This window comes from Helicobacter suis (genome assembly GCF_902196125.1).
Taxonomy (GTDB): domain Bacteria; phylum Campylobacterota; class Campylobacteria; order Campylobacterales; family Helicobacteraceae; genus Helicobacter; species Helicobacter suis_B.
This window is the reverse complement of the sequence record NZ_CABIKG010000003.1, coordinates 1-57,671: the sequence shown is the minus strand read 5'-3', so window position 1 is coordinate 57,671 and position 57,671 is coordinate 1. Positions and strand designations below refer to the sequence as shown.

Sequence of the window (57,671 nt, the reverse complement as noted above, 5' to 3'; positions counted from 1 at the left end):
AAAGTAGCGATAACGCGTTGTTCTTTTAAAGGGGGGAGGGGGATTTTGAGGGTTTTTAAATTTTCGAGTCTCACTCTTATAACTTTAACTCCGCTTGTATATTTAGCCTTGAGACTTGCAAAATAAGTTGTTTGGAATACATAAGCGATAAATTTAGGGTTCTGTTTATGCCTATAGGCAAGAGTATCGCCGCCAATGCAAATATCCGCATTACCCAAGTAAGCCACAGCCTTACAAACTCCCTCAACATCTTCACTAACGCACGCAATGATCAGATCGCCATATCTAGCCTTTTCAAGCCGTTTGGCTAAAGCGGAGCTCACAAAGCTTTTTGTTTGGGTGGTGTAGGTGTTGTAATAGGTGTGGATTTGCCCATAATGGATAGCCCCTACAAGTGTGCCATCAGTATTAGCCGGGTGTAAATCAGCCTTAGTAAGCCCATTCCCGCGCACAAACTCCCCAATTTCCCCCAATCTCACCCATTTCACTTTAAACCCCTCTTTAAGCCACACCAAAGGGCGCGACTCTTTGTAGAGGGGGTGTAGCTATTTCTAACTTTAAATAAATCCACCAATTTTTTAGAATGCACCGGGACTTGTCCTAACCCTGTAATCTTTTTAAACCCCTTCATGCCAAAATCTCATCTAAAAGTTCTTGGATTTCCCCCTCTAGCTCTCTAATTTCTTGTTGGATAGTACCCGCGCTTTTAGTTTCTGTGGGGCGATAAAAGTGTTGGTTAAACAAGATTTCATACCCTACTTCAATGCTTTTGCCCTCAATAAAGCCTATCTGTGGCCTGATTTGCTCTAAAAGCTCTAAAAAATAAGTGTCTTTATCCTCTTTAAGCGGGATTTTCTCTCTTGATTCATTTAAAAGAATTTTCAAATCCTTAGAGATTTTTCCCTTAGGGTTTGTTTTTTTAGGAATGGGGATATTAAGGGCATTTAAAAATGTTTCTTTGTCTTTAAAAATGGGCTCTAGCTTTGGCGGGTTAGCTTCTAATTGCTCTAATCTTTTTAAAATAGCCTCTTTATTAATGAGTTTAGAATCATCTTTAACTTCCTGACTTGATTTTAAAGAGATTACATTAAATTTAGTATACCCCAAGTCCTCACAATCTAGCACCACCGCTTGCGGGCTTTTTATCTGTTTAGAAAAAAGCTCAAAAATAGCATTGATGTGTTCTTGGCTAAGGCGCTTACTCTTTTCCCCTAAGCTTTTTGCCATAGGTTCAAAATAGCTAGTTGCATCAATGAGTTGGACTTTTTGCTTTTTTATGTGCTTGCTTGCGGTTGTTTAAAATCCAAATAAAAGTAGGGATTTGTGTGTTATAAAATAAATCAGTAGGTAGGGCAATGATAGCCTCTAAATAGTCCTTTGTGATAATATGGCTTCTAATTTTCACCTGCCCGCTATTGCTGTTAAATAGCGCGCTCCCATTGTGTATAGAAGCAATACGCGAGCCTAAAGGGGTATCTTTCATCTTACTAATCATATTGAGTAAAAACATCATTTGCCCATCACCAACCCCTGTAAGCCCCACTGCAAAGCGCGAATCATTTTTACATTTTTCTTGCTCATTCCCATAACTCTTACCAAAGGGTGGATTTGTCAACATAAAATCAAATTTTAAATCTTTAAATTGATCATCACTCAAAGTTGAGCCAAATTTGATGTTCTCTGGGTTTTCCCCCTTAATTAGCATATCTGCCTTACAAATTGCATAAGTTTCGGGGTTGATCTCTTGTCCGTATAAATAAATCTCAGCTGCTGGTTGCAAATTCTTAATAAAGGCCTTAGACTCGGTGAGCATCCCGCCACTCCCACAAGCATTATCATAAATTAAATAAGCGCCTTTTAAAATTTGTTCAGATACTGGTTTAAAAATGAGGGTAGCCATTAAAGAAATAATATCCCTAGGGGTGAAGTGCTCCCCTGCTTCCTCATTATTCTCTTCATTAAACCTGCGGATCAACTCCTCAAACACATAACCCATCCCTAAATTACTCAAACCGGGTTTATCTGAAGTAGACTTTATAGAAAAATTAACCTTATTGCTACAAAATTTATCCACAAGCTTAAATAAAATCCCTGCTTGCTCAAGGGTGTTTAACTCCGTTTCAAAATTAAACTTCTTTAGGATGTCTTTTATAGTGGCGCTAAAGCTATTTAAGTAATTTATAAAATTAACCTTGAGATTTCCCGGATCGTCTAAAAGTGTTTTTAAGGTGAATTGAGAATGGTTATAAAATCTAAAACCACTTGCTGCACATAAAAGCGACTCGCTAAGTTCTTCTGAGAGCTTTTGCTCTTTACATTCTTCTTGTTTTGCTAGTACCTTTTCTTTTGTAGGTTCTAAGATTGCATCTAAACGCCTAATAACTGTCATTGGCAAAATCACATCTCTATACTTACCCCTTTTGTAGTGATCTCTGAGTAAGTTAGCGATGTCCCAAATAAAATTGACAATGGGCTGAAATTGCGCTGCGTCCATGTTCTCCCCCTTGTGAAAAAATAAAAATATCAAAATCTCGCGCATTTTAGCATAAGTTTAAAGCGCCTATCTGCTAAAAATATTTTTGACTACTGTACTTTGTGTGGTTTACATTTTAAAGAATATGGGAAAACCCCTTAAAGAGTTTAGAGAGCTAACTTTTTAAGAAAGCATCGCAAAAATCCAAGATTTTTATCCAAAACCGCTATAGTTTTGCACTCGCTGGTGTGCTTTTTACTGTGTATTTGTCTAACTAAAAGCTATAAATATAGCGCAAGTACATAGAGTATTGCCGTCTAAAGGTTTCTTGTAGCGTGTAAAGGTTATTGTTCTTCCAAGCGCTTCCTTTATAGTATAGACTGGGTAAAGTGGGGATTTTTATCCCAAATTCTACCCCGTGGTGTTTGATGATATTGGTACGCAAACCTACATTAACCAAAAATTGAAAATGCGTATTATTAATGCTATGTTTTAGGGGGCCTGTGGTTTTTAAAGAAGCGGGGTTAATCTCTCCGCTCGTGCCAATATCTGTAGTGGGGGTAGAGCCATTACAAGGATTATCACTATCAGGGATATAAGCACATTGCCCGGGTACAGTGCCAATGACATAGCCTTGATTAAAATAGTTTACCTTATTGCTTGTCCAAGAATTGCCCGCAAATTGTGATCCTATAAAAAGACCAAAAACAAATTTATCTTTATTAATAATATTAAAGAGCATGTCTATTCCCGCCCCGTAAGTGTACATATCTACTTTATCATCATTAAGATAGAACACACTCACGCGGTTAGAAGCTGTGGCATTAGAAAAATTACTGTGCCCATAGTCAAAAAAACCATAATAGCGCAACCCAAACCATTTCTTTTTGCCAAAAAATTGTTTATAGCCCGCTAAAACATTAAGCCCAAACATGGGTTGGTTGCGCCCGGGATTATTAGCATTGCTACTTAGCATAGTCTTATTAGACCACAGCGCTTTACAATTTCCCGGTACGCATTGATCCCCCCCAACTTGGCTAGCATCTGGATTAGATGCACTTAGTACAACGCTACCCTGTGGGACCTGGAATAATTGCCCATTTTTTTCCCCTACAACTTCTTTATTAGCCCGCCCCACTTCTAAACCCACTCCAATAAAGACCGCGCTATTTTCTGCCGGCAAACTAAGGGGACAAACACCCAAAAAGAACCCGATTAGTTTACAACCCCTCTTAAAAGTTAAATTTTTACTATGAAACATCAACAACCCTACTTTCCTTGAATATTATTTATACCCGATTTTGATAATAAATAATCACTCATTCTAAAAAACTTTTAAACAATTTTATAACCCATTTAATATTAATCAGAGATAAATATCGGGTATATTATATTAATTTTGATAAATTTTTAATAAAATATAAGCTTTAAATTTATAAAATTATTACTACATAGCTCATTTTGTAGGATTTAGCATGCATTCAAAAAAACATAAAATGTTATCTATTAAACAGAAATGGGGGCGCACCATTTGTGCTTTTGGGGTGGTGGGGGCTGGGGTGCTTTTGGCTGAGGAATCACGGACGCTAGGTAAGGTAACCACTCTTGGCAAGCGCACCTTTGAGTATAATAATGAAATGAAAATTGGCCGTAAAGAATTACAACAACGACAAAGTAATCAGATCAATGATTTATTTAGAACAAGGGCTGATATTAATGTTTCTGGGGGAGGGTTAATGGCACAAAAAATCTATGTTAGGGGCATGGAGAGTCGTTTATTGCGCGTTACCATTGATGGAGCGGCACAAAATGGGAATATGTTTCACCATGATAGCAATACTATTATTGATCCGGGAATGCTTAAACAAATTGATGTGATCAAAGGCGCGGCTAGTGCCTCAGCTGGACCGGGAGCTATTGCCGGAAAAATGGCGATGGAAACCATCGGGGCTAATGATTTTTTGCGCAAGGGGCAAAATTATGGGAGCAGTGCTGCGGTGAGTTTTTATACTAACTTTGGCTACCGCGTTACTACCGTTGCGGCTTACCGTGCTAACAAATGGGATATTTTAGGTTATTACACAAATCAAAATATCTATTACTACCGCGATGGCAATAATGCCATGAAAAATCTCTTCCACCCCACCTATGATATTAATGATCCCGCTGCAAGCGATAAAGTGATTGGTAGCCCTAGCCAGCAAAATAATATCTTATTTAAAATCAATGGCTATTTTAATGAAAAGGATAGTTTGGCTGTGAGTTATAACATGACGCGCTATGATTCTACCCGTTTATTGCGCCCTAATGCCACCAGTGCTTGGAGTAAGGCTAATGAACCGGGTACCCAGCCAGCCCCCTTTTTAATTGATTTTGGTAAAGAGCTGGCTTATTTGATTAATGTCAATCACAACCTTTCTTTTAAATATAACCATGAAGGCGGAAGTGATTTTAATAAACCCCGTATCACCGCAACAACTTTTCTAAATGTGCGCAATGGTAATTATAAACCGGTAAATAACCCTTTTGCAGTTACTTCAAATGAGCCCACTAACCCTTATTATGTCCAAGAGGTGAGTCAATGGTGCGCGCTTAATCCTAGTAGTTGTGAAAAAGGAACGATCACCCCCGCACCCGGTGGGGGTTATGATATTAGTGTTAGTGCAAATGGGCAACAAATGGTGCCAAAATATAAAGCCTATGACTTAACTCCTCCTAATGCTAATAATCCACAACCTAATGACTGGACTTTAGGCAATGCTGATGCGGAAGGGACTTTGCAACGCGATATTTTCCTTATTAACTCTGGGATCAATGTTAAAGTCCAACACCCCATTAGCCCTGATTATGAAAATGTCTTTGAATACGGCGCGATTTATCAAAACCTCACCGCCTTCTCCGGTTTGGCTCAAAAAAATGGTTTGTATCCGGGCAATATTAACCCTAATGATCCAACCGGTCCAGGACTACCCTATCGCCACTACTACATGGACCCTGATGATGCGTATAACCAAAACATGAGCGTGGCTAATCCGGCCTATCGTGATTTGCCCCAAAATTCCTATGGGGTGGGCAATATCATCGGGGGGTATGTGCAGGCTAACTACAATTTCTTAAAAAATCTCATTGTAGGGGCGGGTACGCGCTATGATATTTATTTATTAAAAGATAAAGATGGGGATAATCATTTTACCTCTGGCTTTAGCCCGAGTGCTACCATTTTATATAATCCCATTGAAAACTTGGGTTTAAAACTCTCTTATGCCTATGTTACTAAGGGCGCACTCCCCGGTGATGGGGTATTAATGCGCGATCCAAGCGTGATCTATGAAAAAAATCTCAAACCAGCTATCGGGCAGAATGTAGAATTTAATCTGGATTATAATAGCCCTTATTTTAATGTGCGTGGCGCTAGCTTTTATCAAGTGATTAATAACTTTGTTAATTCCTATGGGCAAGATGTTTCTAAAAATGGTGGGGGCAATGCTATAGCTAAAAATCTTACCGGCAATCTGGCCCAAACCATTGCTATTTTTGGGTATGAAGTAAGTGGGAATGTAAAATACAAAGGCTTTACAGGCACTTTTTCCATCGCTAGATCTTGGCCTACGGCTAATGTTAAGGGCAAGTACTATTTATTAGCCGATACCTATGCTTTAGCCGCCACCTATGGCAATGTTTTTATTCTGAAAGCTGACTATGTGTTTAAACATGCCGGTTTAAGCCTCACTTGGCTAAGCCGCTTTGTTACGAATATGTATTATAACGGCTACAGTATTTATTATCCGGGCTATGGATTAATCCCTATTCATAAACCCGGGTATGGTGTGCATAATATCTATGTTAACTGGACACCGCCTTATAAGCGCTTTAATGGTTTGCGTTTATCCGCCGTCTTTAATAATATTTTAAATAAGCAGTATGTCAGCCAAACCTCTGTCTGGCAAGCTAGTGCGGATGCGCCGCACGGTGATATGCTTGCTAGAAATGGCCAGATTCGCATGGCTTTACCAGAACCGGGCTTTAACGCGCGTTTTGAAATTGTCTACCAGTATTAAGCTATTTGAACGCGTAAGATTTGTGTTTGCAGTTTGTATTCAATGTATTCTCTGATTTTTTAGAATATTTTCTATAATTTTTTGCATGGTTGCTAGCCACCTTGGGAGGCTATGGACCTCTTTAATGTAATTAAAGGCCGCAATTGAAAGTTTTTTGCGCACTTCTTCCTCTTGCATTAAAGAGCGCAGAGCGCTTACAAACTTAGGAACACTCTCAAAGCCATCTCCTAGTACAGGTCCTACAAAGGAACCAAATTTTTCACTCAGTCCATCAGGATTTTGATTGCTCACCAGTAAAACGCCATAAGAGAGTGCTTCTAAAAAGGAAATGGGTAGGGCTTCGTGGATAGAAGTGTTAATAAGGATTTTAGCATCTTTTAAGTGTGTGGCTTTGATGTCCCCATCTGCATGCCCTACAAAATGCAAATTAGCGACATTAAAATAGCCTCTATCTTTTAAGATTTTCATAGTTTGTCCTGGTGGTTCATTAGACTGCCCTAGCATAAAAAATTCATACTCGGGGCATTGCTTAGCGATTTCACAAAACAGCCACCCCCGTTTGATTACATCAATTCGCCCTAGAAAAATGATGTGATCTTTTTTGGGATGGGTAGCAGGATCAAAAGTTTCTTCAATTTCAATGGGATTGGGTACATAGGTGATCTCCACTTCCTCATCGAGTTTATAAAGTTCCTTAGCCTTGCTATTCAAACAGAAAGCCTGGCTGATAAATTGGATACGCTTTTGTTTATAGAGAGCATGGATAAGGTTATTGAGCCCCTCATCAAAATAATTCGGTTCACTCATCAAGCTTACCCCCTCGATTTCCTCCCAATCACCAAGAGGTCTAGGGTCTTGAATCCAAAAGAGAATGGGGGTTTTTAAATCATGCAGGAAAGGAAACGGAAAAGCCGCCTCTATGCTTAGATACAAATCGTAGTTTTGTTTAGAGAGCCATCTTTTGGCACAATAATCGTTTAAGGGTATCTCAAAAACGCGAGTACCATCAATAATTGTCTTGTGTGCAAACAATCCCCAATATTTTCTATTAATCCTAAAAAGAACATCTACTTGGATACTTGGATACTTGGATACTTGGTAGATATTTGGCCACTAAACGCCTGGCTAAGAAACCATAGCCCCCATAGCCCGTACCACATGCGCCAAAATACTCACCCACAAGCAAAGCTACCTTGATTTTTCTCATTAATTCACCTTTTTCACAATAAAGGGCTTATTCTACTATAAAATTCTCTGAGTAGTAATATTTAGGGGTTGCTTGGCGGTTTTAGGTAATAGCCGGTAAAAAGACCGACTATTACCTAACTCATGTTTTTAGTTGCCATTTATAGCAATATCTTTACATGCCGTTTAGTTTTATTAAGCTATATTTAATAATATTTCTAATTAAGTAACACAAAGTATATCAACTGGACTTTGTATGAGGATTAACGCGCGTTTTGAAATTGTCTACCAGTATTAGGCCTGTAAAACTCTACACCATTTTAGGGGCGCGCCCGCAGTTTATCAAAGCTAGGGCTTTAAGCGCTGCGCTTAAACAAAACCCGTTTATTCATAGCACAAATACCACCTACCAACTCCAAGAGTTTTATATCCACACTAACCAGCATAGCCAAGCTAATATGAGCACAGATTTTTTTAAAGAATTACATTTAGATAGCCCTACACATACCCTACCAAAAGCGCCTAATCATCTGAGCCGTTTAGAGCATGTAGGATTTATGTTTGCTAAACTCAAAACAATTTGTACCCAAGAGCGCCCAGATTTGATTTTAGTTTATGGGGATACTAATTCTACTTTAGCGGGGAGTTTGATCGCGCATTTTTTAAATATTGCGCTAATACACATTGAAGCGGGTTTAAGAAGTTATAACTTTAACATGCCAGAGGAATATAACCGTATTAGTACAGATAAATTAAGTACTCTGCTTTTTTGCCCCACTAAACAGGCCTACCACACTTTTAAACCAAAGCCACACCAAAAAGTTTATTTTAGCGGTGATGTGATGTTAGATAATGTGTTGTTTTATCAAAACCATGCCCGCCCTCCACAAGGATTTAGCGCTAAAAACTTTCTCTTTGCAACTTTACATAGAGCGAGCAATATTGATAACCCACATTGTTTACACGCCATTATTAGCGCCTTAGAAGAATTAGCCCAGCAAATACCGGTATTTTTAGCTCTGCACCCTAGAACTGCTATAGCCTTAAAAAAATACCATCTCTTTTTAAAACACACCCATATTTTGCCACCCCTACGCTACTTAGAAACCCTTTATATGCTTAAATATGCGCGCCTTGTATTAACAGATAGTGGGGGGTTACAAAAAGAGGCGTATTTTTGTAAAACACCGGTTTTAATTTTACGCGAGGAAAGTGAGTATCCAGCATTAATAGAGGAGGGAGCGGGGATATTAGTTGGGCATGAGAAAGCGCGCATTGTACAGATAGCCATGCAAAGCCTTAAAGAACAACCTAAACTTAGTTTTGCTAGTATGCATTCCTTCGGGGAGGGCAATAGCGCTTCACTTATTTTACAAGCTATCAAGGAGCATGTATGTTATTTGGAATCATTGGTGTTGGAGGATTTATAGCCCCTAGACATATTAAAGCTATTTATGAAACCGGGCATGTATTAGATTGTGCGGTAGATGTACATGATAGCGTGGGGGTTTTGGATCAATATTATTTAGACTGTGAATTTTTCACCTCTTTAGAGGATTTGCACCAGTATATTTTAAACTGCAAAGATCAGGAAAAATTTTTAGATTTCCTATCCATTTGTACCCCTAATTACTTGCACTTTGAGCATATTGAATTTGCTCTAAGCCATGGGATCAATGCTATTTGTGAAAAACCATTGGTACTTGATCCAAATGAATTAGACGAAATAAAGAATTTGGAGAAGAAATATAACCGCCGTGTGTTTAATATCATGCAATTGCGCCTCCACCCTAATATGTTAGATTTAAAGCAAAATATACAGGCAACTTTACAAAATGAACCTACAAAGGTTTATCATATTTCTCTTACCTACCTCATCTTACGGGGGAAATGGTATTTTAATTCTTGGAAAGGCAATATTGATCGCAGTGGAGGATTAGCCGCTAATATTGGTATCCATTTCTTTGACATGCTATTACATATTTTTGGCTCTGTAGTGGATAGTGTGGTGCATGTACACACTGCTGATTGTATGGGAGGGTTATTAACTTTAGAGCATGCTAAAGTGTCTTGGTTTCTCTCTGTTAGTCCGGGTAATTTAGGGTTACGACAAGATCGCGCCCACCGCACCTTAGTATTAGAGGGAGAGGAAATTGATTTTAGTACAGGCTTTGAGGAATTGCACACTAAAAATTACCAGCAAATTATTAATAATGAGGGTTTAACTTTAGACGATCTGCGCTCTGCAATTAAACTAGTAGATAGCATTCGCCATGCCCAACCCTCAGAGCCAGATACAGATTGCCACCCACTCTGCCATAAAGTATTAGATTGATTCACCCTAGCGCTAGTATCCACCCTTCTACTTATATTGATGCGCGCGTTTGTATCCAAGAGGGGGTTAAAATCTGGCACTTTTGCCACCTCCTAGAGGAAAGCTATCTGGGTAAAAATGTGAGTGTGGGGCAAAATTGTGTGATTGGACCTAGAGTGCGTATCGGGCAGGGCTGTAAAATCCAAAATAATGTGAGTTTGCATGAGGGGGTGGAGTGTGAGGATTTTGTTTTTATTGGGCCTAGTGTGGTTTTTACCAATGTTTTAAAACCTAGAAGTTTTATTAAAACTAAGCGTTCAGAGTTTTTACGCACACGCCTAAAAACAGGTTGTAGTATCGGGGCTAATGCGACAATTTTATGCGGGATTTGTATTGGGGCTTATGCCTTTGTAGCAGCCGGGAGTGTAGTAACTAGAGATGTACCGGATTTTGCAATGATTAAGGGTAACCCCGGGCGCTTTGTTCGCTTTATAGATAAAGCACTCAACCCCTTAGTTTTTAAAAATAACCGGGCAATAGATAGCTTAGATGGCTCTATTTATGTGTTAGAAAATAACCAAGTACGCTTACTCTAATGGATCTGTATAATCTAGCAGACTTACACCAAGAACATGCAATAGAAATTGAAAACGCGCTTTTGCTGTGTGCTAGAAGTGGGCGCTATATTTTAGGGAATGTTGTAGAGGAACTAGAACAAGAATTAGCTAATAAATCTGGGTTTAAATTTGTACTAGGCACTTCTAGTGGGAGTGCTAGTTTACTTTTGGCCATTTTAGCCTGTGGCATTGGCTATAAAGATGAGGTGATCACCCCTGCTTTTGGTTTTATTGCAGCTGCAGAAATGTTATGCCTAATAGGGGCTAAACCGGTTTTAGTAGATATTAATTTGCGTACTTATCACTTAGATTTAAAAGCCACAGAAAAGGCAATTACCCCAAAGACAAAAGCCATTCTCCCTTTAAGTCTTTTTGGACTAGCTAGTGATCGCTATGCTTTAAAGGCGCTTGCAAAAGATCATAATTTAGTGGTGATTGAAGACTGCGCCCAGAGTTTTTTAGCCCCCTATCATAGCGCTACTAATGATACACCGGATATTTTAACCACTAGCTTTTTTCCTACTAAGCCTTTAGGGTGTTATGGCGATGGGGGGGCTATATTTTGTAATGATGTTAATTTATATACTAAGCTTAAAGCTTTGCGCGTACATGGCCAAAGCCAAAAATATAACCACATTTATTTAGGTCTTAATGCTAGATTAGATGCCCTGCAGGCTAGCGTATTAAAGGTTAAACTTAAGTATTACAGCACACATCTAAAGCGTCTGCGCGCCTTAGCTCAGATTTATCACACTCTTTTAAGCCCTTTAAATTTACAACTACCCCTAGATACAATCCACACAAAACACAACACCCGCCAAAATATCTATTCTCAATACCCCATTTTGCACCCTAAACGAGATGAGTTAGTTACAAAACTCAAGCAAGCAGGAATTTCTGTAGCTATCCACTACCCAAAACCCCTCCACCACCAAGAAGCGCTCAAACACTTAGGTTATCCCCCCTCAGCCTTCCCCAATGCCCTAAAGGTTTCAAAACACATTTTAAGCCTACCGCTAAATACAAGTTTAAGCATGCAAGATTTAGAAAAAGTTGTCCAAATCATCGCCCATGTTTAAAAATAACCCCACTTTGGCCATTTTGGGTTTGGGCTATGTTGGATTACCCTTAGCCTTAGCCTTTGGGGCGCATTTTAAAACAATCGGCTATGATATTTCTTATAAGCGAATCTGCGAATTATCTAACCACCATGATTACAACCAAGAAATAGCCCCCATAGATTTTACAAAAGCCCCCCTTTTGCATTTTACAAATAATCCTTATGATTTAGAAGGGGTAGATGTTTTTATTATTGCCATGCCAACGCCCATAGATGCAAATAACCAGCCCGATTTATCTAAACTCCAAAGCGCCTCTATACTTGCAGGCTCTCTTTTGCGCCCATCTGGGCTTGTTATTTATGAATCCACGACTTACCCCACCTGTACACAAAATTTTTGCGCTCCCTTATTAGAACAAGCGAGTAAACTTGTATATAACCAAGATTTTTTTATCGGCTATTCCCCTGAGCGAATCAATGTTGGAGAAAAAAGACCCTTTAATACGATTGTTAAACTCACCTCTGGGAGTACGCCAGAAAGCGCGCGCTATGTAGATTGGCTTTATAGCCACATCGCACCCACCTATCTTACCAGCTCTATAGAAATAGCCGAGAGTGCTAAGATTTTAGAAAACACACAAAGAGATTTAAACATCGCCTTTGTAAATGACATGGCGATGTTATTAGCCCGGCTTAATATTCCTCTTTATGAAGTTTTAGATGCCTGTAAGACAAAATGGAATTTTTTACCCTTTAGCCCGGGTTTTGTGGGCGGGCATTGTATTGGTATTGATTCGTATTACTTAGCATTTCTAGCCAAACAGCTAGATTATGATCCGGTTTTAATCCAAACAACTAGACAAATTAATAACACCATGCCAAGCTTTATTGCCTCTAAGATCACCCAATTACTCAATACCCATAAACTACCCATACAAGGGGCTTCAATTTTACTCTTAGGGGTGAGTTTTAAAGAAAACTGTAATGACTTGCGCAACACACAAAGTTTGCTTTTAAAACAAGAATTAGAATCCTTTGGATGCTGTGTAGCCCTTTTTGATCCTCTCATTGATTCTAAAGCCCTTGAAGAGCTGTATCAAACTTCGCTTTTAGAGCAACTCCCCAAAACCCCCACCTACCATGCCATTATTTTAGTAATAGGGCATGGTGTTTTTAGAAATATAAAAATCCCCTCTATTCTCTTGCCTCAAGGTTTTATCTATGATTTAAAACGCTTTTTTAACCCGCCTCCCCCAGTTATACTTTACACACCCTAGAATATGTTACAATCCTAATAAAAAGGAATGTAATGGAAATTAATGACACTCTTTTAGAAAAGTTAGCTGATCTTTCTATGTTAGAGATAGAAAGTTTTGAGCAAGATAAGTTAAAAGCGCATTTAGAGGAAGTGTTAGATTTTGTACAAAATCTTAACACGATGGATTTGGAGGAAGTGGGCGATCTTAAGCAAGAAAACACCCCTCTTAGAGAAGATTGTGCTGTGCATAATAGCAGTGTTTCACAGGCCATTTTAAAACAAGCCCCCCAATCTCAGGAAGGTTATTTTAATGTCCCTAAGATCATTGAGACTTAAGGGCTTAACAAAATGAGATATACAGAAATTTTTAATAAACGGGGTATTTTTGTGCCCTTTGTGATGTCAGGCGATCCTAGTTACGCTCTTAGTTTTGAAATTGTCAAAACTTTAATAGATGTGGGAGCTGATGCATTAGAGTTAGGTTTTGCTTTTTCTGATCCAATGGCTGATGGGGTGGTGATTCAAGCTAGCCATTTGCGAGCATTAAAAGCAGGTGTAGATATGCGCTCTAATTTTAATTGGCTTTCTCAAATCCGTAATTATGACTCTAAAATCCCTATTGGTCTATTAGTGTATGCTAATTTAGTTTATCATTTTGGGATTGAAAACTTTTATCGCGCTTGTTTTGAGAGTGGGGTAGATAGCGTACTTGTTGCTGATATACCCTTAATAGAGAGTCAGACTTTTTTAGAAGCGGCATATAAATACCAGATTAGCCCGGTCTTTATTGCCGCCCCACACACTAAAAAAGTAGATTTGAAACGCATCGCTACGCTTAGTCATGCCTATATTTATGTATTAGCTCGTGCGGGGGTTACGGGGGCTAAACAGGTTTTAGGAGAAGAAGCTAGAGAAGTGATTTGTACTTTAAAGCAATATAGCAATGTACCCTGTTTATTAGGATTTGGGATTTCTAAGCCAGATCACTTACAAAAGGCGCTAGCTATAGGCGCAGATGGGGTTATCTGTGGCTCGGCTGTGGTGCAGATTATAGAAAAACATCTACATTCCTCAAGCATGTTAACAGAGCTACAACGCTTTAGTAAGATCATGCTTACAGCCGTTTGTTAAGTCTAGTGTAGTGGTAAAAACTAACCCCCACTAGAATGATAAATGGCGCTAAAACCCCCACTTCTGGTAAAAACACACCTGAGATACTAAATTTTCCCATAGCAAAGAAAAGCCCCCAAAGAATAAGAGAAAGCAGGATAAATTTTAAGCTCAAAAGCGCGAGATTTTCATAACGCGCTAGATTAGGCGTATAGTAGGCAATTAAAATAGCTGTGAGGGGTACAAAAAATGGCAAAAAGATAGAGACATATAAAAACCCCCGAATTTTTTTAGTGTCTGCTTTTTGGCGATAAAGCACATGTAAAGAGCGAAAAGCATCTGTAATAGAAACAGCGGGTTTATTTTGATAAATCGTATCTAGCACTTTAGGGCGAAAACCCTTAAGGGTTTTAAGTAGGGGGAGTTTTTGTACAGATAATCCTTTCTTACCTAAAAGTAAAGGGGTGGGTAAAGTAGAGAGAGTAACGCTGTGTAAAACCCAAAATTTCCCTTCAAAAGAAGCGCTTGGAGCCTGAGCAAAAGTATTGAGTTGGTTATCCTTTAGCATGAAAATTTTAACATTTTGCGCGTTTTGTAATAAGGGGTTGATCTTGCCAAAGTAAATATAATCGTTGTTATATTTTACTAATAAATTTTCAGAAATGCTATTTGTATTGTCTTTATAAATAATAGATTGTGCTTTTTCTTGCATATAAACAAAGGGGGTGGCATTTAGCCCTACATAAATGAGGATACATAGAGCATTAATCCAGAGCATGGGCTTTAAAATTTGCTTAATTGAATAGCCAATGGAGAGTAAAGCGGTGTATTGGTTAGAGCGGATAAAAGCGGTGTAGAAAAGCACTAAACCTAAGAGTAAAGAAATGGGCAAAGTATAATTGATCGCATAAAGCCCATCGTAGACAAAAAATAGCAAGATAAGATTAGCTGCGCTGGGGAATTTTTCAGCATACTGGAGGCTATCAATGCCTAGAAAGAAAAATTCTAAAGCAAGTAAGATAATTAGGCAGTATTTAGCGTAATAAGACCCTACAAATACCCACAATCTCATGTGTTGCGGGTGAATTGGTTTTGCATGGCTGTAAAATCTTGAGTCTTGATATAAAATAAAAGGGCTTGTTTAGCGTGGGTAAAAATTTCTTGTTTAAGTGGCTCTTCTTGTGCTAAAAAGCGTTGCAAGACATAAGAGATAGTGGCATCGCGTGTGTTTTGCTGCGTGCGGCCAATCCCGATCTTCATTTTATAAAAAGGTTGTAAGCAGTGTTGCATGATAGATTTTAACCCATTATGCCCTCCATGCCCTCCTTTGGCTTTAAAGCGCAAAGTCCCTAAAGGCAGGTCTAAATCATCATGGATAATTAAAATAGATCGGGGTTTATGGTGGTTTAAAAACGCTCTTAAAGCCTGACCTGATAAATTCATATAAGTAGTGGGCTTGAGTAGGTGGGTTAAACCCACCCTAGCATAATCGCCACAATATTGTACCTTGTGTATGAAGTGCACCCCTAAATCTTGTGCTAGCAAGTCTAAGATGTCAAACCCCACATTGTGGCGGGTGTGGGCATAGGTAGGTGTGGGATTACCCAGTCCCACAAGTAACATTACTTAGCCTTAATGACCCCGACAACAGCGTTATTGGGATTTTCTAAAACTTTAACACTAGCAGGAATTTTTAGATCGCGCATCAAAATAGCGTCCCCTACATCTAAATTGCTAACATCTAAATCAATTTCAGAAATTAGATTTTCTGGGGTACATTCTACATGGATACGGTGTTTAGAAAGCATTAAAATACCCTTATTCTTAATGCCAACAGCAACCCCGTGGGTTTTAACAGGAATATAAAACTTGGATTTAACCCCCTTGTATAAAACCATGAGATCTACATGCATAAGCGTATTGCTGATTGGATCTTTTTGATAGGATTGAATCACCACATTATAGGCGTTTTGACCAATTTTAACCGTGAAATCTAAATTAGGTTTATGTTTGACAAAGCGGATAAAATCATTGATCTTAAATGTTGCATATACATTGGGGGTTTCTCTACCATAAAGATTAGCTAGTAACATTCCCTGCTTTCTTACAGCCTTGCGCTCTGATTTGCTAAGCTCGCCCCTTATTTCACCTTCTAACATGTCCACTCTCCAAGCAAAATAAAATAAACGCGCATTTTAACATGAACTAACTTAAAAATATGGGCTAAGATAGGCATAGCTAAACTATAGGTACAAAGGTATTAGGCTTAGCTCTACTAACTAAAACATCTTCCATAAGCGTGTCTAAATCCCCGTCTAAAATAGCCCCTACATTGCTATAAGCAATCTCACTACGGGCATCTTTAATCTGCTGGTAGGGAGCTAATACATAACTTCTAATCTGGTGTCCCCAACCAATATCGCTTTTCTCCTCCATATTGCTAGCTTCTCGTTGTTTGCACAACTCTAACTCGTAAAGTTTAGATTTAAGCATTTTCAAGGCCATAGCTTTATTTTTATGTTGGCTGCGATCGTTTTGGCATTGCACCACAATACCGGTAGCAAAATGCGTGATACGGATTGCTGATTCAGTCTTGTTAACATGTTGCCCACCTGCTCCACTTGCGCGGTAAGTATCAACGCGAATATCCTTCTCCTCAATTACAATATTAATATCATCATCAACTTCTGGGCTTACCTGTACACTAGCAAAACTGGTATGCCGTTTGCCATTAGCATTAAAGGGCGACATGCGCACTAGGCGGTGAATTCCATTTTCATTTTTCATGTAACCATAAACATTTACGCCACGAATCACAAAAGCCACCCCCTTAATCCCCGCTTCCTCCCCCTCTTGGTAGTCTAAAAGCTCTACTTTAAAACCCTTGCGTTCTGCCCAGCGTAAATACATTCTATAAAGCATGCTTGCCCAGTCTTGACTCTCTGTCCCTCCTACCCCGGGCTGGATACTCACGATCGCATCCATACTATCTTGATCGTTGGCTAACATCACACTCACTTCCATGCTTTGCACACGGGCGGCTAATTTAGGCGCTTCCTCAAAGAGTTGAGTAAGTGCTTGGGTGTCCTCTTGGATTAATTCAAATAATTCTAGGGCTTCTTCTAGCGTGTGCTTAGTGTGTTCATAAGTTTGTAAAAGCCGCTCTATGCGCATTTTCTCTTGGTTTTTTTGCGCGGCTAGTGTTTTATCTTGCCAAAAGGCCGGATCAACTTGTTCTTGGGTGATTTGTTCTAATTGGGTTTTTAGATTCTCTGGTTTGATGATCTGGGCGATATTGTGGCATTTGTTTTGTAGCCCCTTAAGCAATTCGCTATACTGGTAAATGTCCATTGTATTTCCGTATCGTTGGTGTTCTGGTTTTATTATACGCCCAAGTTGCCCATTTTGTAAAGACCAAATCACTACAAAAGGAGTTGCATGTATATTGAAAAAGTTTTAAAACGAGTTAAAAGCGCATATCCACACCAACCAGAATTTAACCAAGCTGTAGTAGAGATCCTCCACTCTTTAGCCCCTTTGCTTAATAAAAACCCAAAATATGAAAAACACGCCATTTTAGAACGGTTGGTTGAACCCGATCGCCAGGTTTTTTTCCGTGTAACTTGGGTAGATGATGCGGGCAAAGTGCGCGTTAATAGAGGGTGTCGTATCCAGTTTAATGCAACTATTGGACCTTATAAGGGAGGTTTGAGGTTTCACCCTAGCGTCAATGAAAGCATTATTAAGTTTTTAGGTTTTGAACAAATCTTTAAAAACGCCCTCACCACTTTAAACATGGGCGGTGCTAAGGGGGGGAGTGATTTTGATCCAAAAGGCAAGAGTGAAGCAGAGATCATGCGCTTTTGCCAAGCCTTTATGGACGAATTATACCGCCACATCGGCGCATTAGTAGATGTACCCGCTGGAGATATTGGGGTTGGAGCGCGCGAAATTGGCTATATGTTTGGCCGTTATAAAAAGATCATGAATTGTTTTGATGGCGTGCTTACAGGTAAAGGTTTGAGCTGGGGCGGGAGTTTAGTACGCAAAGAGGCTACCGGCTATGGGTGTGTGTATTTTGCCCAAGAAATGTTAAAAGAACGCGAAGAAGGGTTAGAGGGCAAGGTATGTAGTGTCTCTGGAAGTGGCAATGTGGCTATTTATACCATTGAAAAACTCTACCAAGTAGGGGCCATTCCTGTTACAGCTAGCGATTCTAATGGCATGATCTATGATAAAGAAGGAATTGATCTTGAATTACTCAAAGAGATTAAGGAAGTTAAGGCCGGGCGTGTTTCTGAATATGCTAAGCAAAAAAAGAGTGCGGTGTACACCGATGCTAAAGATTATAAAAAGGGCACAAATGGGGTTTGGAGTGTACCTTGTTTTGCGGCCTTCCCCAGCGCTACTCAAAATGAATTAAGCGAGTTAGATGCTAAAACTCTTTTACAAAATGGGTGTAAGTGTGTGATTGAGGGGGCTAACATGCCCTCTAGCACTAAAGCAACACAGGCATTTTTAGAGGCTAAAATTTGCTATGGTCCGGGTAAGGCTGCTAATGCGGGCGGAGTGGCTGTAAGCGGGTTAGAAATGGCGCAAAATGCAAGCATGCACCCTTGGAGTTTTGAGGTGGTGGATCAAAAGTTATACACTATCATGAAAGATATTTTCCACAATACCGCACACACAGCTAAAGAATTTAACGATCCGACAAACTTGGTTTTGGGCGCTAATATTGCAGGCTTTAGAAAAGTAGCCGATGCGATGATTGAACAGGGATATTAAAAATGGTGTGCTCAGAGGGATTCAAACCCCCGACCTACAGGACCGCAACCTGTTGCTCTATTCAGCTGAGCTATGAGCACCCAAAAAAGATCATTATAGCCAAATTATTGTAAATTTTAGGTTAAATTTACAAAGATTTTGCTAGTATCGTGGATATTTGAGTACAGAAAGTAGGTGATGGCATGCCCGGGATTAAAGTCAGGGAAACAGATAGTTTTGATGAAGCCTACCGGCGTTTTAAAAAACAAACTGATCGCAACTTAGTGGTAACTGAGTGCCGTGCACGGCGTTTCTTTGAATCTAAAACTGAAAAGCGTAAAAGACAAAAAATCAATGCAAAAAAGAAAATCTTAAGACGCTTGTATATGCTTAGGCGTTATGAGTCAAAGCTGTAGTTGGTAGTTATGGAATTTAGCGGGCATAATGTATTAGTTACGGGGGCAACTAGGGGAATTGGGCGCGCGATTGCCCTTTTACTCTCTAGTTATACAAATAAGGATAAGCAACCCCTAAAGGTGTGGATTAATTATCGTAACAACCCTGAGAATGCTGATGATCTGAAAAAAGAGATTGAGCAACAAGGGGGTAGGGCTGGTGTGATTAAATTTGATGTCAGCCAAGAAGAGGCTTTTGTAGAGGGGATTAAGACTATTATAGAAGCTGATGGGGGCTTAAGTTATTTAGTCAATAATGCAGGGATTGTACTAGATAAATTAGCCGTGCGCATGAAAACTGAGGAGTTCATGCAAGTGCTAGAGACTAACTTAAAATCTACTTTTGTAGGGTGTCGTGAAGCTTTAAAGGTAATGGGGAAACAAAGATTTGGGAGTGTGGTTAATATTTCCTCAGTGGTTGCAGAGCGGGGCAACATGGGGCAGGTAAACTATGCAGCCAGTAAGGGGGGGGTTGTTTCCATGAGTAAGTCTTTTGCTTACGAGGGGGCTTTGCGCAATATCCGCTTTAATTGTATCACTCCGGGTTTTATTGATACAGACATGACTAATCTTAAAGAAGAAGTGAAGGAAAGTTATTTAAAAACGATTCCTCTAGCACGGCTAGGACAACCCCAAGAAGTAGCGGGGGCTGTGGCATTTTTGCTTAGTGATTTGTCTAGCTACATTACAGGAGAGGTTTTAAAGGTAAATGGGGGTTTATATATGTGATAAAAAGCTTATATAAGAAAAAACTAAAGAAGGAGAAGTGATGTCGTATTTGGTTGTGATTTTGCTGTTGGTGATCATCTACTTTTTGTATCGCATTGCAGATATTTTAGAGCACAAGTAGGCATGGTTTGGGGTTTAAAAAAGGTTTTTAAGCTAGAATTTTCACTTATTTAAAGTTTTTACATTTAGGAGGTTTTATGGCGTTGTTTGAAGATGTACAAGCGGTGATTGTAGAGCAGTTGAATGTGAGCGCGTCGCAGGTTACTGAAGAGGCAGATTTTATTAAAGATTTGAATGCAGACTCTTTAGATGTGGTGGAGCTGATTATGGCACTAGAGGAAAAGTTTGGGATTGAAATTCCTGATGAGCAAGCTGAGAAAATTAAAACAGTTGGCGATGCGCTTAAATTTATTGAAGAGAACAAATTAGCATAAAGAAAATTTTTAGAAAATGCACGCATGGCTAGAAGGAGTTCTTTTTGCGTAGAGTTGTGGTAACGGGTATGGGAATGGTGAATGCCCTGGGACTGGATAAGGAAAGCGCTTTTGGAGCCATTGCGCGCGGGGAGTGTGGCGTAAAAAAGATCACTAGTTTTGATGCTACAGGTTTTCCTGTACAAATTGCAGCTGAGATCACAAATTTTGATCCCGCCTCTGTTATGAATTTAAAAGATATTAAGAAAGCAGGGCGCTTTATCCAGCTAGCTTTATTAGCTAGTAAAGAAGCCATGTTTGAGAGTCAGATCCTACAAGAGGGCAAATGCCCAGGGGAATGGGCGGAGAGAATGGGTGTGAGTTCTGCATCAGGGATTGGAGGTTTAGGCAATATAGAGGCAAACTCTATATATTGCTATGATAAAGGTCCTAGAAAAGTCAATCCTTTCTTCATCACCTCCGCTCTTGTAAATATGATTGGTGGATTTACTTCTATAGAGTATGGCATTAAGGGACCTAATCTCTCTAGTGTTACTGCCTGCGCAGCTGGTACCCATGCTATTATAGAGGCCTATAAGACTATCATATTAGAAGGGGCTGATCGCATGTTAGTAGTGGGTGCAGAATCAACAATTTGCCCTGTAGGCATTGGGGGCTTTGCTTCTATCCGTGCCTTGTCTAATCGCAATGAAGAACCCCTAAAGGCTTCCAGACCCTTTGATAAAGGGCGTAATGGCTTTGTGATGGGAGAGGGTGCGGGGGCTTTGATCTTAGAGGAGTATGAGCAAGCCAAACAAAGAGGGGCACACATTGTAGCCGAGTTAGTAGGCTATGGTGAAAGCGCAGATGCTAGCCATATCACCGCGCCAGCACCTGAGGGTGAGGGGGCTTATAGAGCCATGAAACAAGCTTTACATATGGCGGCTAAAGTGGGGGCTAAGGTAGGTTATATCAATGCCCATGGTACTAGCACAAGTTATAATGATTTATACGAAACCATTGCTTTAAAAAATGTCTTTGGTGGTAGAGATCGTGTGCCCCCTGTAAGCTCTACTAAAGGACAGATAGGGCATTGCTTGGGAGCAGCAGGAGCGATTGAGGCTGTGGTATCTATTATGGCTATGCAAAAAGGGATATTGCCCCCTACCATTAATCAGGAAGTTCGCGATCCGGGTTGTGATTTGGATTATATTCCTAATCAAGCAAGGGAGGCTAAATTAGAAGCTGTTATGAGTAATTCCTTTGGATTTGGTGGCACTAATGGGGTGGTTGTGTTTAAAACCATTTGAGGATTGAGATAGGAAAGTGGCGGTTTATTTAGATTTTGAGAATCGAATCAAGGGACTCCAAGAAGATGTTGAAATGGCCACTATTAAAGGAGATGTGGACGCTAAAGAGATTTTAGAAAAGCGTTTAGCTAAAGAAACTGAATCTATTTACTCCAATCTCACAGACTACCAAAGACTCCAGCTAGCCAGACACCCAGATAGACCCTATGCGATGGATTATATTGAGCTAATTCTCAAAGATAGGTATGAAATCTTTGGAGACCGGCACTTTAGCGATGATAAAGCCATTGTAAGTTTTATTGGTAAAATTGAAGGTGTCAGTGTTGTAGTCATTGCTGAGGAAAAGGGGCGGGGCACGAAGAATAAATTAAGGCGTAATTTTGGCATGCCCCATCCAGAGGGTTATCGTAAGGCTTTAAAAAGCGCTAAATTTGCTGAGAAATTTAATTTGCCTATTTTAATGCTGGTAGATACAGCAGGGGCTTATCCGGGTATTGGAGCAGAGGAGAGAGGGCAAAGTGAGGCCATTGCTAAAAATTTGCAAGAATTTGCAGCCCTTAAAGTACCCACAATCTCTATTATTATTGGAGAGGGAGGGAGTGGGGGGGCTTTAGCCATTGCTATAGCCGATCGTTTGGCCATGATGGAATATGCTATCTTTAGCGTGATCTCCCCTGAGGGGTGTGCGGCCATTTTATGGAACGATCCAAGTAAGATTGAAGTGGCTGTTAAGGCCATGAAGATCACCCCTACCGATCTAAAAAAAGCTAACTTAATTGATGATATTATCCTAGAGCCACAGCGCGGGGCTCATCGCGATAAGATTCAAGCTAGCCAGTCTATTAAAAACTACTTTTTAGAGCAATTAGCTATTATTAAGAATACAGACTTTTTAGAATTGCGTTATCAAAAACTCATGGCTTGTGGGGCTTTTATCTAAAAATGCTAGCTTAGTTGAAATTAGACTGGTTGTACGAGCAAAGGTAATTGAAAAACATTTTTAACGAGGAAGTTTGTGAAACACCCTTCCCTGAAAGAGTGGCTTTCTAACTAAAGCGTCCCAACGGACAACTAATACGAAAGGCTTTGTGTTTAACGCCCACAAGGTCATTTCCTGACGGCGAAACGGTTTTAGTACAACTAAAATTAACAAGTGCTTACATCTTAGCCCTAAAGGACAAAGTTTACGCACAATCTGGATAAAATCCACATCAAAGACCTTTTAGTAAAAGGCTACACTCCCCTAGAAGAAGCCGCAGATTTTAAACCGGCATGGTTTTAATCTTTAAATCTTGTAATTTCACTCTGTAATGGGTGGAAAGCAAGAACATAATAAACAATTAGTTATAATTAAAAACACAGACTTTTTAGATCAAGATGCTATTGACTCAAACTAGATTAAAGGAAAATACAATGTTTAGTGCAAGAAACCAACTAGAAGCTAAGATTATTGAAATCAAAGAGGGTGTAGTCAACTCGCTAATAGTGGGAGAATTACAAAGTAAAGAGATCATAAAGGCTATCATAACAGCAGATAGCCAAAAAGCCCTAGAACTAGCAGTGGGTAAAAAGGTGATCTATTTATTTAAGGCTTCCTCTATCATTCTTGCTAAGGGTGAGGATCAATTAAAGCTAAGCGCTGCTAACCAATTTAAAGGGGAAGTTGTAGGGATAAAAGAGGGCATGACAAATACTGAGGTTATGATAAAAACTATAGGGGGCGATAAACTAAGCGCAATGGTTACTAATGAGTCTATTAAAAATCTAGCCCTCCAAGTTGGAGATAGAGTAATAGCCATGATCAAAGCTAGTCAAATTGTTATTGGTGCTTGATCTTTCTTTCCAAGTAAACAGCTATAGAAAAGTTTTTTAAAACTCTTAGCTAGAAATGTGAAAAATACCATGTAGGAAAACCTACTTTGAGGGGGTGTTGTATTAGTTTTTGTATTGGATTTTTACTTTATTCACCAGTCTTGAGAGATGAGGGCTTTTTGCAAAACACTTCTTACTAGCAATCTTAAATTTTATGTACTCCCGCACTAAAGGGTAATGGTGAGAAAATAATAAGGACTTTTGAGTTTATACGCGTGCTCACTTTCTCTTTTGACATTTAGAGATACGCGGGCTTTAGAAGCTTACGGGTGAGGTTGCTCACTATAATTTTACCCACTGCGCGCTAAGCCTGCAAGCTTTGCTAAGCGGAGGCGTTTTTGTGTTTAATGTCTGCTATAGAGTAAGGGCTCATCTAAAGAGTAGAGGCTGGTAGATCGCCGCCCCTCCAAAAGAGGGTCTGCCGTCTATCCCTTATTTTAAAGTAAGGAAAAGACTTTTTGACTAGCGCAAAGAGAGAACTTTAACATTAAGTGAGGAAGGGAGACTTCTAACAAAAATAATATTATTAGTGTTAACACACACCTGATTATCTTTAGCACCATGTGCTAAATCAGCTCCATACTCAGCATCGCAGGCAATCATATGAAAAGTGGCATGTAAGCTAGGGCTATTATCTACATTGAGCGCAAAATTATTCGCTTCGCTATTTTTAATCCGCCCTACATAAACGATATTAGGGAAAACATTGCTACTTCTAGTATCTGCTGCTGTACTAGCTTTGTTAGCCGCATGCATGGCTGCTCCTCCTAAACTTGCAGCAAGACCTCCATAACCCCCCGCGTATTGACCTGCTGCTTCTAATCCTTTCTCTGTACCTGTTTTTAAAATAGCAGAGGTGATCGCGCGGGCTTTAATAGTAGGGAGGGTTGTTTGGTATTCTTTACCTACGATCGCGCCAAAATTAGAGAGTACGGATAAATTTTCTACCTTGTTCTCTACCACAAGCTGGAAACTTTTATGAAAATCTTCTCCGGGTACTAAAAGGGGTAGGGCAAGATTGATAGCATCTATTTTGTATTCTTTAAGTGTGGGTTGTTTGCCATCCTCTACAATCACCCAAGTAAATTTTTCTTTAGAACCGTATACAAAATTTTTAATATCTTGTACCACAACAGGGTTTTGACTCACCCCATAAGCCTCTTTAAGATCATCTAGCCCTTTTGCATCTTTATTGCTACAGAAAAATAGCCCACTCACATAGCTCACCATAGGGTTAATAAACCCATCGTAGGCTTTAAATTTTTCTAAATTAGAGTAAGTTTGTTTCAACTCCGCATCCATTTGATTAGTCCCAGCTAGCAACTTTGCAAATTTATTGCCATTTTTGCTTTTAGCTTTCCTTATCTGTGCTTGAACTCTGGCAATCTCTTTACTATAGGCATCTTTGATGCGTCTTTGCCGCTCAATGGTGCGGTTAAATTCCACCCTAGCATCTTGCTTCTTATTTAAAAATGCATAATCAAGCGCCTTATAATAATTAGTCAAAGTCCACTCATACATATGCCCCTCATAGGGTATATTAGCTGCTGAGCCGTAAGTAGCCGCTCCTGCTTTGGCTATCCCTTTTTCCATGTTTTTATAATTGGTATCAAAGGTTTTATCAGCTAGATCTAGCGTGTTTAAAGAGGCCTGATAATTGCCCATCATGAAAGCATTCACCCCATTTTCTAAATTCCATAAAGGCGTGTCTCTATTCTTTTTATCCCTACTAATAAAATCTTTAGACATTTTATCTGCCTGTGCATGTTGCTTAGAATAATAAGCACTTGAAAACTGCTCTAACTGCGCGCGATTCTCCACATGTGCACAACCCATAAATACAAATCCTGCCACAAGAGCACCATAAAACTTCCCATTTCCCATGATTTTCCCCTTTCTAGGTTTTAAAGGTTTTAAAACAAGAGTTGTGCAAAATTTTTCCTTTTTATAATCTTAAATACAGACCCAAAGGCGCTATTTTAGTATCGGAGAGAATAAAAGCCCCAAGTTGATCATCTCTATGTCTTATTGAGAAATTCCTTATTTTTTGCTATAACCTGTTTTACCTTGCTCTCAAGGAATATTGATGGCAATTTCAAAGAGCGTTTATAAATCCTTTCTTGTTTTATCTAATACCCTCTTGTTTACTCCCTTAAATGCCGAAAAAAGCGGTGTTTTCTTAGAAGGGGGGTTTATCTATTCTAATTTTGAAAGTATAGAAAAAGAAAGCAGAGGACCAGAGACTCTTAAAAACATCGCTTTAGCCCCTATCCTTGTTCCGGGCACAGCCACCATGCAAAAATCTAATGGCGATCTTTATGGCGCAGATATTATGCTAGGTTATAAACACTTTTTTGGGGCTAAAAAACATTTGGGGTTACGCTATTACGCTATTTTTAGCGGACAGGGAGGTAGTATTTGGCAAAACCAAAGCAGTACCCTTGGATACACACAACCTGCAGCTAATCTCTTTTATGGGGTGGGCATGGACTTTTTATTTAATCTTTATCAAAAAAACGAGCATAGTTTTGGAGTCTTTATAGGCGCGATGGTGGGAGGGAGTAGCTGGTTAATGGGTAAAAGTGGGCAGTTTGGACAGTGTAGATTTAGCTATTTAGGTACATGTACTACGATGAATGCGTATTATAGCCAACTGGCCCAACAACAAATAAAAGGCACTACAGCCAATTTCTCACCCACCTTTGTACAATTTATTTTTGACCTAGGCTTTAGGGCTCAGTTATCTAGGCATAATGGTATTGAATTAGGTGTGCATATCCCTACAATTGATGATCCTTACCAATTGCGCCGTAAAGTCATAGCTTTAGCTAAGCGGATTAAGGCGTTTTTTGTGTTATAATGTCCGCCATAGAGTTGGGGCATCAACTCTTGGAGTAGAGGCTGTAAGACCCGTCTAGCGGGCAGGTCTTGATGATCCCGTCAATCCCCTAGCTTTAGCTATGGGGAGTATGTCAATACACCTATTCTAGTCCTAAAGAGAATGCTGCTTGGGGGGTTGCTGGAGCTTCTAAAACAACTATTCATTTTAGGCGCAATGTAGCAGCCTACTTAAATTATGTGTATCATTTTTAAAAATTTTCTTAAATTCTTTTGTTTTGCTAGTTTGAGTATAGCTAATAATTAAGGTTTCTACTATAGCCATGTTAAAAGCTATTGATCTTTTGCTAACATATCCCTTTTAAATAAGGAGATGCATGCAAATTTACAAGATTTTAGCCAGTGAGGTATTAGACAGTCGGGGTAATCCAACTCTAAAAGCTAAGGTGATACTTAGCGATGGTTCTGTTGGTGTGGCCATTGTGCCTAGTGGAGCTAGCACAGGTAAGAGAGAGGCGCTAGAGCTAAGAGATAGAGATCAGCGCTTTTTAGGCAAAGGGGTTTTAAAAGCCTGTGGTTTTGTAGAGGGGGTGATTCAAGAGGCTTTAGTGGGTTTAGATCCCTATAATCAAAGCCATGTTGATTCTTTATTGCAAAAAATAGATGGCACAGAAAATTATGCGCATTTGGGGGCTAATGCTAGCTTAGGGGTGTCTTTGGCTTTAGCGCGCGCCTCTGCGTACTCTTTAAATTTAGCTCTGCATAGTTATTTGGGAGGCATTAATGGCCTGACACTGCCAACTCCCATGCTAAATATCATCAACGGGGGCGTACATGCTAATAATAATTTAGACTTCCAAGAGTACATGATCATGCCCCTTAAGTTTGGAAGTTTTAAAGAGGCTTTACGCGCTAGTGTGGAGGTTTATCACACACTAAAGGGCATGTTAGCTGAATCTAAACAATCTATTAGCGTAGGAGATGAAGGCGGGTTTGCTCCTAATTTCAAAAATAACAGTGAACCTTTAGATTGGATTTTAAAAGCCATTGAAAAGGCAGGTTATCAACCCGGTGAACAGATTGCTTTAGCTTTAGATGTAGCCAGTAGTGAATTAATCAATCCTGCGGGGCGTTATGTGCTGAGTAGTGAAAATAAAGAACTAGAAGTAAGCGCGCTAATTGAATACTATGACAAACTACTAGAAAAATACCCCATTGTCTCTATTGAGGACGCTTTAGGTGAGGAGGATTATAGTGGCTGGGCAGAATTAAGCGCTAAATTAGGGCAAAAAGTCCAATTAGTAGGCGATGATCTCTTTGTAACCAATAGCAAACTTTTACAAAAGGGGATTGAATCTAAATTAGCCAACGCAATTTTAATCAAGCCCAACCAAATAGGCACGCTTTCACAAACTATTCAAACCATGCACCTAGCACAAAAAGCAGGTTATGCCTGTGTGATGAGTCACCGTAGCGGGGAGAGTGAGGATAGTTTTATTGCTGATTTTGCAGTCGCGCTTAACACCGGGCAGATTAAAACAGGCGCGCCCACTCGTGGCGAGCGCACGGCTAAATACAACCGCCTTTTAGAGATTGAGGAAAGTATAGAAGGCATTTATGCAGGACCCTTGCTTTTTTAAAATCTGGCTGATTGGCTTTATGGGCAGTGGGAAGAGTACCATAGGCGCGCTTTTAGCACAAATGTTAGGCTGTGGCTTTTTAGATACAGATTTACAAATCAGTGCCCAAGAAGGCTTAGAAATTGCCCAAATCTTTAACAAACACTCAGAAAGCTATTTTAGAAAACTAGAAAAAGAATTAGTCAGCCAAATTAGCCAACTACAAACCCCCTTAGTGATTGCCACAGGGGGAGGATTACCCATTTTCACCCCTATAAAAGTGGGTGTTTTGTTCTATTTATGCCTAGATTTTAAAACACTGCATACACGCCTAATAAATGATTCTACCCCCCGCCCTCTTTTTAAAACAACGAAGCAACTGCACGCCCTTTATCAAAAGCGTTGTAGTTACTATAACTCTATGGCACACCACAATATCAACGCTAATCAAAGCCCAGAAAAGGTGGTTGCAGATATTTTAAAGCGCTTATAAATCCTTATTTAAGCATTTTCTGCAAAAATCTCACTTATCTTTAGCGGGTGGAATGAATGCCACCTATTCTTACTTTTGTGGTACAATACCCGCATACATCTATATCTAGCGCAGGGAGTGCTAAAAAGTTACGCCTTTGGAGATAGATGAATGAGACCTGCAAGCGAATGCGTTGGAGATCAAACTCTGTAGAATCTCTACTATAGGGATATAGAGTGAGAAACTCTCCCTATGGGCAACACAGATAGCAAGCCCAAATGTTTTTAGTGTTGGAGTGTTTTACATTCTGTAACACACTCTCCGCCTTCAAAACTAGGGGCTTTATAGCGCTAGTGGTAAAACTTCTCATTGCTATAGGCTAACCTCAAGCTAGTAGTTTGTAACCAACACTTCTTGGCTTGGGGTGTTTTTGTGTTTAGCTTGGTAGCTAGAATTAGCATAGCTGTATGTTAAAGGGTGTATGCGCCACTTTTGCACTCCACACCACTCTAAAAGCATTTGGTGCTTTGCTCCCTTATGCTCAAGCACATTAGAAAGCGCAAATTTAATACCCCTATAGCTAACTTTTTGTAAAAAGTGCAATAAATCTAGTTCATCTTCTAAAGACCACTCCCCGTTTTCGTTATAATGCGCACAGCCTAAGAGATAGGGCGGATCAAGGTAAAAAAAATCATTAGACAACACAGCGTTTAGATCCATCGCCCTAAAGTCCATGCATAAAAAAGAGCTCCCCTGTATCTTCTCTTGAAAAAGCTGTAATTTGTGCCTAAGCCTTGTATTAAAATCCCGCTTGCCTACAGGCAAATTAAAAGCCCCCTTGTTATTAAAGCGCATCTGGTTATTAAAGGCAAAGATCACTAATACGAGCAACAATAAGGGCTCTTTGCTATGGTTATAGCTCTCCCTAAGCTTTAAAAACGCTTGCTTGTTATGCGCCCCTAAACCTGTGTTAGAAGTGGTGTTATAGTGGGAATAACCCCATAGACTAGACTGGCTGAGTCCATGTGTAGCAATGATCTGATCGATTTGCTTCTCTAAATTGGGGGTGTTTTGGATATAAGATAAAAGCTCAATTAAGGGTTTGTTTTTATCTATGCCTAGCACTTTATGCGCCTTAACATTTGCCCCCACATTAAACCCCCCGCAAAAGATGTCATAAAAGGTGTGGATCTGGGACGGAAATTTGGGGAGTATTTGGGGCAAGAGTCTAAATTTACCTCCCGTGTAGTTAAGAGGAGATTGAATCAAGCTTTATCTTAGTCTGTGGATTTCTTAAACTATGCCTAAGTTTATGGGGATAAACAGCGCATAAAAACAGCCGTTCTTGGTGGTTAGTAATTACAGATTTACCCGCACTAAAGGGGGTACAATCCTTACTAAAGACAGATACCACGCCCTTTTGCCCCAAAACCTCTAAAATGTCAGTATCGCTAATTTTGGTGTTGGAGCGGGGATTGGCGCTATTGGTATTGTTGTAAGAAAAGAGAATATAGCGGGCTTTGAGTGTGTCTATGATTTCTTTAAAGTGCTCTTTGGCATCTTTTAGGCAATACTGGCTCCTTAGGGTACTTAAATCCATTTTGCCCGCACTTCCAAAGACGGGGGGTTTGGTGTTGCGAGCAATGTTCTCTAAAAAGTGGTAAGCGTTGGCATATTGGCGCGAGTTGTAGGGGGGGTCTAAATAGACAATGTCGGCTTGTAAATGCTTAGCAAGTACATTGGCGTCCATGTTAAAAATTTGATTATGGGTATTATGGGTATTAACAATGGTTGGTATCCGCAACTCTAAGGACATTTCTAGCGCCCCATTTTTGCGGTAGGCATCGTAATGCCCCACGGTGTTAGCAATCCGATCGATGGCATAAATAAGAGAGGTTAGTAAAATAGAGTGCTCCCGCTCATTAATTTCTTTTTCTTTAAATTTTTGATCTAGATCATCGCGAATAAAGCCTACTTTCTTAAGATTTGCAACGCTTAGGTAGGTGTTGGCAAAGGTTTGGCTGTAGTAGTTGTCGGCTAAATCTGTGATCTGGTTGTAGTGTGTGAGTAGGCGCAAAATCAAGCCTCTATCATAGGGCATATGCGAGAAAAAGCACAGATAAGCGTAGTGATTGCACGCTAAAATATCATTAACCACAATATCAAAGCTTGGGTTGAAATGATGGGCAACAACACCCGTACCTGCAAAGAGATCAGCAAAACTCTTGCACCCATGTGTATGTGTGCGCACGACCTGCTCTATCAAGTCTAGCATGTGCGCCTTGCCACCCAAATAACGGCGATTAGATATGCTAAAGGTTTTCATGGCACACATAGGGCTTTTACAGCCTGCCAAACTTCTTTATGCCACTGGTAAGTTATGGGTTTAGGGTTGTTATAGCTGTAGTCTTTAAAAATGGTAGCAATTAATGCTTTGTAGTCGGGCTTTTTTTCTAAGAGATAGCCAAGTTGCTTGGTATTTAAAGCAAAGATTTTAACCCCATTTGTGCTGATTTTTTGACGGGTGTGTTGGAGTTGCGTATAGGCGCTGGCCCTAAAAAGATTGATGACATTAACATCTAAAGTATCGGCTATGAAAAAAACATAAGACTTACGCCCTTGTTGGTTGTTTTGGGCACTTAAATTTGCGCCATGCCTGATAACAGGCTCTAACTCCCCCCGCTTTTGGGCGTTCTTATCCATAAGAGTAACCTCTAGCATGGTATCAAAAGTAGCGTGGTGTGCAACAATATCGCCATCTCCACCCGGGGCATGTAATAGGGGCAAGCCATCGGCATCTAGGCTCAATTTCATGCTATCTTGCAAATTAAAGTCCTTACCACTGATTCTATGCCACACAAGAGCAACGATGTATTCAAAGATAGTTGGTACGCTAGCGTTATCTGTGATAATCTCTTGGATCTTTTTATATTGGCTTTTGTGGCCAAACATTCCTAAAAGAGCGCAAAGCTGGCTATCTGTGTAGCGACTCTCTATTTTGGCTTCAAATTGGCGCTCATATTGGTTTTTAAAAAAATCTTGTGTAGAGACTTTAGAGGGGATTTGGCACTTAGCTCTAATACGCTTCTTAAGGCTCTCTAGGGCATTTTGTTCTAGGTTTAGGATTTGTACTAGGGAAAGGTCTTGATAAAGGCTAAGGGCGTTTGTAGGGGGTGAGAATTGCGTATCTAAGATGATTTTACTTTCAGAACTAAAGATTTCTTGAATCACTTCTCTTTGTTTTAGACTAACTAGACTATTATTAAAACTAATGAGCCCTGAAACTCTAAAAATGCGTATGAGCACATCGCTATATTCTTGCACTTGGTCGTGATGTTTTGAGTCGCAATATCTTTCGTAGAATTGGCGGTTAAACTCTTCTAAGTTGGGCGCACCAAATAAAACATTATCTTTTCCACTTACAAGCGATTCTACAAACAGAGGTTTGCCAAAACCAAAAGCTTTGATAACAACTTGATTAGAACCGATTGTGTATAAGTTTTCTAGGTTTGTGGGGGTTTTGGCGTTATAAAAGTCTAGGCAAGCTTGGTAAAATTGCCAATAAAGGGCTATTGAATCTTGACTTTTGCGGTTTTTAAAGTAGGTATTAAATTTTTCTATTTGCATCTTTTCATTTGTAAAATGTATCTCTTTGCTTTTTATGTGGAGTTGTTTGATAAAGGCATAGATGTCTTGCTTATTCTCTATAACTTTTTGGTAGCCATCAAAGATACTTGTTAGCATCCCTGTATGTTGCTTGGGCTCTAAACTTAATAAAATCTTGCAGAAGTGATCTAGCGGGATTTTGTGAAATCTAAGCAGAAGTACAAGAGCTATGCGGTAAAGATAAATAATGCTCCCATTTTGATAAACCTCTAGCTTGAAAAGTTGCCGTAAAAAAGCGACATTATCTTGTTTTAAGCCTAGCAAGGATTCTAAGAAATCTAATTTAATTTCATTGTGTAAAAAGGCTAAACCTGCTGGAGTTAATGCCCGCTTATAGTCTATAAAGCCTATTTTAACGAGCGCATTGCTGTAGGTTCTTGCCCGCTTGGCTTGTTCTGCATGGCTAATATCCTTATCTGGCGGTTTAATAAGACCACTTTCTAACACATAGCGGTAAAATATTTCTTGCGACCCGTTGTGTATATCCCACTCTAGGTGTAAATCACATAGTCCCTGAAGCAGGGTTTTATAATCGCCAACGATCTCTTTGCGCCTAAAACTGGTATCGCCAAGGTTAATAGGGGCATTTGGTTTTTTTGTTATCATGTTTGGAGCTATCTTTTTACCTTGATTGTAGCATACTTGATTGTATTACACTTCTTAATTGTGTTAAAATCCAACCACAACTCTCTTAACTTTGCGTTTTAATAATTTTTGGCAGAAATCCCACTTATCTTTAGCGGGTGGAATGAATGCTACCATTTTCACCACTTTATGATACAATACCCGTATACATCTGTATCTAGCGCAGGGAGTGCTAAAAAGTTACGCCTTTGGAGATAGATGAATGAGACCTGCAAGCGAATGCGTTGGTAGCTTAAACTCTGTAAAATCCCTACTATAGGGATATAGAGTGAGAAACTCTCCCTATGGGCAACACAGATAGCAAGCCCAAATGTTTTTAGCATTTGGGCACTTCACTTCTGCGGGTTATAATAGTACTTATTGTAAAAGGAAGATGCATGGGTCAGGGAATTTTAATATGTGCGCGTTTGGATTTAGAAGAAAAGGGAGTTAGTTTTTTAGAGGTTTTCTTAAAACAACACCATAAAAGCGTGGCGCTATTTACGCCCATGAATGGGTGCGATCAAGAGGTTTTAGAGAGACTTTCTAATAATGATGAGGGGGTTTTTTCTCAAATATTAGAGGCATATACTCCCTTAGTTAGACAACATGATTATGTCTTGGTACTAGGGAGTTGTTTTAATTTTCTGGTACACTTAGATAGCCAAATTTATATCAGCCTAGCTAGACATTTAAACTTAGCTATTGTGCATGTTTTTAGCGATGCTACTGCCTCTGAAATTAAACTAAGCAATACTAGCTGGAAGCGCGCTGGGTTAACTAACCCTTTAGCTCTGATACAAAAGTCTTTAGATACACCTATCACAGAACCCTGTGTTGTTGATCTTAACAACCCTCAAGAGCAATTAATTCTTAAAAGTTTAGAAACTATCCATACAACCTGTTTAAGCCCTTTGGCCTTCCAACACCAAATTTTAAAGCGCGCTAAAGAAAACTTAAAAACGATTGTACTTCCTGAAAGCGGCGATGTACGCATTCTTAAAGCCGCCCATGCCATTTTACAAATGCAAGCAGCTAAGTTAATTTTATTAGGGGAAAAGAAACGGGTTGATGAGCAGGCTCAAAAATTAAACCTTGATCTTAAAGAGACCCCTATTATTGATCCTAACAATTCAGAGTATTTAGAGGAATTTGCCCAAACTCTCTTTGCTCTGCGCCGCGCTAAAGGTCTTAGCCTAGAGCAGGCAAAGGATTTAGTCAAAACCCCTACTTATTTTGGGACACTTCTTGTACACATGGGTTATGCCGATGGCATGGTATCTGGAGCCACCCACACCACAGCTGATACCGTGCGCCCAGCCCTACAAATTATCAAGTTAGCCCCGGGTAATAGCCTTGTCTCTAGCGTGTTTTTCATGTGTTTGCATACAAAAGTCTATATTTTTGGGGATTGTGCGATCAACCCTAACCCTAATAGTGAGGAGTTAGCCCAAATTGCTATCACTTCGGCTAAAACGGCTAAAAATTTTGGCTTTGAACCTAAAGTGGCCTTGCTTTCTTATTCTAGTGGCACTTCAGGCAAAGGCGCAGATGTGGATAAAGTAGCCCAAGCCCTGCAAATAGCTAAAAAGAATAATCCAGATTTAGCCATCGATGGCCCCCTACAATTTGATGCTAGCGTCGTTCCTGCTGTGGGTGCTAGAAAAATGCCGGGGAGTTTAGTTGCCGGGCAAGCCAATGTACTTATTTTCCCGGATCTAGATGCGGGTAATATCGCCTATAAAGCCGTGCAGAGATGTGCCCAAACTTTAGCCATTGGACCGGTTTTACAGGGGCTTAAAAAACCGGTTAATGATTTGAGTCGGGGTTGTTTAGTAGAAGATGTGATCAACACAATTATCATGACAGCTATTCAGGCACAGGGGAATTAATGCGTATTCTTGTACTTAATGTCGGGAGTTCTTCTATCAAGTTCCAACTTCTTAATATGGAAAAACACATGGTACTTGCTAAGGGCATTGTTGAGCAGATTGGAGAAAAGCAAAGCCATATTAGCATTAGTACTAGTGGGCATACCCATAAAACAGAGGGCTTACACATTAGTAACCACGCTGAGGGCTTATTGCAAATGCAGGATAGATTGCAAAGCATGGGGGTTTTGCGTAGTTTAGCCTATGTAGATGGGGTAGGGCACCGGGTTGTACAGGGAGGGGATTTATTTATAGAACCTACGCTAATCACCCCTGAAGTTATGCAGCATTTAGAAAAACTTTGCCCCCTAGCACCCTTGCACAACCCAGCACATCTAGCCGGGATTAAAGCCTTGCAAGAACAAGTACCTAATTTGCCCCAAGTAGCAGTGTTTGATACCGCCTTTCACCAGAGCATGCCTAAACACGCCTATTTATACGCCTTACCCTACTCTCTTTATGAGCAGCACCGTATTCGTCGCTATGGTTTCCATGGGACTTCTCATCATTTTGTGGCTAAAGAAGCGGCTAGGTTTTTACACATTCCTTACTCAGAGTTTAACGCGATTTCTTTGCACTTGGGCAATGGTGCGAGTGTGTGCGCGATTAAAGAGGGAAAAAGCGTGGATACTTCTATGGGATTAACCCCGCTAGAGGGCTTGGTGATGGGCACGCGCTCAGGGGATTTAGATCCAGCTTTAGTAGAATACATCGCGCAGGTGAGCCAAAAAAGCCTTAAAGAAGTAATTAGCATGTTAAATAAACAAAGTGGGCTTAAGGGGATTTGTGGGGATAATGATATGCGATCTATTGATGCGCGCATTGAGGCCGGAGATGAGCAAGCTAAACTAGCCTTTGAAATGTATGCCTACCGCATTAAAAAATATATCGGGGCTTATGCCTTTGCTTTAGGGCGGCTTGATGCGTTAATTTTTACCGCAGGGGTGGGGGAAAATTGCGCAAGACTACGGGCTTTAGTGTGCGCAGGGCTAGAAAACTTTGGTTTTTTTTTAGATCAAGAGATTAATGCTAATCCTAGACCGGGCATTGCGCTTTTAAGTCAGGCGCATAAGCTCCCAATTTTACGCGTACCCACTAATGAGGAATTAGCCATTGCTCAGGATACAGTGCAAGTGGTTTCTAAGTATAAGTACCATTGCCTATAATTATTTTTGGATTTTTTGGAGCATGGGGTGATCAAAGTTAAACCAAAAGCCCAAAGTCTTTGGCATTTGGTACTTTAATCTTTAACTAAAAGTGGCAAAAGCGCTACATTTAGAGTTTATTACTCTCTTGGACTGCTTTTTTAACTTATCAAATATCCAAGAGATACAAAGGATAATAAGAAAAACAACAATAGCCTTGCCTCTTGTCCAAAAATCCTAAATTTGTAAGACTAAAGATTAAAACCATACCGGTTTAAAATCTGTCTATCGGCTTCTTCTAAGGGCATATAGCCTTTATCTAAAAAACCCTTAATGTAGATTTTATTGTAAAGAAAAGCCATGGTAACGAAAAATATAGCACCAAGGACTCCGGCAACGATAGATATAATGATCATGGCATTATCTGTACCTGAATGTAAAGCAGAGAGAAAGCAAAAACCATTCAGCACAACCCCACACACTCCCAAAAATACAAAACCATTTCTAATCTTTGCGTATCACGAACAGACTAAAAAAGAGGGTCGTCCAGCTAAAGCCAATTTTGCACTTCTTAACAAGTCCCGCACGATTTTTTACACACACAATTTCACGGGCCATCTTTTACTCCTTTTATCTTTAATATACATCGTTATTTCAACTAGTAAGCCCCACTCCACCACATCTTTTAACAAGAGAGCTGGTAGGTTGCACTTTACTTGATCCTATCCCTTAACTTTAATTACACCGTGTTCAACTATAAATATAGGCATGGGTTAATGGAATGGTGTTATCCACGCTATTAGTTAATAAAAGTTGGTACAAATCCACACTACCCACCCTAAAGGCAGAGGCACAACTTCTTAAATAAAGCGACCACATGCGCACAAAACGGGCATCATACATTTTAGTGATCTTTTCTTGTTGGTTTAAAAAGTTTTGATACCAAATATCTAGGGTCTTAGCATAGTGCAGGCGCAAACTTTCGGCTAAAACTAAGTGAAAATCGCTTTCACTCACAACAGAAATCACCTCCCGTAAAGAGGGCAAATACCCTCCCGGAAAAATGTATTTATCAATCCAGCTATTTGTAGTGCCCTCAAAACAACATAAAATAGAGTGCAGTAAAAACATGCCCCCTACTTTTAAAACTTCCTTGATTTTCTTAAAATAAAAAGGCAAATTATCCTTACCCACATGTTCAAACATGCCCACACTCACGACTTTATCAAACCGGTAACGCATGCCATCTAAATCTTGGTAGTTTAAAAGTTTAATGCTAACTCGATCCTCTAATCCCATGTCCTTAACCCGCTTACTAGCGGCCTTAAATTGTTCATTAGAGATTGTAATGCCCATGACCTCAACATTGTATTCTTGAGCCGCTCTAATAGAAAGATAACCCCAGCCACAACCCACATCTAAAAGTTTTTCACCCTGTTTAAGGTCTAGTTTTTTAAGGGTGTGATCAAGCTTTTGGATTTGTGCTTGCTGCAAGCTATCCTCTTCTTTTTTAAAGTAGGCACAAGAATAACTTAGAGTTTCATCTAACCATAAAGCATAAAAATCATTGCCCAAATCATAATGGCTCTTGATATTAGAACTCTCTTTATTTGTTTGTTGTACTGGCATGGCGTTATCATGTTTGTGTAGGTGTGTGTAATTAGTTTGTAAATACAAAACCCGCATTAGCTCATCCATTGAGCCCTCAATTTCAATTAGACCGTCCATATAGGCCTCTGCAACGGTTAAAGACATGTCCTTTTTAATATCACTCATCTTAAATGGCCGTTTGATATTAATTGTAACTTGCGGTGTCTTTGTACCGTTTTGATACACCTCTTTATCCCAGAAAACTACCCGATAATCCCCATTTTTCCACTTTTTAAACATGGACTTTAGAAACATCTTAGATAGCATGTACGCCCTAGTTTATGGTTTTGTGCTATCATAAGCCCTTTAGGCTTAAAAAGGTGTTATTCATGCAAAATCTAAGATTGATCTCCACCCCTATTTATTATGTCAATGATAAGCCCCATTTAGGGCATGCCTATACAACCTTTATTGCCGACATGCTTAAAAAATACTATGCCTTGCAAGGAGAGGAAGTTTTTCTACTCACCGGTACAGATGAGCATGGCCAAAAGATCGCACAGAGTGCTTTAAAGCACAATTTAAGCCCCCTTGAATACGCCTCTAATATTAGCCGTCTTTTTAAGGATCAATGGGATTATTTTAAGATTGATTATAACCACTTTGTGCGTACTACAGATAGCCAGCATAAAGAGGCCGTACAAAAGGCATTTGAGTTAATGTATCAAAAGGGGGATATTTATAAGGGAATTTATCAAGGGTCTTATTGTGTGAGTTGTGAGAGTTTTGTAACCACCACCCATTGCCCTGATTGTAACCGTGAAAGCACTTTAGTAGAAGAAGAGAGTTATTTTTTTAGACTCAGTAATTATCAGAATCGTTTGCTAGATTTTTATCACACCCACCCTAGGGCTATTTATCCTCTCTTTAGGCGCAATGAAGTGTTGCGCTTTATTGAACAAGGGCTTTATGATCTCTCCATTACCCGCACCAGTTTTGAGTGGGGGATTGCTTTGCCTAGTAGTTTAAAAGAAAGTAAGCATGTTATTTATGTGTGGCTAGATGCGCTGCTTAATTATGTGAGTGCTTTAGGCTATGGCAAGGGGGCTAATTTAGAGTGTTTTAAACACACAATCCATGTTGTGGGTAAGGATATTTTGCGCTTCCATGCGATTTATTGGGTGGCGTTTTTAATGAGCTTAGAACTCCCTTTATTTGAGCGGCTTTGTGTGCATGGCTGGTGGACAATTGAGGGGGTGAAGATGAGTAAGAGTATTGGTAATGTGCTAGACGCGCAGGATTTAGCAAAAACTTATGGCATAGAGAACCTACGCTATTTTTTATTGCGCGAAGTGCCCTTAGGCCAAGATGGGGATTTTAGCTTGCAGGCTTTAATACGGCGATCTAATGCAGATTTGAGCAATACTTTAGGTAATTTAGTACAAAGAATGCTAGGCATGGCTAGCCAGTATTTTGGTGGGGAGTTAAAAAGTGAGGGTGTTTTAGCCCATTATCCTTCTTTTTACCAACAACTCCAAGATTTACTAGATTCTTTAGATCAGAGCATGCAAGAGATGCAACCCCACCGCTATTTAGAAGATTTATGGAAAGTTTTTGAAGCGTGTAACGCCACTATTGCACAAGAACAGCCATGGAACATGGTTAAAGTTCAACCTGAAAAAACTATGGCTTTGCTCTCTCTTATAGCCAATATTCTAGCCAAGAGCGCGTTTTATCTCTACCCGGTAATGCCAGAAAGTGCGACAAAATTAGCGGCTATCTTTGGGGTTAGCCTAGATTCACAGAGTTTTTTAACCTTTAAACAAAGCCATTATTTATTACCCCCATTAACACTACACAAAATAGAAGCGCTCTTTCCTAAAATAGAGCTAGAAACTTCTATTAAACAAGAGAAAAAGCACCTTAAAATAGAGGATTTTTCTAAATTAGATATGAGAGTGGGCACAATTATTAAGGCTGAAAAAGTACCTAAGAGCTCTAAATTGCTGTGTTTACAGGTTGATTTTGGTTTAGAAACACGCCAAATTCTCTCCGGTATTGCTAAGTACTACAAACCTGAGGAACTAATAGGCAAACAAGTATGTGCTTTGCTAAATTTAGAACCTAGAAAAATGCTAGGTCTATGTTCTGAGGGCATGATCTTAACAGCTGGTGGTGTGAATCATCTTAAACTCATTGCACCCACTGGGCATGTAAACAATGGAGCCCATATTGAGTGAATGTAGATGAGGTTTTATCCATCACAAGGGGAATCTTACAAAGTAACCCGGTGGTGCATACATTTAGCCATATCACCCATACCATTGAGCGGGTTAAAAAAGGCGCGCTCTTTATTGCTCTAGAGCCTAGCTACATTGATTTAGCCATTAGACTAGGGGCTTATGGGGTACTAACTAATCAGAAAAACCCCACTGATTTAGAAATTGCTTGGATTTATGTACAAAACTTGCAAGATGCGCTAAATAGATTGCTTTATTATAAATTCATGGATAGCCAAATTCCTATTATTACTCTCTCTAGGATTGAGTGTTTATTACTCTCTAGGCTAGTGCCCAGTGGCCTTTATTTTTTTAAAGGGGAAATGCTAGATTTATTAGATTTAGATTTAAGCGCTATAAATGCATTAATCATGCAAGAATCTTTTTTAGCTAGTAGTTTAAAACTTGTAGATACCCTCCCCTATCAAATTTTACAAGAACAGCTATTAGCTAGCACGATTTTATATGAAAATAGGCGTTATCATCTCAAACTTGCAGGGCTTTATTTACCCGAGCTTGCTAAAGTTTTACAGGTATCTCAGGCATTAAATATACCGGTAGATTTAAACCGTTTGGGGGTATTTCCTAAAGCTTTTTATACGAATAGACGCTTAGAGCCTTGTGCGCACTATTCACAGATTCTTTTCTTAGAAAAACATAAAGAGATGATCAATTTAGCAATCTATGCACAAAAAAAAGCCCCTTGGCTTAAACAAATTATTTTCACACAAGAAAAATTAGACATGCCCCACACCCTTTATAAAACCCTTCATGAGCTTAAAACTCTACTCACCTCGCAAATCTATCATCTAGCCTTCATTATAGGAGAGGTAGACATAGCAGATTTACTCTACAAACCCTATCAAAAAAGTCTCTTTGATGTACTATAGCATTGATCAAGGCATTAGTATAGAATTAGATCAGCATTTTAGCCTTGATCAACTCCAAGCAAAAGCTTGGCAATTAAGACCATGGCGCAAAGGTCCTTTTTATTTTAAACAGAGTGAAAAAGAATTTTGCATTGATAGCGAATGGAAAAGTTATATCAAGTGGGACTTAATTAAAAATGTCAATCTATGCGGTTTAGATATAGCCGATGTGGGTTGTAATAATGGCTACTACCTATTTTGTATGCACAAGCAAAACCCACAAAGCCTAACAGGTTTTGATCCAAGCCCTCTTTACCGGCAACAATTTAGTTTTCTTAATCATTTATTACAACTCCCTATCATCTATGAAAGCTTAGGGGTAGAGGATTTGCGCACTTATAAAAAGCGCTTTGATGTGATTTTTTGTTTGGGTGTGCTTTATCATAGAAAAGACCCGCATAGCACTTTAAAATCTCTCTACATAGGTTTAAAAAAAGGCGGCACTCTTGTACTTGATACGCTCATTTTTGAAAGCCCCCTAGAGATCGCCCTTTGCCCAAAGACTTATGCCAAAATGAGTAATGTCTATTTTATCCCTAGCATTAAAGCTTTGCAAAACTGGGCATTTAAAGCTGGCTTTCAAGATTTTAAACTCTTAGCAATTAAACCTACCACCATAGAAGAACAACGCAAAACCCCATGGATTGAAGGCCTAAGTTTAGAGTCTTTTTTAGACCCCAAAGATGCTAGCAAGAGCATAGAGGGCTACCCTGCTCCTTGTAGGGGGTATTTTATTTTACACAAATAAGGATATTGATGACAGAAACACCTATGTTAGAGGAAGGATTATTTGTTTGTTCTAAATTAGATCAAACCCTTTGTGCGGATTTAGTCTCTTTTAGCCCTAATAAGGCCACAGTTTGTTTCACCCCTAAGGAGTTTATGCTCTGTGAGGAAGATGTTGTACATGCCGGCTTTATTGTGAGTGCGGCTAGCTTTGCGGCTTTGTGCGCGCTTAATAAGAAAAATAGCTTAATTTCTTCTATGAAAGTTAATTTACTCGCCCCTATTGAGCTTAAACAAGAAATCTATTTTAACGCCACAGTGATTCATGCGAGTTCTAAAAAATGCTCGATTCGTGTGGAGGGGGAATTTATGGAAATTAAAGTATTTGAGGGGGATTTTGAGATTTTGGTTTTTGAAAAACGGCCTTTCAAGTTTAATTTCAAGGAAGAGTCGTGATCATTGCCTTAGTGGTGGATAGTTTTGAGGATAAGAGTAATGGGACTTCTATGACCTGCTATAGATTTTATAAAGCACTTCAAAGTCATGGGCATGAGGTGCGGGTAGTAGCGCCCTTTGTACAAGGGGAGGGCTTTTTTGCACTCAAAGAGCGCTATATCCCACTCGTTACAGAAATTGCACGCAAGCAACACATGATCTTTGGCAAACCCGATGAAAAGATTTTAAAAAAAGCCTTTAGCGGGGTAGACATCGTGCATGTATTTTTACCCTTTGACTTAGAAAAAACAGCAATCAAGGTAGCAAGAGAGCTTAAAATCCCCTATGTAGGGGCGTTTCATCTGCAACCCGAACACATCACCTATAATATCAAATTGCAAAATTTAGACTGGCTTAATCGCTTGATCTTTTGGTGGTTTAAAAAGAATTATTACCAGTATCTCTATCATATCCATTGCCCCTCCCCTTTGATTAAAAACGAACTAGAAAGGCATGGCTATGGGGGTAAAAAATATGTAATTAGCAATGGCTTTGATCCACTCTATACCAAACGCTCCCACAATACAAAAACAGATAACCTATTTCATATCATCATGGTAGGCCGCTACTCTAATGAAAAAAACCAACAAGTACTCATAGAGGCCGTGTATTTGAGTCGCTTTAGCCAACAGATTCAATTACATTTAAAAGGCATTGGGCCTAATCTGGCTAAATTACAAAAATGTGCTAAGGACTTAGCCCACCCTGTGGATTTTGGCTTTTTAGAACCACAAGATTTAATAGAGTTGCTGTATCAATGCGATTTATATGTGCATGCTGCAGATGTGGAGGGGGAAGCGATAGCCTGTTTAGAAGCGATGAGTTGTGGGGTGGTACCTGTAATTTCTGATAGCAAGATTAGCGCGACAAATCAGTTTGCCCTAGATGAGCGATCGCTGTTTAAATCTAACAACGCCAAAGATTTAGCCCAAAAAATAGACTACTGGCTAGAACACCCAGAGGAGCGCGCATTAGCAGAAGAAAAATACGCTCAGGCCACACAAAACTACCGTTTAGATGATTCTATTAAGCAGGCTTTAGACATGTATACAGAAGCCATTGCTGATTTTAAACGGATTTATAGGGAAAAAAGATAAACCTCTTAAAAAAGGCAAAATTTTATAGCCCCAGCGGTTAATATTTTGACAAAAATATTTTCCCTTGTTAACTAATTTTTAAGAAAATAACACTAAAAATACAAACATAGCACCCAAAGGAGAGTGATGATCAAACAGCTTCTCTTGGCCGCTCTTTTTATTGCTCAAGTCTTTGCTAGCACCCCTAAAGATACCCTTGTTATTGGTGTTGAAAACGAAACGACTCGTATTAATCCGCTTTTTGATACCGATCATGACAGCGCCCTAGATTTTGTCTTTAGTGGGCTAACGCGCTTTTCACCTGACATGAAAATTGAACCGGATTTAGCTAAGAGCTGGAAAGTAAGCCCTGATGGACTCACTTGGATTTTTTATTTAAGAGAAGATGTTTTATGGCATGACGGGCATAAATTTAGCGCTGCAGATGTTAAATTTAGCATAGAACAGGCTCTTAATCAAAAACTCAATGCACCCGCACGCGCCAATTTTGAAGCAGTAAAACGCATAGAAGTGCTAAACCCCTATAGTTTAAAAATTACACTAAAGACCCCTTTCCCTCCGCTTTTAGACGCATTAAGCATGGGAATATTGCCCAAACACATCTTAGAGGGTAAGGATTTAAACACCAATGCTTTTAACCAACACCCCATTGGCACAGGCCCTTTTGAATTTGTTAAGTGGCAAAAGGGGAGTTATATTAGTTTTAAAGCCAACCCTAACTTTTATCGGGGACGGCCAAAAGTTGCTAAGGTTATCTTAAAAATTGTACCTAATTACAATGTGCGCACTTATGAGATTAAAAACGGCTCTTTAGATGTGGCTTTAGTAGAGCCTAATTTGGTAAAGAGTTTAGAACATGATAAAAATATTAAAATTATGGATATGAAGAGCGCAGATTACCGCGCTTTGATGTTTAATTTTCATAACCCTCTTTTAAAGTCTCTAGCAGTAAGGCAGGCGATTAACTACGCCATTGATAGAAATTTAATCGCCACTAAGATTTTACATGGTTATGGTTTTGTGGCTAATAATCCTATCCAAGCTAGCTGGGCTAATGATACAAATGCTAAGACCTATACCTACAACCCCAAAAAGGCTCAAGAAATTTTAAATAAAGAGGGGTGGAAGTTACAGGGGAAGTTTTTATATAAAAATGGCAAAGTCTTAGGATTTGATATTTATGCCTTTAATAGCGATCCACTCAGGGTAACTTTGGCTAATATTTTACAAAGTGAGTTAGCCCAAATTGGGATTAAAGCTAATGCCATTGCCAAAAACCACGGGGCATTTGAAATAAATAAGGTAGATAGCTTTATTGTTGGTTGGGGAAGCCCGCTTGATCCGGACTTGCAGACTTATCGCGTCTTTAGTTCTAAAATGGATGTAAGTACCAATGAAAATGGCTGGAATTATAACCATTATAGCGATTTAAAAGTTGATCAAGCTTTACTCAAAGCCCGCATTACAAACAAACTAGAGCAGCGCAAACTTTGGTATGCCAAATTCATTGATGCTTTGTATAATGACCCTCCCTTTGCCTTCTTAGTGTATTTGCGCTACCCTCTAGCTTATCGCGCTAATATCCATGGCATTAAGCCTACTATCTTAGGGCATCACGGGGCGCGTTTTACGCATAATGTTGCTGAGTGGAGTAAGGATTAGTGTGGCGCTTTGCCACTAAGCGCTTTATAGGGGCCTTTGTACTCTTACTTGTTTTTAGTTTTGTGATCTTTGTGATGCTAGATTTTTCTAGCGGAAGTGTGATCTCTGGTGTTTATGGGGATAGTATCCAAGCGGCTAACCCGGCTATTAAAGAGAGAATTATTGCCAATCTAGGCCTAAATCGCCCGCTTTTAACACGCTATGTAGAGTGGTTAGGGCAAGTCTTACATGGAGATTTAGGGGTGAGTTTTGCTAGTGGAGAAAGTGTTATTAAGATCATTAAAGAGCGCTTGCCCTACACTCTGATCTTAGGTCTAACAAGTTTTATTTTAAGTTTTATTTTAGCCCTCATCTTGGGGGTTTTTAGTGCCTTGCTTAAAGACTCGCTATGGGATAAAATAATCATGTGCATCACTCTAGGGTTTTTTAGTATCCCTAGTTTTTGGCTAGGCTTAGTCTTTATCATGGTCTTTAGCGTGTTTTTAGGGCTCTTTCCTAGTTCTGGAGTCTATGATTTAGGAGAAGAACCTAGTTTTAAGGCTTTGATTTACCACCTAATACTTCCTATAGCAGTGCTAACCCTCTCGCATTTAGCCATTTATACCCGTTTAGTGCGTAGCGTCATCTTAGATACTCTCAAAGAACCCTTTATCATGAGTTATCGCGCATGGGGGGTTAGTCAGAGAATAATCCAGCTCAAATTAGTATTACGCTACAGCCTCTTGCCTATTATTAGTTATTTTGGGGCTAATGCAGCCGGGATTTTAGGGGGGACTTACATTATAGAAGGCGTGTTTTCTATTGGAGGACTAGGCAGTACAACAATTAATGCCTTACTCAATAAAGATTACCCTTTAGCCTTAGGCATTATTTTACTTAGCACCTTTGTAGTGGTTTTATTTAACCTCATCGTAGAGATTAGCGCCAAATTTTTAAACCCAAGATGGCGTTCTTGAAAAAGATTTTCCTTTTTGGGGCGCTTTTCATCGTTGTTTTGGCATTATTGCCCCTATGTGCTCCCTTTGAACCTACTGAAGTCAATTTAACCCAGCTCAAACTCCCCCCTAGTTTTACCCATCTTTTAGGTACAGACTTCTTAGGGCGCGATGAATTTTCTAGGCTACTCTTTGCCCTTAGAAATTCTATTTGTATCGGGCTTTTAAGCGCACTATGTGCTATGTGTCTTGCTTTAGGTTTTGCTTTTGCTACCCTTAATGCTCCCAAATGGCTAGCCTCTTTGTTATTGCGCTTTTTAGACGGGTTTTTAGCCCTACCTAATCTTTTACTCATCTTACTTTTTAGCGCCTTTAACCAACGCGGGTTTGATTTATGGGGGCTAAGTTTATTAGTGGCGTTTTTTGCTTGGGGGAGTGCTGGTAAGGTTATCCATGATAGCTTTAGCAATATTAGTACCCAAGAATTTATTTTAAATGAAAAAGCTTTAGGGGCGACGCGTTTAGCGCTTATGTTTACACAAATCTTACCTGTGGCTAAAAATAGTGTGTTTGTACTTTTTATTAATACCTGTGCCCATGCCATTAGTACAGAAGCCCTACTGAGTTTTTTTGGTTTGGGGCTTAGAGTGGGGGAGGCAAGTTTGGGCAATATGCTTAATGAAGCCTCTGAAGCGATCTTTACGGGTACTTGGTGGTTGCTACTCACTCCCGGGCTAGCTATTTTTGGGATTGTATTTAGTTTGATGTTATTAGGGGAGAGAATACAAGAACATGGTTAAAGTTACACATTTAAATGTCTATGCCCCCAGCCATCAAATTTTACGCGATATTAGTTTTGAAACAGAAGCTAATTTGGCTATTTTAGGGAGTAGTGGGAGTGGGAAAAGCACGCTTTGTAGAGCTTTTTGTGGGCTTTTAAGCCCTAATCTTAAAATCAGTTATGGTGCGCTTGAAGTGCAAGGACGGGCGGGTTATGTCTTTCAAGATTGCATTAGCTGTTTTTTCCCTTATTTAAAAATACTAGATACCTTTAAAATGGTTCTTAAAGACAAAGTAGATAAAGCCCTACCTATTTTTGAGAGTCTAAATATCCCCTCTAAAGTATGGGGACTTTATCCTTATGAGCTGAGTCGTGGCATGGCTAGTCGGGTACAAATCGCGCTTAATCTCACTCTAGAGCCTCAAATTCTTTTACTAGATGAGGTAACTAGTTCTTTAGATAGTGTTAATACCCAAAGTGTGGTGCAATTACTCTTAGAATTAAATGTCCAAAAGATCACCATCACCCATGACGAAGAAGTAGCCTATCATCTATGTGAGCAAGTGCTTGTTTTAGAAAATGGAGAAATGACTTATTTTGGGGATAAGAAAGGGTATTTTACATGGGATTAGAAGTAATGGGTTTATATAAATCCTATGGGGAGTATTGTATTTTAAAAGATATTCATTTACATCTAAAGAATGGGGAGAGTGCCGCACTTTTAGGATCAAGTGGGAGTGGGAAAAGCACGCTGGCTAAATGTATCGCGCGTTTAGAAAGCTTTGATCAAGGCAAAATCACCTACCAGCAAGAAGATATTTTAAATATTCCTGAAAAACGCTTGAGGCAACATATTCAGTATGTTTTTCAAGATCAATTAAACGCGCTTAATCCAGCTAAAAGAGTTAAAGACCTCTTAGAAAGTGTGGCTAGGCGTTTTAAAACACAAAAAGATTTAGCCCAAGTTCTACAAAATACGCGGCTTAAGCCTTCTCTTTTAGATAAGTTTCCTAGAGAATTAAGCGGGGGGGAGCGCCAAAGATTAGGCATTGCTAGAGCCATGCTAGTTAAGCCCCAAATTTTACTTTTAGATGAGATCACCAGCGCACTAGATAAGCGCTTAAAATACGAGATTATGGAAGTGTTGCTAGATTATCAATCCAAATCTAGTACGAGTGTGATCTGCATTACCCATGATAAAACCATCGCACAAAAATACTTTGAAAGGCATTTTATCATTGAGGGGGGCAAGTTGCATGGCTAGGCTGCTTGATGTTCAGTCTTTGTATTTAATCGGCTATGGCTTGCTCTCTGAGTTTTTTTGTATCTATCTAGTTTAATTGGTAAATTTGCCCTTTTTCATACCCAAAAACGCTATCCATGGTTTGTAATTCCGAGTGCCTTACGGTCTTTACAGAACCTGCGCTTTAGGCTTTGTATTCTTGTTTAGGGTGGGATCGCTCTTACCTTTATAAATTGCAATTAGTAACATTGCCAATTACCCGGTAAACTCACTGGTACAAGCCTGCATTTTTTAAGGCTAGGATTTGTTCCTAACCTTAATCATACCGCCTATAAACTGACTTATGTTAGTTTAACAAAGAGCAAGCACGACCCTTAGTATTTAAACATTAGCTCTACTGTGTTTTAGGGCGCGCAAAACCTTTCACATTCACGCATTTTGATCCTACAAGCAAGGAAAACCATGGATAGAAATGTTTGGTGATCTTGACATTGACTAATTCTGCTTCTTTTGCATTGGCCGCGCGGGCATAATTATTTGCTTGACTTGTAACCTGTTGCATCGCTTCCTGTTTAAGATCCTCATCATGCGCTTTGCCATAAATCCATGTAAAATGTTTACAAGCATGCCCTAAAACAGGACGCATATCCTCTGTTAACGGTTGATTAGGATTAATGCTACCTAACTTAGCACTACAACCTGAGATGAGAAGAGCTATTGCTACCCCCCCCCCCGCGCGTATTAAATGATGAAAAACCATGAAAACTCCTTTTTATAAAAAATAGAATTTAGGCATCGGCTAATCTATGCACTTTTTTAGACTATGGATTATTTTATTTGGCATGGAGTAGTTTGTATCTTATGAAAGGCATTAAAGTTTTTTATGTGATTGTGATGACACTTACAGAGGGGGCATGTATTATTTATGGAGGGAATTTAAAAAATTCTGTGTAGCCGATGGGGTAGGTTTTGGATTACTTAAAAGTGCTGGGATTAAAACCGGTATTTTAACAGGCGAGATTACACCCATCGTAACACCGCGCTAAAAAACTTAAACTAGATTAAACAGGAGTATTTTGTACTAGAAACAGGGGGTTTGTTTATGCCTCTTATACAACCAATAAGTCTAACACAAGGGTATTTTAACCACAATGCCACCAATACATAGATAAAGCATAAAGGGGCGTAAAATTTTATACTAAACCTTTTAACCTGGAGGATTTTAAAGAATAAAAGAAGTCTAATGGAATATCTAGTTTGCCCCTATTTAAATGATAATCGCTGGATACTTTTAGATACTTCTAAGACCATTAAGCCAATCATCTTACAAACTAATAAACCCGTAGAATTTAGCGCGCTAGATCAGCCCACAAATCAAAATAACTTTATGCGGCGAGAGTTCTTGTACGGCATTGATAGCGAGGATAATGCGGGGTATGGTTTGTGGCAACTTGCCTATCTAAATCAGATCACAACAAAACAAAATCAGGCTAAATAATGGCGCTAAGTTTAGCCGGAGCTCTTGCCCATCAAATCCCTAATTTTATTGATTATGAGTTTGTGAAGTGGGCACTACAATCTGAAAGATATGAGGAGTTAGTAAAAGTCTTTCGCTACTTCTTGCGCTTTGATGCCCAAATTAGTAGCGAAGTGTTTAAAAGGCGTTTGCAAGTGGCTAAACTCCCGCTAATTTTAGAATGTGAAAATAACCAAGCACAAGAAGCCTTTAAGCTTATCCAAAAAAAAGGGTTTTATCAATTTGTTTTTGATTGTACTAGTGCGCTTTTTTTTGGGTGTGCTTACTTTATTAAGGGCTTTTCTCAAGGTGGGATTAACTTTAAGCTAATCCCACATCACTATATCCACTATGATGGGCAATTAGAAAAACGCCCCTATATCTTTGTAAGTGGTGAAAAAATCTATCTGGATAATCGCCCCGATATTCTTATCCGCGTCTTTTCTAAATGCCTTAATGTATTCTTGTTTAGGCGGGTCTTTAAAGATGAGTTTAATATCTGGATTTTTCAAAGTCGGCTCTACTAAATTTAAGTAAGCCAATCTACTTTGGGCATCTTTTTTAACCTGCAAGTGTTTAATGAAGTTCTCTTTATTCTCTATCGCTTTTAAACCTTTAAAAAGCCTTTTACATCTAGTTCTTTAGGTATAGGTGTAGCATATGTACTTAGATCAAGATTTTTAATGAAAGTTTCTTTATCGGTGATAACCCTGTAGGGGCGCTCTTGACTTTTAAGGGGGGAATTAGTAAGGTGCTCTTGGTTAGGTAAGAGAATATCACCAACTTTTTTAGGTTGCTCTGACACCGACTTACCTGCAAAACCTGCATCGTCTAAACTCTGCGGGTTATCCAATTGTTTAAATCTGTCTTTGCTCCTCCTATCTTTAAATCCGGTGATAACGAATCTATTTTGGTCTTGTTTTCCAATAACAACAATTTCTTTAGGTGTGATAAGCTCAACCCTATCTGGGCTATTTTTATAAATCTTTGATTCTTGCACCATTCTAGGCAATTCTTGAATGAATTTTAAAGCTTTTTCTTCCCCGTATTGCTGTGTCCTTCTTTCTAAGATGTGCGCTAAGCCCATTTTAGAATTTCCCCACACCAAATCTATATCGCCTAAATCCTTTCTATAAAATGCTCCGGCTACTTGTCCCTCTTTAGTCTCTAGTAGTTTAGCTATTGCGCCTTGTGGATCATGGTAAAACTGCTCAAAGTTTGTACCAAAAGCTTTATTATGGGGGATAACTTGATTTTTAAGGGGGGATTGTGTAGCCTGAATACCGCTTAATAAAGGTTTTTCAATGGATAATTCAATGTTTCCTTTACCTCCTGATAAGGCTTCATTCCTTTTTAATGATGATTCTGGGCGTTTGTATGCCTTTGATTGCACATCTGAAAACGATCTTTTCTCCATAGCACTAGCATTAGCAAAAGCTAATAATTGTTTTGAGTTTGACTTTTCTAAGGGCTCTTGGGTTAAGTTTGAATCTAGAAAAGATTTTCTAACTTATACAGATGTTTCAGAATACGAGTATATATCAAAGCTTACCATAGATAAAGTTGAATTTTTAGTATCTCTTAGTGTAGGCGAGGTTAAGTCTTTGGTATCTAAAGTTAAAGCTTCGCGATGTTTTACCACAGATAAACTTAGGTCTTTAACCGCAAATGAACTTGAGTCTTTAATATCTAAATCTACATTCTGCTCTTTAACCGCAAATGAGCTTAAGGCTTTAATATCTAAATCTGAATCCTGAAATAGTCTTTTGCATTTTACCTTTAACCTTAACATTTCCTCATCTGGTAGTGTTTGTTTTACTTTCTGCTCCTTTAACACCTGATAGGTTTTATCCGTTTGCTTTTTAATTTCCCAACCCTTAGCTGTGTGTAGCTATATTTCACTAGGCACGCCGTTAAACTCGAATTGTACATGCACACCCTTATACCCGCTGTGTGTTTCTGTGTTGTAATTCTATTGTAGGCTTTATCCCTCTTGACTTTAGCTATCCTCTAGCCTTACTAACTCTGTATCTACGAGGGCATTATCTTGACTAATAATTGCCCTCTTAGATAGTCGCTTATTGCGCTTAATCCTCCTGTTTGCGTGCAATCTTACTTTCAATGCTAGATTCACTCTTAAGGATTTGGCCTAACTCTAAAGAATTATTAGCACTCTTAAGATTTTCTAAAAACTCTTTAAACTCTACTTCTTGAGCTTTAGCGGTGTTATAAAGTTCTGTAGCTTTTGCTGTGAAGTCTTGACTTTTAAGGGGATTTCTTATAGGGTTCTGCTCTGCCTTTGCGTCGGACAGTTGCTTAACTCCTAGCTCATAACTAGGGCGGTTAAGGTGCTCTTGTGGCATTGCCGATCCAAAGGCTAAATTTTTAGTTAAATCCCCCCTTTCAAAGTACATTGTCTTAAAGGCTAGTTCGTTCTGTCCTTTTTGCAACTACTCTACAACTACACAATGCCCGTTAATTGGCTATATCCTCTTTAGTGATAGGGGGCTGTTTATGTGCGCGCATCATCACGCCATTTCCCCCATGCCGTTTTAGTACAGCTTAATCTGCTTTTGATCAAGGTGGCTTTAGCCTTGTGGGTGTTTAAAACTGATAACTCAAATACGCCGTTACTGAGCGCCCGGGTCCGGGTTCCATGCCCGTAGGGGAAGTACCAATGCCTCTAAAATAATATTTCATGTTAAAGATATTATTGACCTGTAAACTACCCACAATTTTATGCCGTCCGCTTTGCCAAAAAGTCTGGCTTACTTGGATATTCCACAACCAATACCAAGGCAAAAGCCCCACGCTATTACACCCAAAGCTCACGCCACCGGTTTTAGCAGGATTTGTAGGAAAACAAACCGTTTCTGATTTAGCCTGATTGAGCACAGAAGAATAAGCGCGGCTATAAAAATAACTGCTAATCCCAATAGTCGTACCTTTATAGGTATACATCGCATCAAAGATAAACTGATCAGGACTGACATAGGGAAGTTTTTTACCTTTAATGCTAAAGGGGTGATTTACAATACCAATAAACCAGTTGGTATCATCTATTACATTATTTGTAACGACGGCATTAATGTAGGTGTAGGCTACATGGAATTGTAAGCCTCTAATAGGGGTGTAGTAAAGCTCTAACTCCACGCCCTGACTTCTAGCATTAACCGGCCCCGGACTATAACCCCCTGAATAGTAGCGCTGTGCAAAGGTAATAAAATAACTCGCATTAAAGCTAAGCAAGTCTTTATAACCGTAGCGCGAACCGGCTTCTATCCCATCAAAAATTTGGTTGTAATTGCTTGAATACAGAGCAATCATGCGGTTTTGTGGTGGGATAAAACTTCTGCGGTAGTTAAAATAAAATAACCAATTTTGCATAGGCTTATACCCAATGTTTACAGCTGGACTCCATTCATTAAAATCTCTTTTTCGAGTCTGCATTCGGGTGTAATCCGGTTTTTCTGGAACTTTTTGGTTGTAATTAACACGGGTGTAGCGCAACCCGGGCGTAAAAATCAATTTACCATTAAGAAACTCCATTTTATCGCTCACATAGGCTGCCTCGTAATTATTATTCATCTCTTCACTAGATTTTAAAAGAGGTGTGGGGGTGGGCATATTACACTTGCCATTGACTATATCTGAGTTTTGGCAAGTAGATTGTAAAGGGTGGAGTAAAATATCACTGGTCATAACACGCATACCCACTTTAATCATCTGTTTCATAGATTTTGTAACGACATTTAGGTTGACATTAGGTTCAATAGAGTTAACTAAAAAATGTCTGGCGTGATTAACAATAAAAAACCCAGCGTAATTGTCATTTGTATAAACCAGTCCCTTAGCCGGGTTGGTGTTGACATTTAAATAGTTTGAATCCATTTGAAAATCCCGACTCATGTCATGTCCCCAGTAAGTGAGGGTAAAATCCCCGCCTACTTTATCTGAATCTCCAAATAAAGTTTGATACACCGCACTCCAGCGGTTAGCATCCCCGCTTTTGGTGTTATTAGGGCGATTATTTTGGAAACGGTTTTGATCATAAGCAACTTGTCCTAAAGATCCCGGATCGGTTAAGAAATACTTGTAATATTGGTAGGAAACTGTGATTTTATTTGTCGCGTTGATTTGATAGAGCCCATCTAGTATGTAATTTTGAATGGTGGTGGGGCTATTGTATCTAAAGCCCTGCCCGGTGATGTAGTTAGCCTGCGCCATAACGCCTACATATTTGTTAAACATGCCCCCTGATTTTAAGTAGGTGTTATATAAAAAATTATTGCCCAGACTCTTATTAAGCGGCGTACTCGTAGGGGTGATAAAACCCCCATTTCTTGAACGCCCCCAATATGTTACCCTCTGGGCTATTTGGTTACTCCATTTTTCCGGGATAGGCTTAGTGATGATATTAATCACGCCTCCAAAGGCATTAGGCCCATATTGCACACTTTCACCCCCCTTAATCACACTGATGCGATCAACAGATTGAAAAGTAACCGGAAAGATAGAAATACCAATAAGCGCATAGGGCGCAACATAGATAGGAATACCATTAACTAAAACAAGTTCGGTATTGCTATGCCCTGGACTCCCGCCCCCAAAGCCTCTAATAGAAAAGCTAGGCATAGCCCCCACACCTGTAAAATTTCTAATATGAATACCGGGCACATTTTGTAAGGCCTGCTCGATGCTCATATTGGCCTCACGGGTGAGTTGTTTATTAGAGATCACCGTGCGGCTACCCAAATAATTTTTTACCCCATCGCTACGCCAGCTCTTAGGAGCGTCCTCATCTTGAATGGCCTCTGTAGTTTGTATTTTCTTGAGGGTTTTAGTTTTAATAGCCTGCGCGCTGCTAACTAGTAAAGAGCAGCCACAGAGAAATAGCGTTACTCTGCGCATACACACACCTTAGTAAAAAATGGGATTTAGGAAAATAGAGTTAAGGCACAAGCCTTAAGAAAGTTTAAGCACCAGCTTCTTTGATTATACTGCAAGATTTTTTAAGCTAAACTGAATTTTTCAGAATTATTAGAGCTGAGGTTTGGTCTTTATTTGCCAAATCATGCAAAGCCATTTTGGTAGAATTTTTCAAATTCAACTTTTCTCTTTAAGCTAAAAAAAGCCACTTTTTTATTCTTGTGAGCTTATTTTTAACATACTTTTTAACCTTAAAAATAAAGATTTTAATCTTAAAAATAAAAAGCTTAGCTAGGGTTTTTTTACTGATCATACAATCAAGTAAAGAGAGATCAAGGTGGTTATTTTGAAAGTGAGTTATAAGACTATCCATGAACTCCTTAGAGGGGTGAGTTATAAGAGCATGGGTCATAAACTTCTCAGAAGACATAGAAGCTAGAAGAAAAACACGCATCCATCGCTTAAAGCGAATCTCTGTTCCCCCCCCCCCTATAAACTTCCATGGCTTATGGCCTAAAAAATGCCACACCACAGGGGTTTGCATTTCAGAATAGTCGTTAAAAACATCTGCTACATAGTTATAAATACGGGGCAACTCTAAAATTTGCCCTTGGCAGGCAAAATTGATCACTTCTTGTTCAAAGGCAACAAGTTTAGACCCCTTTTCTTTAAAAATGGCAATCATATGGCCCTCTAAGCTATCCTCGCGCCACTTCTTAAGATTAGCCACAATAAAGCCAACATTAATACAACAACGAAAAAGCGTCTCCATATCTGCCCTAGAATTAGTATCTGATCCAGCACCTAAGTCTTTAGCGGTATTCCTATAATTCTCTTCTAAATATTCTACGCTCATATGCCAATTTTCCCTGACAGCTGCAAGATAATAAGGCTCTTCTGTATCAAAGGCAAAGTAAGCAGGGCTTATATCACGCTCAAAGAGAGTATCTACATCGCAGGCAATGATTTTGTCATACTCAGAAAAAAGAGAGCTTAAAAAAAAGCGGTAGAGAACTAGACTTGAAAAGCGTTTTAAAAGTCCAGGGCGCAAATAGGGGAGAAGAGGGGTGATATTTTGCTCAAAGAATTTTCCAAACCCTGATTGTTTCTGCCCTATATCATGGAAGATAAGCGCAGAAAAATCAGCAAAAGGGGCGGCAATTTTCACCAGTTCTTGTTGGTGGGAAAAATCCAGACCTTGTATTAGTAGGTGGATTTTATAAAATAGGGGTTCTCCCTCTCTTTCTTGTGCAGCGTGCATGAGTAGAGAATACATAGCCACTCCCCCAGCAACATAATAATTCAAATCAAAAGCCATCACGATAGGAATGGTGATCATTAAATTTCCTTTAAAAGGTGCTATTTTAACACAAACACGCTTTTACTAAAACCTTGCCTTGAAATTTAGTTAGCGGGCAGATAAAGGCCATTTCCTAGCTAGATTTTTAAACTTAGTGCTTTTGTGTTAGATTGCTTTTCTTTGTCCATATCTAGAATATTAAAACCTACTTAATCAAAGGCTTAATACCAGCTAGTCTTAAGCAAAGAGAACTAACAAGCGCCTTCAATCAAATTTATAATATTAAAAAGCAAGCTACTACCTAACTCCCCCATACTTTAAGGAAGTGGAGAAAAAATTATTATGCTAGCCGTGATCGAAGCTATAGAAGCTATTAGAAGCTGTCTTAAAAATGATAATAACCAGAATTTGCATTTTAGTGATGTTGAATTAATAGACACACTCAATAGCGCCCCAAATGCGTTAATCTTAGAGTTTAAACTACACAAACACCAAATCAGCCTAGAGATTAAAGACAACGAAGTAATTCTTGCAGGCAGTTTAATAGGTAGCGCAGTTGGGGCGGCTAAAGGTGTAGCTAAAGGACGGGGGGGACCTTGGGGCATGATAGCAGGCGGAGCAATAGGGGCATTTATAGGCGGGGGAGCAGATGCCGCGCTAACTAACTTTGTGCTAAATCGCAACCAAAACTTTAATGAGACAATTAAGCACGCCACACAAGAGGGATTATTAAGCGCTGTAGGTGATGTAGCCTTTATAGGCTTAGGTAAGGCAATTAGTAAAGTTGCAGATTTACCCAAAACTCTAGGTAGAGCTAGCGACTACTTACCCATAGTTGGCACACTTAAGCGGGCTATGAGTGGCAATGATAGAGCGGCGCAAAGACTTATCAATCAAGTTTATACACCCGAACAAGAAGCCGCTTTAAAAGAATTTGGGGAACAATTTGGAGGCGGGGTAAAACTACAAAACCCTAAAAGCCCACTAAGAGAAAAGATTATTAATAGTTTTGGGGAGGATAGCGGGGCATTAAAAGCCTTTGATAGTGCTTATAATATTCTAACACTTCCCAAACACTCAGAGAGACAAGAGGCCTTTATTAGAGCTATTAGGGCAGATGAGAGCGGTAACCTTTTAGCCTTTTTAACTGAAGCGGCAAATAGCAGTGTGCAGGCGCATAACACGCTAAAAAGTATTTTAAATAAAACTACAGCTAATTTAAAAGAACAACTTGAAAATCTCCAGCTAAATAAGGGCGATATTAAGGCAATCTTTGATGATTTAGAAAAGGGCACTAAAGAGAGTTATAACGATGCTGTAGAAAAAGCCATACCAGCCGTATTAACAAATGATATTAAAACCACTTTAAGCCCAGAATCTAAGAATGGAACTTCTCGGCCACCTCCAAGCCTCAAACTTTCCACAAACATAACACAAAAATCTAAAATTTTGTCAAAATATCGTGATGGTAGTTCTTAATGCACACTTTAGTTCTAGTGGTTGTTACGATAGTTCCAAATGATCTAAAGAGTAGTTCTGATATAATTCCCTTATAAGTCCCCATTGTGCTACCACCTAGTTTCCTATCGACTTCAAGCTAGTCCTTAGTAGATGCCCACTTGGTTCTTTTAGATTTTCTAGCAAGTTCTAAAATCTTTTTTGTTAGTTCTCTTAGTTTGACCTTAGTTCTTAGATGGTATTAACCCCAGTTCTTAGAGACTAAATATCCTAGAGCAGAATACTAGAAACAGCTGTTCTTGTATGCAAATAACAGCTAAGACTTTTTCCCCTATCAAGGAAAAATAATTGAAGATTTTTTTGCGTCTTTGGAGGGAAGAAACAACAGATCTCTAAAAATTTGGAGGCAAGCGCTCTAAAAAATTTACAACATTTCATTTCTTTTTACACAGGATTTTCAATCTCTTTGTTCTGAAAATTTCACAGCAGGGTTCTAAATTTTTTGCAACGGAGTTCTAAAGATTTTCACAACAGCGCTCTAAAAAATTTACAACAATCCCATGTGCTAGATGCCAAAAGCTTTTGCACACAACACCTCAAAATACCTCAAAAACACCTCAATGGGCAAAAACGCGTATACAGGGGCTTAAAGCCACAAAGTGATCTACCACTTTGTGTTATCCTGCACGCTCAAACACCACACTAAAAAACTTCCTCTATTTTCTCCTCCCTCTTATCTAAAATTTTTTCAAAAAATTCACGCTACAATTGAGCTAAAAGAGCAGGTGAAATAAGGGAAAGTTTTTGGATAGCAAGAT

54 protein-coding genes, 1 tRNA gene and 2 pseudogenes (1 of these 57 running past the window's edge) are annotated in these 57,671 nt (G+C 39.3%); 34 read left to right on the top strand and 23 right to left on the bottom strand.

The window, feature by feature from the left end; translation table 11 throughout:
* From G6Q00_RS01725 to G6Q00_RS01715, 3 genes and pseudogenes are all read right to left on the bottom strand, one after another.
* Nucleotides 1–488: the 5' end (the start) of a restriction endonuclease subunit S gene (locus G6Q00_RS01725; protein WP_163531745.1), read on the bottom strand. The gene continues 772 nt to the left of window position 1, outside the view; 488 of the gene's 1,260 nt are visible here — the first part of the coding sequence; the start codon lies at nt 486–488; the stop codon falls past the left edge of the window.
* Nucleotides 489–627: 139 nt separating this feature from the next.
* Nucleotides 628–2,494: pseudogene (locus G6Q00_RS01720) on the bottom strand (type I restriction-modification system subunit M).
* Between the two features lie 253 nt (nt 2,495–2,747).
* Nucleotides 2,748–3,677 carry an outer membrane protein gene (locus G6Q00_RS01715; protein ID WP_430750780.1) on the bottom strand — a complete coding sequence of 310 codons (930 nt, stop codon included), beginning with the start codon at nt 3,675–3,677 and terminating at the stop codon, nt 2,748–2,750.
* 292 nt (nt 3,678–3,969) lie between these two features.
* On the opposite strand from G6Q00_RS01715, the gene G6Q00_RS01710 reads away from it, so the two are divergent.
* Nucleotides 3,970–6,531: a TonB-dependent receptor domain-containing protein gene (locus tag G6Q00_RS01710; protein ID WP_430750781.1), complete on the top strand. Its 2,562-nt coding sequence runs from the start codon at nt 3,970–3,972 to the stop codon at nt 6,529–6,531.
* A 39-nt stretch (nt 6,532–6,570) separates the two neighbouring features.
* Here G6Q00_RS01710 and G6Q00_RS01705 read toward each other — a convergent pair whose 3' ends face one another.
* Together G6Q00_RS01705 and G6Q00_RS08425 are read right to left on the bottom strand one after the other, a co-directional pair.
* Entirely contained in the window at nt 6,571–7,563 is a 993-nt protein-coding gene (locus tag G6Q00_RS01705) for a glycosyltransferase family 4 protein (RefSeq protein ID WP_205426454.1), read from the bottom strand.
* Nucleotides 7,564–7,585: 22 nt separating this feature from the next.
* Nucleotides 7,586–7,738, bottom strand: a complete 153-nt coding sequence (locus G6Q00_RS08425) for a hypothetical protein (RefSeq protein ID WP_205426453.1) — start codon at nt 7,736–7,738, stop codon at nt 7,586–7,588.
* Between the two features lie 253 nt (nt 7,739–7,991).
* Here G6Q00_RS08425 and wecB point away from each other — a divergent pair, with 253 nt between their 5' ends.
* From wecB to trpA, 7 genes are read left to right on the top strand one after another with little or no spacing between them, the layout of a single operon-like run.
* Complete coding sequence (gene wecB, locus G6Q00_RS01700; protein ID WP_240330920.1) at nt 7,992–9,146, top strand: non-hydrolyzing UDP-N-acetylglucosamine 2-epimerase; 1,155 nt, start codon at nt 7,992–7,994, stop codon at nt 9,144–9,146.
* Nucleotides 9,110–10,051, top strand: coding sequence for a Gfo/Idh/MocA family protein (locus G6Q00_RS01695; protein WP_163531742.1), 942 nt, complete (start codon nt 9,110–9,112; stop codon nt 10,049–10,051). Before wecB ends, G6Q00_RS01695 begins: the two co-directional genes overlap by 37 nt.
* Entirely contained in the window at nt 10,048–10,626 is a 579-nt protein-coding gene (locus tag G6Q00_RS01690) for an acyltransferase (RefSeq protein WP_346265324.1), read from the top strand. Before G6Q00_RS01695 ends, G6Q00_RS01690 begins: the two co-directional genes overlap by 4 nt.
* On the top strand, nt 10,626–11,726 hold the full coding sequence (locus tag G6Q00_RS01685; protein ID WP_163531741.1) for a DegT/DnrJ/EryC1/StrS family aminotransferase: 1,101 nt from the start codon (nt 10,626–10,628) through the stop codon (nt 11,724–11,726). Before G6Q00_RS01690 ends, G6Q00_RS01685 begins: the two co-directional genes overlap by 1 nt.
* The gene (locus G6Q00_RS01680; RefSeq protein ID WP_163531740.1) at nt 11,719–12,984 is read left to right on the top strand and encodes a nucleotide sugar dehydrogenase; all 1,266 of its coding nucleotides are present in this window, start codon (nt 11,719–11,721) and stop codon (nt 12,982–12,984) included. Before G6Q00_RS01685 ends, G6Q00_RS01680 begins: the two co-directional genes overlap by 8 nt.
* 32 nt (nt 12,985–13,016) lie before the next feature.
* Nucleotides 13,017–13,301 carry an Asp-tRNA(Asn)/Glu-tRNA(Gln) amidotransferase subunit GatC gene (gene gatC / locus G6Q00_RS01675; RefSeq protein WP_163499468.1) on the top strand — a complete coding sequence of 95 codons (285 nt, stop codon included), beginning with the start codon at nt 13,017–13,019 and terminating at the stop codon, nt 13,299–13,301.
* Nucleotides 13,302–13,313: 12 nt separating this feature from the next.
* Nucleotides 13,314–14,096 (top strand): tryptophan synthase subunit alpha, encoded by a 783-nt coding sequence (gene trpA, locus G6Q00_RS01670; RefSeq protein WP_163531739.1) that lies wholly within the window; start codon nt 13,314–13,316, stop codon nt 14,094–14,096.
* Here the strand turns inward: trpA and G6Q00_RS01665 are convergent.
* The 4 genes from G6Q00_RS01665 to prfB form a co-directional block, all read right to left on the bottom strand.
* Complete coding sequence (locus G6Q00_RS01665; RefSeq protein ID WP_163531738.1) at nt 14,080–15,147, bottom strand: LptF/LptG family permease; 1,068 nt, start codon at nt 15,145–15,147, stop codon at nt 14,080–14,082. The genes trpA and G6Q00_RS01665 overlap by 17 nt on opposite strands.
* On the bottom strand, nt 15,144–15,698 hold the full coding sequence (gene pth / locus G6Q00_RS01660) for an aminoacyl-tRNA hydrolase (RefSeq protein WP_163531737.1): 555 nt from the start codon (nt 15,696–15,698) through the stop codon (nt 15,144–15,146). The genes G6Q00_RS01665 and pth overlap by 4 nt, the downstream gene beginning before the upstream one ends.
* A complete protein-coding gene (locus G6Q00_RS01655; protein ID WP_205426452.1) occupies nt 15,698–16,234 on the bottom strand; it encodes a 50S ribosomal protein L25/general stress protein Ctc in 537 nt (178 codons plus the stop codon). Before G6Q00_RS01655 ends, pth begins: the two co-directional genes overlap by 1 nt.
* 79 nt (nt 16,235–16,313) lie before the next feature.
* Entirely contained in the window at nt 16,314–17,426 is a 1,113-nt protein-coding gene (prfB, locus tag G6Q00_RS01650) for a peptide chain release factor 2 (protein WP_163531736.1), read from the bottom strand.
* An 87-nt stretch (nt 17,427–17,513) separates the two neighbouring features.
* Between prfB and gdhA the strand changes: the two genes are divergently transcribed.
* Nucleotides 17,514–18,860 carry an NADP-specific glutamate dehydrogenase gene (gene gdhA, locus G6Q00_RS01645; RefSeq protein ID WP_163531735.1) on the top strand — a complete coding sequence of 449 codons (1,347 nt, stop codon included), beginning with the start codon at nt 17,514–17,516 and terminating at the stop codon, nt 18,858–18,860.
* A gap of 3 nt (nt 18,861–18,863) precedes the next feature.
* Here gdhA and G6Q00_RS01640 read toward each other — a convergent pair.
* Nucleotides 18,864–18,940: transfer RNA gene (locus tag G6Q00_RS01640), tRNA-Arg, on the bottom strand.
* A gap of 102 nt (nt 18,941–19,042) precedes the next feature.
* On the opposite strand from G6Q00_RS01640, the gene rpsU reads away from it, so the two are divergent.
* The 6 genes from rpsU to G6Q00_RS01610 all read left to right on the top strand — a co-directional run bounded on the left by rpsU (nt 19,043) and on the right by G6Q00_RS01610 (nt 23,579).
* Nucleotides 19,043–19,255 carry a 30S ribosomal protein S21 gene (rpsU, locus tag G6Q00_RS01635; RefSeq protein WP_006564867.1) on the top strand — a complete coding sequence of 71 codons (213 nt, stop codon included), beginning with the start codon at nt 19,043–19,045 and terminating at the stop codon, nt 19,253–19,255.
* A gap of 9 nt (nt 19,256–19,264) precedes the next feature.
* A complete protein-coding gene (gene fabG, locus G6Q00_RS01630) occupies nt 19,265–20,023 on the top strand; it encodes a 3-oxoacyl-ACP reductase FabG (protein ID WP_163531781.1) in 759 nt (252 codons plus the stop codon).
* A gap of 197 nt (nt 20,024–20,220) precedes the next feature.
* Nucleotides 20,221–20,457 carry an acyl carrier protein gene (acpP, locus tag G6Q00_RS01625; protein ID WP_163499475.1) on the top strand — a complete coding sequence of 79 codons (237 nt, stop codon included), beginning with the start codon at nt 20,221–20,223 and terminating at the stop codon, nt 20,455–20,457.
* 44 nt (nt 20,458–20,501) lie between these two features.
* Nucleotides 20,502–21,746 carry a beta-ketoacyl-ACP synthase II gene (locus G6Q00_RS01620; protein ID WP_163531734.1) on the top strand — a complete coding sequence of 415 codons (1,245 nt, stop codon included), beginning with the start codon at nt 20,502–20,504 and terminating at the stop codon, nt 21,744–21,746.
* 16 nt (nt 21,747–21,762) lie between these two features.
* Complete coding sequence (gene accA / locus G6Q00_RS01615; RefSeq protein ID WP_163499477.1) at nt 21,763–22,686, top strand: acetyl-CoA carboxylase carboxyl transferase subunit alpha; 924 nt, start codon at nt 21,763–21,765, stop codon at nt 22,684–22,686.
* Between the two features lie 473 nt (nt 22,687–23,159).
* Nucleotides 23,160–23,579, top strand: coding sequence for a TOBE domain-containing protein (locus G6Q00_RS01610; protein WP_205426451.1), 420 nt, complete (start codon nt 23,160–23,162; stop codon nt 23,577–23,579).
* 501 nt (nt 23,580–24,080) lie between these two features.
* On the opposite strand, the gene G6Q00_RS01605 is transcribed toward G6Q00_RS01610, so the two are convergent.
* Nucleotides 24,081–25,502 carry a hypothetical protein gene (locus G6Q00_RS01605; protein WP_163531732.1) on the bottom strand — a complete coding sequence of 474 codons (1,422 nt, stop codon included), beginning with the start codon at nt 25,500–25,502 and terminating at the stop codon, nt 24,081–24,083.
* Between the two features lie 202 nt (nt 25,503–25,704).
* Here G6Q00_RS01605 and G6Q00_RS01600 point away from each other — a divergent pair, with 202 nt between their 5' ends.
* The 3 genes from G6Q00_RS01600 to G6Q00_RS01590 all read left to right on the top strand — a co-directional run bounded on the left by G6Q00_RS01600 (nt 25,705) and on the right by G6Q00_RS01590 (nt 28,568).
* Complete coding sequence (locus G6Q00_RS01600; protein ID WP_163531731.1) at nt 25,705–26,478, top strand: outer membrane protein; 774 nt, start codon at nt 25,705–25,707, stop codon at nt 26,476–26,478.
* Between the two features lie 355 nt (nt 26,479–26,833).
* A complete protein-coding gene (gene eno / locus G6Q00_RS01595; protein WP_163531730.1) occupies nt 26,834–28,096 on the top strand; it encodes a phosphopyruvate hydratase in 1,263 nt (420 codons plus the stop codon).
* Nucleotides 28,074–28,568 (top strand): shikimate kinase, encoded by a 495-nt coding sequence (locus G6Q00_RS01590; RefSeq protein ID WP_163531729.1) that lies wholly within the window; start codon nt 28,074–28,076, stop codon nt 28,566–28,568. Before eno ends, G6Q00_RS01590 begins: the two co-directional genes overlap by 23 nt.
* Nucleotides 28,569–28,937: 369 nt before the next feature.
* Here G6Q00_RS01590 and G6Q00_RS01585 read toward each other — a convergent pair whose 3' ends face one another.
* From G6Q00_RS01585 to G6Q00_RS08420, 4 genes are all read right to left on the bottom strand, one after another.
* On the bottom strand, nt 28,938–29,816 hold the full coding sequence (locus G6Q00_RS01585; RefSeq protein WP_163531728.1) for a DNA adenine methylase: 879 nt from the start codon (nt 29,814–29,816) through the stop codon (nt 28,938–28,940).
* Nucleotides 29,797–30,873, bottom strand: a complete 1,077-nt coding sequence (locus G6Q00_RS01580; protein WP_163531727.1) for a DNA adenine methylase — start codon at nt 30,871–30,873, stop codon at nt 29,797–29,799. The genes G6Q00_RS01585 and G6Q00_RS01580 overlap by 20 nt, the downstream gene beginning before the upstream one ends.
* Nucleotides 30,870–32,819: an AlwI family type II restriction endonuclease gene (locus G6Q00_RS01575; RefSeq protein ID WP_163531726.1), complete on the bottom strand. Its 1,950-nt coding sequence runs from the start codon at nt 32,817–32,819 to the stop codon at nt 30,870–30,872. The genes G6Q00_RS01580 and G6Q00_RS01575 overlap by 4 nt, the downstream gene beginning before the upstream one ends.
* A 158-nt stretch (nt 32,820–32,977) precedes the next feature.
* Complete coding sequence (locus G6Q00_RS08420; protein WP_205426450.1) at nt 32,978–33,181, bottom strand: hypothetical protein; 204 nt, start codon at nt 33,179–33,181, stop codon at nt 32,978–32,980.
* 54 nt (nt 33,182–33,235) lie between these two features.
* Between G6Q00_RS08420 and pta the strand changes: the two genes are divergently transcribed.
* Nucleotides 33,236–34,729: a phosphate acetyltransferase gene (gene pta, locus G6Q00_RS01570; RefSeq protein ID WP_205426449.1), complete on the top strand. Its 1,494-nt coding sequence runs from the start codon at nt 33,236–33,238 to the stop codon at nt 34,727–34,729.
* On the top strand, nt 34,729–35,934 hold the full coding sequence (locus tag G6Q00_RS01565; protein WP_205426448.1) for an acetate kinase: 1,206 nt from the start codon (nt 34,729–34,731) through the stop codon (nt 35,932–35,934). Before pta ends, G6Q00_RS01565 begins: the two co-directional genes overlap by 1 nt.
* Nucleotides 35,935–36,164: 230 nt before the next feature.
* On the opposite strand, the gene G6Q00_RS08500 is transcribed toward G6Q00_RS01565, so the two are convergent.
* Together G6Q00_RS08500 and G6Q00_RS01555 are read right to left on the bottom strand one after the other, a co-directional pair.
* Nucleotides 36,165–36,383, bottom strand: coding sequence for a hypothetical protein (locus tag G6Q00_RS08500; protein ID WP_240330919.1), 219 nt, complete (start codon nt 36,381–36,383; stop codon nt 36,165–36,167).
* A 280-nt stretch (nt 36,384–36,663) separates the two neighbouring features.
* The gene (locus G6Q00_RS01555) at nt 36,664–37,830 is read right to left on the bottom strand and encodes a class I SAM-dependent methyltransferase (protein WP_163499488.1); all 1,167 of its coding nucleotides are present in this window, start codon (nt 37,828–37,830) and stop codon (nt 36,664–36,666) included.
* A 62-nt stretch (nt 37,831–37,892) separates the two neighbouring features.
* Here G6Q00_RS01555 and metG point away from each other — a divergent pair, with 62 nt between their 5' ends.
* The 10 genes from metG (at nt 37,893) to G6Q00_RS01505 (ending at nt 47,671) form a co-directional block, all read left to right on the top strand.
* Nucleotides 37,893–39,743: a methionine--tRNA ligase gene (gene metG, locus G6Q00_RS01550; RefSeq protein ID WP_205426447.1), complete on the top strand. Its 1,851-nt coding sequence runs from the start codon at nt 37,893–37,895 to the stop codon at nt 39,741–39,743.
* Nucleotides 39,740–40,672: a ligase gene (locus G6Q00_RS01545; RefSeq protein ID WP_163531723.1), complete on the top strand. Its 933-nt coding sequence runs from the start codon at nt 39,740–39,742 to the stop codon at nt 40,670–40,672. The genes metG and G6Q00_RS01545 overlap by 4 nt, the downstream gene beginning before the upstream one ends.
* Nucleotides 40,662–41,459: a tRNA 5-methoxyuridine(34)/uridine 5-oxyacetic acid(34) synthase CmoB gene (gene cmoB, locus G6Q00_RS01540; RefSeq protein WP_163531722.1), complete on the top strand. Its 798-nt coding sequence runs from the start codon at nt 40,662–40,664 to the stop codon at nt 41,457–41,459. The genes G6Q00_RS01545 and cmoB overlap by 11 nt, the downstream gene beginning before the upstream one ends.
* Nucleotides 41,460–41,467: 8 nt before the next feature.
* Nucleotides 41,468–41,893, top strand: a complete 426-nt coding sequence (locus tag G6Q00_RS01535) for a PaaI family thioesterase (protein WP_205426446.1) — start codon at nt 41,468–41,470, stop codon at nt 41,891–41,893.
* A complete protein-coding gene (locus tag G6Q00_RS01530; protein ID WP_163531721.1) occupies nt 41,890–43,029 on the top strand; it encodes a glycosyltransferase in 1,140 nt (379 codons plus the stop codon). The genes G6Q00_RS01535 and G6Q00_RS01530 overlap by 4 nt, the downstream gene beginning before the upstream one ends.
* 126 nt (nt 43,030–43,155) lie before the next feature.
* Complete coding sequence (locus G6Q00_RS01525; RefSeq protein WP_163531720.1) at nt 43,156–44,691, top strand: ABC transporter substrate-binding protein; 1,536 nt, start codon at nt 43,156–43,158, stop codon at nt 44,689–44,691.
* On the top strand, nt 44,691–45,647 hold the full coding sequence (locus tag G6Q00_RS01520) for an ABC transporter permease (RefSeq protein ID WP_240329603.1): 957 nt from the start codon (nt 44,691–44,693) through the stop codon (nt 45,645–45,647). The genes G6Q00_RS01525 and G6Q00_RS01520 overlap by 1 nt, the downstream gene beginning before the upstream one ends.
* Nucleotides 45,635–46,426: an ABC transporter permease gene (locus tag G6Q00_RS01515; RefSeq protein WP_205426445.1), complete on the top strand. Its 792-nt coding sequence runs from the start codon at nt 45,635–45,637 to the stop codon at nt 46,424–46,426. Before G6Q00_RS01520 ends, G6Q00_RS01515 begins: the two co-directional genes overlap by 13 nt.
* Complete coding sequence (locus tag G6Q00_RS01510; RefSeq protein WP_163531718.1) at nt 46,419–47,039, top strand: ATP-binding cassette domain-containing protein; 621 nt, start codon at nt 46,419–46,421, stop codon at nt 47,037–47,039. Before G6Q00_RS01515 ends, G6Q00_RS01510 begins: the two co-directional genes overlap by 8 nt.
* Nucleotides 47,030–47,671 carry an ATP-binding cassette domain-containing protein gene (locus G6Q00_RS01505; protein ID WP_163531717.1) on the top strand — a complete coding sequence of 214 codons (642 nt, stop codon included), beginning with the start codon at nt 47,030–47,032 and terminating at the stop codon, nt 47,669–47,671. Before G6Q00_RS01510 ends, G6Q00_RS01505 begins: the two co-directional genes overlap by 10 nt.
* A gap of 373 nt (nt 47,672–48,044) precedes the next feature.
* Here G6Q00_RS01505 and G6Q00_RS01500 read toward each other — a convergent pair whose 3' ends face one another.
* Nucleotides 48,045–48,410 (bottom strand): hypothetical protein, encoded by a 366-nt coding sequence (locus G6Q00_RS01500; protein WP_163531710.1) that lies wholly within the window; start codon nt 48,408–48,410, stop codon nt 48,045–48,047.
* 154 nt (nt 48,411–48,564) lie between these two features.
* On the opposite strand from G6Q00_RS01500, the gene G6Q00_RS08700 reads away from it, so the two are divergent.
* From G6Q00_RS08700 to G6Q00_RS01485, 3 genes are all read left to right on the top strand, one after another.
* Nucleotides 48,565–48,696 (top strand): hypothetical protein, encoded by a 132-nt coding sequence (locus G6Q00_RS08700; RefSeq protein WP_275896757.1) that lies wholly within the window; start codon nt 48,565–48,567, stop codon nt 48,694–48,696.
* A 197-nt stretch (nt 48,697–48,893) separates the two neighbouring features.
* A complete protein-coding gene (locus tag G6Q00_RS01490; RefSeq protein ID WP_163531716.1) occupies nt 48,894–49,148 on the top strand; it encodes a Mu-like prophage major head subunit gpT family protein in 255 nt (84 codons plus the stop codon).
* Nucleotides 49,148–49,693: a phage portal protein family protein gene (locus tag G6Q00_RS01485; protein WP_205426444.1), complete on the top strand. Its 546-nt coding sequence runs from the start codon at nt 49,148–49,150 to the stop codon at nt 49,691–49,693. The genes G6Q00_RS01490 and G6Q00_RS01485 overlap by 1 nt, the downstream gene beginning before the upstream one ends.
* Nucleotides 49,694–49,773: 80 nt before the next feature.
* Here G6Q00_RS01485 and G6Q00_RS01480 read toward each other — a convergent pair.
* The 5 genes and pseudogenes from G6Q00_RS01480 to G6Q00_RS01460 form a co-directional block, all read right to left on the bottom strand.
* A pseudogene (locus G6Q00_RS01480) lies at nt 49,774–50,364 on the bottom strand (hypothetical protein); the annotation flags it as partial.
* Nucleotides 50,365–50,676: 312 nt separating this feature from the next.
* Complete coding sequence (locus G6Q00_RS01475) at nt 50,677–51,003, bottom strand: hypothetical protein (RefSeq protein ID WP_163531714.1); 327 nt, start codon at nt 51,001–51,003, stop codon at nt 50,677–50,679.
* Nucleotides 51,004–51,253: 250 nt separating this feature from the next.
* Nucleotides 51,254–51,616, bottom strand: a complete 363-nt coding sequence (locus G6Q00_RS01470; RefSeq protein ID WP_163531713.1) for a hypothetical protein — start codon at nt 51,614–51,616, stop codon at nt 51,254–51,256.
* Nucleotides 51,617–51,770: 154 nt separating this feature from the next.
* Complete coding sequence (locus G6Q00_RS01465) at nt 51,771–54,077, bottom strand: TonB-dependent receptor family protein (protein ID WP_163531712.1); 2,307 nt, start codon at nt 54,075–54,077, stop codon at nt 51,771–51,773.
* A 208-nt stretch (nt 54,078–54,285) separates the two neighbouring features.
* The gene (locus tag G6Q00_RS01460; RefSeq protein ID WP_240330918.1) at nt 54,286–55,434 is read right to left on the bottom strand and encodes a glycosyltransferase; all 1,149 of its coding nucleotides are present in this window, start codon (nt 55,432–55,434) and stop codon (nt 54,286–54,288) included.
* Nucleotides 55,435–55,737: 303 nt separating this feature from the next.
* On the opposite strand from G6Q00_RS01460, the gene G6Q00_RS01455 reads away from it, so the two are divergent.
* Nucleotides 55,738–56,874 carry a hypothetical protein gene (locus tag G6Q00_RS01455; RefSeq protein ID WP_163531711.1) on the top strand — a complete coding sequence of 379 codons (1,137 nt, stop codon included), beginning with the start codon at nt 55,738–55,740 and terminating at the stop codon, nt 56,872–56,874.
* Nucleotides 56,875–57,671 lie beyond the last annotated feature (797 nt).

Excerpts from the sequence above, each read along its gene's own strand:
- G6Q00_RS01580 (WP_163531727.1), bottom strand. The coding sequence starts at position 30,873 with ATGAAAACCTTTAGCATATCTAATCGCCGTTATTTGGGTGGCAAGGCG.
- G6Q00_RS01680 (WP_163531740.1), top strand. The coding sequence starts at position 11,719 with ATGTTTAAAAATAACCCCACTTTGGCCATTTTGGGTTTGGGCTATGTT.
- prfB (WP_163531736.1), bottom strand. The coding sequence starts at position 17,426 with ATGGACATTTACCAGTATAGCGAATTGCTTAAGGGGCTACAAAACAAA.
- metG (WP_205426447.1), top strand. The coding sequence starts at position 37,893 with ATGCAAAATCTAAGATTGATCTCCACCCCTATTTATTATGTCAATGAT.
- G6Q00_RS01505 (WP_163531717.1), top strand. The coding sequence starts at position 47,030 with ATGGGATTAGAAGTAATGGGTTTATATAAATCCTATGGGGAGTATTGT.
- G6Q00_RS01610 (WP_205426451.1), top strand. The coding sequence starts at position 23,160 with ATGTTTAGTGCAAGAAACCAACTAGAAGCTAAGATTATTGAAATCAAA.
- rpsU (WP_006564867.1), top strand. The coding sequence starts at position 19,043 with ATGCCCGGGATTAAAGTCAGGGAAACAGATAGTTTTGATGAAGCCTAC.
- cmoB (WP_163531722.1), top strand. The coding sequence starts at position 40,662 with ATGTACTATAGCATTGATCAAGGCATTAGTATAGAATTAGATCAGCAT.
- gatC (WP_163499468.1), top strand. The coding sequence starts at position 13,017 with ATGGAAATTAATGACACTCTTTTAGAAAAGTTAGCTGATCTTTCTATG.
- G6Q00_RS01685 (WP_163531741.1), top strand. The coding sequence starts at position 10,626 with ATGGATCTGTATAATCTAGCAGACTTACACCAAGAACATGCAATAGAA.
- pth (WP_163531737.1), bottom strand. The coding sequence starts at position 15,698 with ATGTTACTTGTGGGACTGGGTAATCCCACACCTACCTATGCCCACACC.
- G6Q00_RS01455 (WP_163531711.1), top strand. The coding sequence starts at position 55,738 with ATGCTAGCCGTGATCGAAGCTATAGAAGCTATTAGAAGCTGTCTTAAA.
- G6Q00_RS01460 (WP_240330918.1), bottom strand. The coding sequence starts at position 55,434 with ATGATCACCATTCCTATCGTGATGGCTTTTGATTTGAATTATTATGTT.
- fabG (WP_163531781.1), top strand. The coding sequence starts at position 19,265 with ATGGAATTTAGCGGGCATAATGTATTAGTTACGGGGGCAACTAGGGGA.
- G6Q00_RS08425 (WP_205426453.1), bottom strand. The coding sequence starts at position 7,738 with ATGAGAAAAATCAAGGTAGCTTTGCTTGTGGGTGAGTATTTTGGCGCA.
- G6Q00_RS01710 (WP_430750781.1), top strand. The coding sequence starts at position 3,970 with ATGTTATCTATTAAACAGAAATGGGGGCGCACCATTTGTGCTTTTGGG.
- G6Q00_RS01465 (WP_163531712.1), bottom strand. The coding sequence starts at position 54,077 with ATGCGCAGAGTAACGCTATTTCTCTGTGGCTGCTCTTTACTAGTTAGC.
- G6Q00_RS01525 (WP_163531720.1), top strand. The coding sequence starts at position 43,156 with ATGATCAAACAGCTTCTCTTGGCCGCTCTTTTTATTGCTCAAGTCTTT.
- G6Q00_RS01655 (WP_205426452.1), bottom strand. The coding sequence starts at position 16,234 with ATGTTAGAAGGTGAAATAAGGGGCGAGCTTAGCAAATCAGAGCGCAAG.
- pta (WP_205426449.1), top strand. The coding sequence starts at position 33,236 with ATGGGTCAGGGAATTTTAATATGTGCGCGTTTGGATTTAGAAGAAAAG.
- G6Q00_RS01605 (WP_163531732.1), bottom strand. The coding sequence starts at position 25,502 with ATGGGAAATGGGAAGTTTTATGGTGCTCTTGTGGCAGGATTTGTATTT.
- G6Q00_RS01515 (WP_205426445.1), top strand. The coding sequence starts at position 45,635 with ATGGCGTTCTTGAAAAAGATTTTCCTTTTTGGGGCGCTTTTCATCGTT.
- trpA (WP_163531739.1), top strand. The coding sequence starts at position 13,314 with ATGAGATATACAGAAATTTTTAATAAACGGGGTATTTTTGTGCCCTTT.
- acpP (WP_163499475.1), top strand. The coding sequence starts at position 20,221 with ATGGCGTTGTTTGAAGATGTACAAGCGGTGATTGTAGAGCAGTTGAAT.
- G6Q00_RS01695 (WP_163531742.1), top strand. The coding sequence starts at position 9,110 with ATGTTATTTGGAATCATTGGTGTTGGAGGATTTATAGCCCCTAGACAT.
- G6Q00_RS08420 (WP_205426450.1), bottom strand. The coding sequence starts at position 33,181 with ATGCTAAAAACATTTGGGCTTGCTATCTGTGTTGCCCATAGGGAGAGT.
- G6Q00_RS08700 (WP_275896757.1), top strand. The coding sequence starts at position 48,565 with ATGTATTATTTATGGAGGGAATTTAAAAAATTCTGTGTAGCCGATGGG.
- G6Q00_RS01535 (WP_205426446.1), top strand. The coding sequence starts at position 41,468 with ATGACAGAAACACCTATGTTAGAGGAAGGATTATTTGTTTGTTCTAAA.
- G6Q00_RS01590 (WP_163531729.1), top strand. The coding sequence starts at position 28,074 with ATGCAGGACCCTTGCTTTTTTAAAATCTGGCTGATTGGCTTTATGGGC.
- gdhA (WP_163531735.1), top strand. The coding sequence starts at position 17,514 with ATGTATATTGAAAAAGTTTTAAAACGAGTTAAAAGCGCATATCCACAC.
- G6Q00_RS01575 (WP_163531726.1), bottom strand. The coding sequence starts at position 32,819 with ATGATAACAAAAAAACCAAATGCCCCTATTAACCTTGGCGATACCAGT.
- G6Q00_RS01565 (WP_205426448.1), top strand. The coding sequence starts at position 34,729 with ATGCGTATTCTTGTACTTAATGTCGGGAGTTCTTCTATCAAGTTCCAA.
- eno (WP_163531730.1), top strand. The coding sequence starts at position 26,834 with ATGCAAATTTACAAGATTTTAGCCAGTGAGGTATTAGACAGTCGGGGT.
- G6Q00_RS01555 (WP_163499488.1), bottom strand. The coding sequence starts at position 37,830 with ATGCTATCTAAGATGTTTCTAAAGTCCATGTTTAAAAAGTGGAAAAAT.
- G6Q00_RS01490 (WP_163531716.1), top strand. The coding sequence starts at position 48,894 with ATGGAATATCTAGTTTGCCCCTATTTAAATGATAATCGCTGGATACTT.
- G6Q00_RS01500 (WP_163531710.1), bottom strand. The coding sequence starts at position 48,410 with ATGGTTTTTCATCATTTAATACGCGCGGGGGGGGGGGTAGCAATAGCT.
- G6Q00_RS01665 (WP_163531738.1), bottom strand. The coding sequence starts at position 15,147 with ATGAGATTGTGGGTATTTGTAGGGTCTTATTACGCTAAATACTGCCTA.
- G6Q00_RS01600 (WP_163531731.1), top strand. The coding sequence starts at position 25,705 with ATGGCAATTTCAAAGAGCGTTTATAAATCCTTTCTTGTTTTATCTAAT.
- G6Q00_RS01485 (WP_205426444.1), top strand. The coding sequence starts at position 49,148 with ATGGCGCTAAGTTTAGCCGGAGCTCTTGCCCATCAAATCCCTAATTTT.
- G6Q00_RS01510 (WP_163531718.1), top strand. The coding sequence starts at position 46,419 with ATGGTTAAAGTTACACATTTAAATGTCTATGCCCCCAGCCATCAAATT.